The 57671-nt window shown below is 46.7% G+C and carries 33 protein-coding genes and 1 tRNA gene (2 of these 34 running past the window's edge); 21 read left to right on the top strand and 13 right to left on the bottom strand.

Translation table 11 applies throughout. The annotated features are described in order from the left end of the window. The 13 genes from NQ565_RS04505 to NQ565_RS04445 all read left to right on the top strand — a co-directional run. Nucleotides 1-275, top strand: partial view of a sodium:solute symporter gene (locus NQ565_RS04505; protein WP_005656211.1) — the end only. The gene continues 1180 nt to the left of window position 1, outside the view; only the last 275 of its 1455 coding nucleotides appear in the window; the start codon falls outside the window, past its left edge; it ends in the stop codon at nucleotides 273-275. 17 nt (nucleotides 276-292) lie between these two features. Then, nucleotides 293-3382, top strand: coding sequence for a golvesin C-terminal-like domain-containing protein (locus NQ565_RS04500; RefSeq protein ID WP_040315977.1), 3090 nt, complete (start codon nucleotides 293-295; stop codon nucleotides 3380-3382). A gap of 29 nt (nucleotides 3383-3411) precedes the next feature. After that, the gene (locus tag NQ565_RS04495) at nucleotides 3412-5292 is read left to right on the top strand and encodes an outer membrane protein assembly factor BamB family protein (protein ID WP_040315975.1); all 1881 of its coding nucleotides are present in this window, start codon (nucleotides 3412-3414) and stop codon (nucleotides 5290-5292) included. 26 nt (nucleotides 5293-5318) lie between these two features. Beyond that, complete coding sequence (locus NQ565_RS04490) at nucleotides 5319-6785, top strand: glycosyltransferase family 2 protein (protein ID WP_005656205.1); 1467 nt, start codon at nucleotides 5319-5321, stop codon at nucleotides 6783-6785. Between the two features lie 3 nt (nucleotides 6786-6788). Then, nucleotides 6789-7721, top strand: a complete 933-nt coding sequence (locus tag NQ565_RS04485; RefSeq protein WP_005656203.1) for a DUF4922 domain-containing protein — start codon at nucleotides 6789-6791, stop codon at nucleotides 7719-7721. A gap of 28 nt (nucleotides 7722-7749) precedes the next feature. Beyond that, nucleotides 7750-9129 carry a SpoIID/LytB domain-containing protein gene (locus NQ565_RS04480; RefSeq protein ID WP_005656200.1) on the top strand — a complete coding sequence of 460 codons (1380 nt, stop codon included), beginning with the start codon at nucleotides 7750-7752 and terminating at the stop codon, nucleotides 9127-9129. Between the two features lie 27 nt (nucleotides 9130-9156). Next, on the top strand, nucleotides 9157-10479 hold the full coding sequence (locus NQ565_RS04475) for an MFS transporter (RefSeq protein ID WP_005656198.1): 1323 nt from the start codon (nucleotides 9157-9159) through the stop codon (nucleotides 10477-10479). Between the two features lie 33 nt (nucleotides 10480-10512). Next, nucleotides 10513-11751 (top strand): exo-beta-N-acetylmuramidase NamZ family protein, encoded by a 1239-nt coding sequence (locus NQ565_RS04470; RefSeq protein WP_016661123.1) that lies wholly within the window; start codon nucleotides 10513-10515, stop codon nucleotides 11749-11751. Between the two features lie 142 nt (nucleotides 11752-11893). Continuing rightward, entirely contained in the window at nucleotides 11894-14857 is a 2964-nt protein-coding gene (locus NQ565_RS04465; protein WP_005656193.1) for an FAD-binding and (Fe-S)-binding domain-containing protein, read from the top strand. Nucleotides 14858-14874: 17 nt separating this feature from the next. Continuing rightward, nucleotides 14875-16065 (top strand): acyltransferase family protein, encoded by a 1191-nt coding sequence (locus tag NQ565_RS04460; RefSeq protein ID WP_005656192.1) that lies wholly within the window; start codon nucleotides 14875-14877, stop codon nucleotides 16063-16065. Nucleotides 16066-16092: 27 nt separating this feature from the next. Beyond that, nucleotides 16093-16932 (top strand): BadF/BadG/BcrA/BcrD ATPase family protein, encoded by an 840-nt coding sequence (locus NQ565_RS04455; protein ID WP_005656190.1) that lies wholly within the window; start codon nucleotides 16093-16095, stop codon nucleotides 16930-16932. Nucleotides 16933-16968: 36 nt separating this feature from the next. Beyond that, nucleotides 16969-17784 (top strand): N-acetylmuramic acid 6-phosphate etherase, encoded by an 816-nt coding sequence (gene murQ, locus NQ565_RS04450; protein WP_005656188.1) that lies wholly within the window; start codon nucleotides 16969-16971, stop codon nucleotides 17782-17784. 163 nt (nucleotides 17785-17947) lie between these two features. Further along, nucleotides 17948-19777 (top strand): serine hydrolase, encoded by a 1830-nt coding sequence (locus NQ565_RS04445; RefSeq protein WP_005656184.1) that lies wholly within the window; start codon nucleotides 17948-17950, stop codon nucleotides 19775-19777. A gap of 84 nt (nucleotides 19778-19861) precedes the next feature. Here the strand turns inward: NQ565_RS04445 and NQ565_RS04440 are convergent, their stop codons facing one another. The 3 genes from NQ565_RS04440 to NQ565_RS04430 form a co-directional block, all read right to left on the bottom strand. Continuing rightward, nucleotides 19862-20533, bottom strand: a complete 672-nt coding sequence (locus NQ565_RS04440; RefSeq protein WP_016661119.1) for an FKBP-type peptidyl-prolyl cis-trans isomerase — start codon at nucleotides 20531-20533, stop codon at nucleotides 19862-19864. A 110-nt stretch (nucleotides 20534-20643) separates the two neighbouring features. Then, nucleotides 20644-22185, bottom strand: a complete 1542-nt coding sequence (locus tag NQ565_RS04435) for a glycine--tRNA ligase (protein ID WP_005656181.1) — start codon at nucleotides 22183-22185, stop codon at nucleotides 20644-20646. Nucleotides 22186-22288: 103 nt separating this feature from the next. After that, nucleotides 22289-22759 carry an HU family DNA-binding protein gene (locus tag NQ565_RS04430; protein ID WP_005656180.1) on the bottom strand — a complete coding sequence of 157 codons (471 nt, stop codon included), beginning with the start codon at nucleotides 22757-22759 and terminating at the stop codon, nucleotides 22289-22291. 299 nt (nucleotides 22760-23058) lie between these two features. On the opposite strand from NQ565_RS04430, the gene NQ565_RS04425 reads away from it, so the two are divergent. The 8 genes from NQ565_RS04425 to NQ565_RS04390 all read left to right on the top strand — a co-directional run bounded on the left by NQ565_RS04425 (nucleotide 23059) and on the right by NQ565_RS04390 (nucleotide 37020). After that, nucleotides 23059-25773 (top strand): DNA gyrase/topoisomerase IV subunit A, encoded by a 2715-nt coding sequence (locus tag NQ565_RS04425; protein ID WP_005656178.1) that lies wholly within the window; start codon nucleotides 23059-23061, stop codon nucleotides 25771-25773. Continuing rightward, nucleotides 25760-26605 carry a DUF3316 domain-containing protein gene (locus NQ565_RS04420; RefSeq protein WP_005656176.1) on the top strand — a complete coding sequence of 282 codons (846 nt, stop codon included), beginning with the start codon at nucleotides 25760-25762 and terminating at the stop codon, nucleotides 26603-26605. The genes NQ565_RS04425 and NQ565_RS04420 overlap by 14 nt, the downstream gene beginning before the upstream one ends. Nucleotides 26606-26621: 16 nt before the next feature. After that, entirely contained in the window at nucleotides 26622-27677 is a 1056-nt protein-coding gene (locus NQ565_RS04415; protein ID WP_005656174.1) for a S41 family peptidase, read from the top strand. Nucleotides 27678-27749: 72 nt separating this feature from the next. After that, nucleotides 27750-27831: transfer RNA gene (locus NQ565_RS04410), tRNA-Leu, on the top strand. 202 nt (nucleotides 27832-28033) lie between these two features. Then, on the top strand, nucleotides 28034-31072 hold the full coding sequence (locus NQ565_RS04405; protein WP_005656172.1) for a SusC/RagA family TonB-linked outer membrane protein: 3039 nt from the start codon (nucleotides 28034-28036) through the stop codon (nucleotides 31070-31072). Between the two features lie 62 nt (nucleotides 31073-31134). After that, nucleotides 31135-32658: a RagB/SusD family nutrient uptake outer membrane protein gene (locus tag NQ565_RS04400; RefSeq protein ID WP_040316051.1), complete on the top strand. Its 1524-nt coding sequence runs from the start codon at nucleotides 31135-31137 to the stop codon at nucleotides 32656-32658. A 489-nt stretch (nucleotides 32659-33147) separates the two neighbouring features. Beyond that, on the top strand, nucleotides 33148-35481 hold the full coding sequence (gene bglX, locus NQ565_RS04395) for a beta-glucosidase BglX (protein WP_005656167.1): 2334 nt from the start codon (nucleotides 33148-33150) through the stop codon (nucleotides 35479-35481). Nucleotides 35482-35658: 177 nt separating this feature from the next. Continuing rightward, entirely contained in the window at nucleotides 35659-37020 is a 1362-nt protein-coding gene (locus NQ565_RS04390; RefSeq protein WP_005656165.1) for a glucoamylase family protein, read from the top strand. Between the two features lie 14 nt (nucleotides 37021-37034). On the opposite strand, the gene NQ565_RS04385 is transcribed toward NQ565_RS04390, so the two are convergent. The 10 genes from NQ565_RS04385 to NQ565_RS04335 all read right to left on the bottom strand — a co-directional run. Continuing rightward, nucleotides 37035-39563, bottom strand: a complete 2529-nt coding sequence (locus tag NQ565_RS04385) for a TonB-dependent receptor domain-containing protein (protein ID WP_040315970.1) — start codon at nucleotides 39561-39563, stop codon at nucleotides 37035-37037. Nucleotides 39564-40246: 683 nt separating this feature from the next. Next, complete coding sequence (locus NQ565_RS04375) at nucleotides 40247-44200, bottom strand: hybrid sensor histidine kinase/response regulator transcription factor (RefSeq protein WP_005656160.1); 3954 nt, start codon at nucleotides 44198-44200, stop codon at nucleotides 40247-40249. 274 nt (nucleotides 44201-44474) lie between these two features. Beyond that, the gene (locus NQ565_RS04370; protein ID WP_005656157.1) at nucleotides 44475-46907 is read right to left on the bottom strand and encodes a glucosidase family protein; all 2433 of its coding nucleotides are present in this window, start codon (nucleotides 46905-46907) and stop codon (nucleotides 44475-44477) included. 186 nt (nucleotides 46908-47093) lie between these two features. Continuing rightward, the gene (locus tag NQ565_RS04365; protein ID WP_016661109.1) at nucleotides 47094-48584 is read right to left on the bottom strand and encodes a RagB/SusD family nutrient uptake outer membrane protein; all 1491 of its coding nucleotides are present in this window, start codon (nucleotides 48582-48584) and stop codon (nucleotides 47094-47096) included. 19 nt (nucleotides 48585-48603) lie between these two features. Then, complete coding sequence (locus NQ565_RS04360) at nucleotides 48604-51696, bottom strand: SusC/RagA family TonB-linked outer membrane protein (RefSeq protein ID WP_016661108.1); 3093 nt, start codon at nucleotides 51694-51696, stop codon at nucleotides 48604-48606. 31 nt (nucleotides 51697-51727) lie between these two features. Next, nucleotides 51728-53461, bottom strand: coding sequence for a hypothetical protein (locus NQ565_RS04355; protein WP_005656152.1), 1734 nt, complete (start codon nucleotides 53459-53461; stop codon nucleotides 51728-51730). Then, entirely contained in the window at nucleotides 53445-54707 is a 1263-nt protein-coding gene (locus NQ565_RS04350; RefSeq protein WP_034535866.1) for an MFS transporter, read from the bottom strand. The genes NQ565_RS04355 and NQ565_RS04350 overlap by 17 nt, the downstream gene beginning before the upstream one ends. A 13-nt stretch (nucleotides 54708-54720) precedes the next feature. Beyond that, nucleotides 54721-55764 carry a glycoside hydrolase family 130 protein gene (locus tag NQ565_RS04345; RefSeq protein ID WP_005656148.1) on the bottom strand — a complete coding sequence of 348 codons (1044 nt, stop codon included), beginning with the start codon at nucleotides 55762-55764 and terminating at the stop codon, nucleotides 54721-54723. Nucleotides 55765-56102: 338 nt separating this feature from the next. Continuing rightward, entirely contained in the window at nucleotides 56103-57398 is a 1296-nt protein-coding gene (locus tag NQ565_RS04340; protein ID WP_005656146.1) for an MgtC/SapB family protein, read from the bottom strand. A gap of 32 nt (nucleotides 57399-57430) precedes the next feature. Then, nucleotides 57431-57671: the 3' portion of a CYTH domain-containing protein gene (locus NQ565_RS04335; RefSeq protein WP_005656144.1), read on the bottom strand. 230 nt of this gene lie beyond the right edge of the window; only the last 241 of its 471 coding nucleotides appear in the window; the start codon falls outside the window, past its right edge; the stop codon is at nucleotides 57431-57433.

Raw genomic sequence — 57671 nt, 5'->3', positions numbered from 1 at the left:
CCAGTGTAATCGATGCCGTATATATTCTGGCAAGCTACACCTATGGTCCTATCTTGGGACTGTTTGCTTTCGGCATCTTCATGAAGCAGCAGGTGCGGGACAAATACATACCGTTAGTCGCCATCGTATCCCCGCTTCTTTGCTTCATCCTGCAAAAGAATTCGGAAGCATGGTTCAACGGTTATCAGTTCAGCTATGAATTGCTTATATTCAATGCACTGTTCACCTTCATCGGACTCTGCATACTGATAAAGAAAGACAAAAAGAACATTTAACTTAATACATCATCATCATGAGTGTAAGACTCCACTTTTTGCTCAGCATGCTTGCCACCGCCCTTATCCCCCAAACGGGCGGTGCGCAAGAGCTTCCGACAGAAACCCGCCGGGAAATAGGCAAGTTTCTGGACGCCACTGCACGAAAAGAAATATCCGTAGGACATATCACCGTTGACTCTGTTGCCATAAACGGCAACACCCTGCAACTCTTTGCCAACATGAACTGTTCCTACATTCCTTTCCGTGAGGACAATGTAGCCGAAATTTACAAAGGCATCAGCGCCTTGTTGCCCACCGAATTTGCAAAGTACAGGCTACAGCTACGCACCAACAGACATAGTATCGAAGAACTGATTCCCCAAGCGTTGCGTTCGAAAAAAGACAAAAAGGCTCTTACATTCAGCCAGGATGTAGAAAAGCCTCTGGTAACCAAAGTTTCCAGACCTTATACTCCAACCAACGGACTGCAAAACCGTCATATTGCCTTATGGCAAAGCCACGGTTTTTACTACGAACCGAAACTCAACCGCTGGGAGTGGCAGCGTGCCCGCTGTCTGCAAACCGTGGAAGACCTGTATACACAGAGCTTCGTATTGCCCTACCTTGTTCCGATGCTGGAAAACGCCGGAGCCAATGTACTGCTTCCGCGTGAACGCGACTGCCAGACTGCCGAAATCATTATCGACAATGACGGTTGCCTTAACACCGGCTCTACCTATGCCGAACGTACCGCTGACAAGGTATGGCAGCAAGGCACAGGAAAAGGTTTCGCACATCTTCGCCCGCAATACATAGATTTTGAGAATCCTTTTAAAGAAGGTACATTCCGTATCGCAGAAACCGTCAAAAAAGGAAAAGAAAGCACGGCCGAATGGATTCCCGAAATACCTCAAAACGGACAATATGCAGTCTATGTCTCTTATCAGACTGTTCCAAACAGCAGTGACGACGCCCTTTATACCGTTTATCATAAAGGCGGGGTATCCCAATTCAAAGTCAACCAGAAAATGGGGGGCGGCACTTGGGTCTATCTGGGAACTTTCGGTTTTGATGCCGGAAAAAGCAATGCCTGCAAGGTGACTCTGAGCAACCGTTCTGCCAAAGCCGGACAAACAGTCACAGCCGATGCCGTAAAGATTGGCGGCGGCATGGGAAACATTGCCCGCCGTATCTCTGAGGAAGGGGCAACCGATAATTTGAAAAGCTCCGACAAAACCGTCAACGCATCAAATGCAGCAAAGAATATACCGGCAGCATATCAACCGTCCTATATCACCGAATACCAAAAGAGCGGTTATCCCCGTTTTTGCGAGGCTGCCCGTTACTGGATGCAATGGGCCGGCATTCCGGACAGCGTATATTCCGAAAGCCACGGAAAGAATGATTACACGGATGACTATAAAAGCCGTGGAATATGGGTGAACTACCTGGCGGGCGGTTCTGCCGCCAACCCCACGGAAAAGGGGTTGAATATTCCGGTAGACTTGGCGTTTGCCTTCCACTCGGATGCAGGAACTACCCTTAACGACTCTATCATCGGAACACTTGGCATCTACCAGACCGATGCCTACAACGGAGTATTTGCCAATGGGGCATCACGCTACTTGTCTCACGACCTGACAGACCTGATTCAATCCAATATCGTACGCGATATCCGCACACTGTATGAACCCCGATGGACCCGCCGCGGCAAATGGAATCAATCATACTATGAAGCCCGCGTTCCACGCGTACCGACCATGTTACTTGAGTTGCTTTCTCACCAGAACTTTGCCGATATGCGTTACGGTATCGACCCGCGCTTCCGATTTACGGTAAGCCGCGCTATCTACAAAGGAATGTTGCAGTTTCTCTGTTCGCAATACCGTATGGATTATATAGTACAGCCCTTGCCTGTAGACCACATGACATTGCGCATGATCGGTGAAAATGAAATCGAGTTGAGCTGGAAAGCTGTAAACGACCCGCTGGAAACGACAGCCGCTCCCGAGAAGTACATCGTTTATACGCGTATCGGCAACGGTGACTTCGACAACGGCACAGTAGTGGATAAAAACAGTTACCGCACCGTTCTTCCCGCCGGTATCGTATGCAGCTATAAGGTAACCGCCCTCAACAAGGGTGGTGAGAGCTTCCCTTCTGAAATTCTTTCGGCAGGACAGGCTTTCAACAGCAAAGGTGCAGTATTGGTCATCAACGGATTCGACCGCATCAGTGCTCCCGCCGACTTTGTCGCCCCTGCACCTGCCGACACGCTACTTGCAGGTTTTCTGGACGATTTGGACCATGGAGTGCCTTATATCAAAGACATCAGTTACATCGGAAAGATGAAAGAGTTCCGCCGTTCCATCCCCTGGATGGACGATGACGCATCCGGTTTCGGCGACTGCTACGGCAACTACGAAACACAGGTTATCGCCGGAAATACATTCGACTACCCGGCAGTGCACGGAGCTGCCATACTGAAGGCCGGTTACTCCTTCGTTTCATGCAGTGATGAAGCTGTTGAAAGCGGACAAGTTGTCCTGAACGACTACACATACACCGACCTTATTCTCGGCAAAGAGTGCCAGACCAAGATAGGCAGAGGCGGGATAAAGCCTTTGGAGTTCAAGACATTCAGCAAACCGATGCAAGACTGTATTACAGCTTACTGTAGCCAAGGCGGTAATATCCTTATATCAGGCGCCTATGTAGGAACCGACTTATGGGATAACCGCCTGATTCCCGCCAATGAAGAAGACAAGAAATTTGCTACGGAAGTTCTGAAATATAAGTGGCGTACAGGACAAGCCGCCACAATGGGTAAAGCGAAGTGCGTAGCTTCCCCTTTCCCTTCTCTTTCGGGAAACTATACTTATCATAATGAGCTTAATTCGGATTCTTACGCAGTGGAGTCCCCTGACGCCATCGAGCCTGCTACAAAAGAAGCATATACCATAATGCGCTATTCGGAGAATAACCTGAGTGCCGGAATTGCCTATCAGGGCGAATATAAGACATGCGTCTTAGGATTCCCTTTCGAATCGCTTCGCACGGCAGAAGAAAGAGCATCTCTAATGGACGCTATTCTGACATTTTTCAACAACAGTACCAAGAAATAAAGAATAATTTATAAAACCAATCATCATTTATGAACCGAAGACTATTCACCAGCGTCCTGTTTGCCTGCCTGCTACCGTTTATGGTGCAGGCACAGCAGGCCGTGTTCCGCTTCGCACAACTGACGGACATCCACTTAAGTCCGAACAACCCCAATCCTACGGAAGATTTATTGCGTTCCATTGCACAAATTAATGCAACCGACAGCATCGATTTCGTATTGGTGACAGGCGACATTGCCGAAGAGGGCGACCGCACCACCATGGAAAAAGTAAAATCATGTCTCGACCTGCTGAAAGTGAAATACTACGTAGTGCTGGGTAACCATGAAACCAAATGGAGCGATTCCGGCTGTACTGCCTTCGGAGAGATATTCGGTGGCGAACGGTTTGAATTCGAACACAAAGGCTTTTTGTTCCTCGGTTTTAATTCAGGCCCGCTGATGCGTATGGCATACGGCCATGTTGTCCCTCAGGATATCCGCTGGATGACGGAAACGATGGACCGGTACAATGCCGGCAATTCCCGGCCGGACAAACCTGTAATACTTGTTACCCACTATCCGATGACGGAAGGCGATGTGGACAACTGGTATGAAGTGACGGATGCCGTGCGACCATACAACATACGCCTGTTTATAGGCGGACACTACCACCGCAACCGCGACTTGCGCTATGACGGCATTCCGGGTATCCTGATGCGCAGCAACCTGCGCGACAAGGATGAAAAGCCGGGCTACGGCATTTATGAGATTACAGAAGATTCCATCCTCGTTTATACACAACGCATCGGAGAACCGAAAAGACAATGGGCCGCATTCTCGCTGACGGATTCATACTATGACCGTAATGGGAAAGCCGAAAAATATCCCGACTTCTCCGTAAACAAAGAGTATGCACAAGTACAAGAGCAATGGATAGTGCAAACCGGAGCCGGCATCTACTGTTCACCGGCAGTGGAAAAAGACAAAGTATTCGTTGGCGACGACCTGGGACGCCTCACTGCCTATGCCCTTAAAAACGGCAAGAAACTATGGAGTTTCCAATCCGGAAAAAGAATTGTCGGAACACCTGCCGTAAGCGAAGGAATTGTCGTATTCGGTTCCGCCGATTGTAAGATATATGGTCTGGATGCCCAAAACGGTAATCTGTTATGGACAGTAGAAGCTGCCGAACCTGTATTGGGAGCAGTGACAATAGAGAACGGCATTGCCTATATCGGTGCCAGCGACCACACTTTCCGTGCTGTAAACATCCGTACCGGAGAAGTGAAATGGGCTTTTGCCGGCGTAAAGGGCTACATCGAAACCAAACCTTTGGTAACGGACAATAAAGTTATCTTCGGCGCATGGGACAATACCTTATACGCTTTAAATAAAGCAGACGGCAAGGAATTATGGAAATGGACAGGCGGACTGACGCGCATGCACTTCTCCCCTGCCGCCGTATGGCCGGTGGCAGCCGATGGGAAGGTATTCATTACCGACCCGCAACGTGCCATGACCGCCATTGACATAGAAACGGGCAATACTGTATGGCGTACCTTCCAATCCATGGTACGTGAGACAATAGGACTGTCCGAAGATAAAGAACGTATTTACAGTAAGACCATGAACGACAGTATCGTATGCTACTCCACCAAAGGCGACCAACCGCACAAACTGTGGGCATCCAATGTAGGCTTCGGCTACGAGCATGCTCCTTCCATGCAGGTAGAAAAAAACGGAGTCGTATTCGGAAGTACCAAAGAAGGACTTATCTTCGCGCTGGAAGCCGCGACTGGCAAAGTGCTGTGGAAACACAAAACAGGCAATTCGCTCATAAGCACAGTGGTACCGCTCGACAACAACCGGGTGCTGTTTACCGCCACGAGTGGAGAAACCGGAATGCTGAAGTTTAAAATAAAAAAATGAGAATTTTAAAATAATACCTTACAGATATGAAGAAGATTGATTGCTTTATTCCTTTTGCAGGAAAAGAACAGGCTGAAAAGACAGTACAAGGATTACAGGCTACAGGTCTTATCGGCAACATCCGTTTAGTAACAACAGACCCTATGCTCGAACCATTGCCCGGCTGTGAGATTTTATCCGTAGACATGCCCTACAGCAGCACTGCCATGAAAACCATTGCCGAAAAAACCGATGCTGAATATACATTGCTATACACCAAAGAAACGACTCTTGAACTGGGTATGTTCGCCTTGGAACGCATGATGCACATTGCAGAAGATTCGGATGCAGGAATGGTCTATGCCGACCATTACCAGATAGCCGACGGCAAGCAGACGAATGCTCCTGTCATCGACTATCAGTTCGGCTCGCTGAGAGACGATTTCAATTTCGGCTCGGTACTCCTTTTCAATACTTCAAAGCTAAAAGAGGCAGCCTGCCGCATGAAGTGCGATTATAACTTTGCCGGCCTTTACGACTTACGACTGAAGCTGAGCCAAAAGGCAGACCTCGTACATATCAATGAATATCTGTACAGTGAAGTGGAAAACGATACACGTAAGAGCGGTGAAAAGATATTCGATTACGTCGACCCAAAGAACCGTAACCGTCAGATTGAAATGGAAGCGGCATGCACGGAACATCTGAAAGAAATCGGTGGCTACCTGAAACCGGAGTTCAAGCAGATTGAGTTCTCTGCCGGAAATTTCGAATACGAGGCATCCGTTATCATCCCCGTACGCAACCGTATACGCACCATCCGCGATGCTATCCGTTCCGTACTGGACCAGAAGGCAGACTTCAAGTTCAATCTTATCATCATCGACAACCACTCCACCGACGGAACGACAGAAGCCATCGACGAGTTTAAGAATGACGAGCGCCTCATCCATATCATCCCCGAACGCAACGACCTCGGCATCGGCGGTTGCTGGAACATGGGCGTACACCACCCCAAATGCGGCAAGTTTGCCGTACAATTGGACAGCGACGACGTATATGCCGATGAAAATACATTGGTCACTATGGTACGTGCTTTCTACGAACAGAACTGCGCCATGGTAGTAGGTACTTACATGATGACGGACTTCAACATGAACATGATTGCTCCGGGCATCATCGATCACAAGGAGTGGACACCGGACAACGGGCGTAACAATGCCCTCCGTATTAACGGTCTGGGTGCACCGCGCGCATTCTATACTCCGGTACTGCGCGAAGTAAAAGTGCCCAATACGAGCTATGGCGAAGACTATGCCCTTGGACTGAATTTCTCCCGCCAATACCAGATAGGCCGTGTCTATGACGTTGTTTACAACTGCCGCCGCTGGGACGACAACTCGGATGCCTCATTGGACATCGTCAAAATGAACGGGCACAACCTTTACAAAGACCGTATCCGCACGTGGGAGTTGCAGGCACGCATTGCTATGAACAAGAAAAACGGTAAATGACCTATGAATCAGACCATACACAATCTTCTAACCGAACAGCTTGCTTCCTGGGAAACGGCGCGTAATAACTACGCCGCCCTTTCCGGAGTGCAGGTGAAAGAACTGAATGTAAACGGCACCCTTTATAAAGTACAGTTCAATCCGGCACGTATCGTATCTTCCGGAGCCAAAGTAGATGCAAAGTCCATTAAGGAACGTAAATGCTTTCTCTGCCCCGCCAACTTGCCGGCAGTGCAAAAAGGCATCCCGTTCGAAGGACACTACAACATATTGGTCAATCCGTTTCCCATATTCCCCCGTCATCTGACGGTACCGGAAACCGCACATGTCGCCCAGCGCATAGCTCCCCGCTTCGGGGATATGCTGGACCTGGCACGGCAACTGACCGACTACACCATTTTTTACAATGGTCCCAAGTGCGGCGCTTCCGCTCCCGACCACGCCCACTTCCAGGCCGGCAACAAAGGCTTCATGCCTATTGAACAAGACTGGCGTAGACAGGTAGCAGGCAAAGTAGCCGACTACGGTCAGGCCACCCTATGGTGGCTGAACGATGCCCCGCGCACTACGCTCGTCATCGAATCTGCCGACCGCAAGACGGCTATTAAGCTGTTCGACACCATTTATCACTCACTGGACATACAGCCCGGTGAAGACGAACCGATGATGAATGTCCTTGTAATGTACGAAGACAACAAATGGATTGTATTTGTCTTTCCTCGTGCCAAGCATCGTCCGGCATGTTATACGGCCGAAGGCGACGCCAACCTGCTGAGCAGTCCTGCCTCCGTAGACTTAGGCGGCGTATTCATCACCCCCGTCGAGAAAGATTTCATCAAAATAACGGCAGAAGACATCGCACAGATATTGGGTGAAGTATGCCTTTCTCCCGCAGATTTTCAAAAGGTGCGGAAACGCATCCAGGAACAACTGTAATATCCGTCATCCCTTTAAATAAACAAGTATGAAAGAACCCAAAGTAGAAGTCGGCATCCTATTCGAGCCACAGATAGAATTTATCCTGCTTGCCCCCTACCACGTATCCGGCAAGGAAGTCAACGGCAAGCAGACTGTTACCTACGACGAAGGTAAAATCCTTTGGAACGGCAGGCAATATGACGAACTAATGTTTGAACCCCTGCAAGAATCCATTGCGGCATTCGAGTTGCTGGATGTGACTATCGGGATAAACTTCCACTGGGAACGCAAAGAAGACCAACGCTTCCAGGGTTCTTTAAAGATTATCGTAGAAAACGGCAAGCTGACTGGTATCAATGTCATCCGCGTGGAGGATTACCTGACCAGCGTCATCTCCAGCGAGATGAGTGCTACCGCTTCCCTGGAACTGCTGAAGGCACATGCAGTCATCTCGCGCAGCTGGCTGCTTGCAAACCTTTCTGGTTTGCAAATTAACAATTCACAACTGTCAACCGGTAATGATACCATACGGAATAAAAACGCAAACCAAGACAACGCAGCCAATTGCCAACTGTCAACTGCCTACTGTCAATTGAAATGGTATGAGCGCGACTCCCATACCCATTTCGACGTATGTGCGGACGACCACTGCCAGCGCTATCAGGGGATAACGCGCGCTTCCACCGATATAGTCCGCCAGGCGATAGCCGCCACCCACGGACAGGTACTTACCTCAGAAGGCAGAATATGCGATGCCCGCTTCTCCAAATGCTGCGGCGGAGCATTCGAAGAGTTCCAGTATTGCTGGGAAGATATCAAATATCCCTATCTTGCCAAACAGCGCGATTATCTGACAGGAAATGAAAAGACTGCTCCCGAACTGCCCGACCTGACTCAGGAGTCCGAAGCCGACCGCTGGATACGTACTTCCCCCGAAGCATTCTGCAATACTACGGATAAGAAAATCCTGTCACAGGTTCTCAACAATTACGACCAGGAAACCACCGATTTCTACCGTTGGAAAGTAGAATATACTCAAGACGAACTCTCCGCCCTCATACTGAAACGCTCCGGCATAGACTACGGACAGATAATCGACCTTGTTCCCGTGGCCCGCGGCACCTCCGGACGCCTTTGGAAACTGAAAATCGTAGGTACGAAGAAGACGCTGACTATCGGGAAAGAGCTGGAAATCCGCCGGACGCTTTCTCCTTCACACCTTTACAGCTCCGCCTTTGTCGTAGACCGCGCAGAAGTGTCGGAGGCCGGCATCCCCGGGCGTTTCATCCTCACCGGAGCCGGATGGGGACATGGCGCAGGTCTCTGCCAGATAGGTGCTGCCGTAATGGGAGAACAAGGATACAAATACGATGAGATATTGCTGCATTACTACATCGGCGCCAGTATCGACCAACTATATGACTAATCCTATAACAGAAAAACAATTGACAGAATGAACAATATCAAGAAAATATCCCCCTGGGCATGGGTCCCTACCTTATATTTCGCACAGGGTATCCCCTACTTTATCGTGAACAACATCTCCGTACTGATGTTTGCCAAAATGGGTGTACCCAATGGAGACATGGCGCTATTTACCAGCCTGCTGTATCTGCCATGGACTATCAAACCTTTCTGGAGCCCGTTTGTAGACATTATCAGAACCAAAAGATGGTGGGTAGTTTCCATGCAGATTCTTATGTCGATAGCTTTCATCCTGCTGACCCTGACCATTCCGCATCCGGACGAAGCAACCATGGCAGCGGGCACGACTCCTATCAGTATGTTCACCGTAACCTTGATACTGTTTATCATCACGGCATTCGCTTCCGCCACACACGATATTGCCGCAGACGGGTTCTATATGCTGGCATTGAAATCGGGCGAGCAGGCTGAGTTTGTCGGTATCCGAAGCACTTTCTACCGTCTTGCGTCTATCTTCGGACAAGGAGTGCTCGTAGCCATTGCCGGTGCCATCGAACTGAAATACGACAACATTCCGCTGTCGTGGACTATCACGATGCTGGTTACGGCCGTTATGTTCAGTGCAGTAAGTTTTTATCACCTTTTCATGATACCCAAACCGTCTTCAGACAAATCGGTCTTGGCTCCGGGAACAGCCAGTGCCAAGGCTATTTTCAAGGAGTTCGGACGCACTTTCGCCACCTATTTTACCAAACCGGGTGTACTGCTTGCCATTGTATTCATGCTGCTCTACCGCCTGCCCGAGGCATTCCTCATCAAGATGTGCATGCCTTTCCTCGTTGCCGGTAAAGAAGCGGGAGGCTTAGGGCTTTCCACGGCGGAAGTAGGCATCGTATACGGCACTATCGGTGTGATATTCCTCACATTGGGCGGTATTCTCGGTGGCATATTCGCATCGCGCATCGGATTGAAGAAATCCATCTGGTGGATGGCGGCATGTATGACACTTCCCTGCCTGACTTTTGTCTACCTGGCCATTTGCCAGCCCGAAAACCTGTTTGCCATATCAACGGCGATTGCTATCGAACAATTCGGCTACGGCTTCGGTTTCACAGCCTATATGCTCTATATGATGTATTTCTCCGAAGGCGAGTTCAAGACATCACACTATGCTATCTGCACTGCATTCATGGCGCTGAGCATGATGATTCCGGGCATGTTTGCCGGTTACATTCAGGAAGCTATCGGCTATACCAACTTCTTCTGGATGGTAATCGCATGCTGCATTGCCACCGTGATAGTCACCGTCTTTGCCGACAGGCGGATAGACCCCGAATACGGCAAGAAATAAAAGATTGATAAACGAACCATAAAGATACCCATTATGAAAAAACATCTCGTTCTCTGTATCCTTTGCACCCTTTGCTGCATGGCATACGCACAGAAAATAAAAATAAAGACCGGCATCGAAGTGCTGAAAGAGCAAAACTTCAAATGCCTGGAAGGTAAACGTGTGGGACTGATTACCAATCCTACGGGAGTAGATAATCACATGAAATCCACCATCGATATTCTGCACGAAGCGCCGAACGTGAATCTCGTGGCACTCTACGGTCCGGAACATGGCGTACGTGGTGATGTACATGCCGGCGATCACGTAACGGACATCAAGGATGCCTCAACCGGACTGCCCGTCTATTCCCTCTACGGCAAGACACGCAAAGCGACTCCGGAGATGCTGAAGGACATTGATGTACTGGTATACGACATTCAGGACATCGGCTGCCGCTCATTCACCTACATCAGTACCATGGGACTTGCCATGGAAGCCGCTGCCGAGAACAACAAGGAATTTATCGTACTGGATCGCCCCAATCCCGTAGGCGGATTGAAGATAGAGGGTAATCTGACGGAAGATGACTGCATTTCCTTTGTCAGCCAATTTAAAATTCCGTACCTTTACGGACTCACTTGCGGTGAGCTGGCTTTCATGCTGAATGGGGAAAAGATGCTGAAAGACGGCAAGCAATGCAAATTGCAGGTTGTAAAGATGAAAGGCTGGAAGCGCAAGATGGACTATACACAGACCGGATTGCAATGGGTTCCTTCTTCTCCGCACATTCCGCACCCGCACTCCGCATTTTTCTATCCCGTGAGCGGCATTTTGGGAGAGTTGGGCTATATGTCTATCGGAGTAGGTTACACGATTCCGTTCCAGATGTTCGCTGCCCCGTGGGTGGAAGCCGAGAAACTTGCCAGAAACCTGAACGGGCTGAACGTACCGGGTATCGTCTTCCGACCGATGTACCTGAAACCGTTCTACTCCGTAGGTAAAGGAGAGTTGCTGCAGGGCGTGCAAGTGCACATCATGGATTTCGGCAAAGCACCGCTAAGCGAGATACAGTTCCTCGTAATGCAGGAAGTAGCCGCGCTCTATCCCGACCGTGCCGTATTTGACCATGCGGATAAAGGCCGTTTCGCCATGTTCGACAAGGTAAGCGGCTCAAAACAGATACGCGAACGCTTCAGCAAGCGCAACCGTTGGGAAGACATCCGCGACTATTGGTACAAAGACGTTGAGGAGTTCCGTAAACTGTCGAAGCAGTATTATTTATATAAATAATTTGACAAGTATAAAAAACGGTAAGTCGCATACTGAATATCATTCGGTTGTATATTGAATGTGCTTCCCTATAAAGTTCTTTCACAAGTTATTGCGACAAGGATTGCGGGAAGAAGCACAGGAGTAAAAAGATCTATACATTATGGAAAAGAGTAACTACATGGCTTTCCTGCAGGAAGCGAGACAATTCATTCCGCAGGAAAGGATTTACACCGACGAACTCCGTCGGCTGGCTTGGGGAACAGATGCCGGTTTCTACCGCCTCATCCCGCAAATCGTAATCCGTTCGGAAGGAGAAGAGGAAATCTCCCGGCTGCTGAAACTTGCCGGCAGCCACAACCTGCCCGTCACTTTCCGGGCAGCAGGAACCAGCTTATCCGGACAAGCCATCAGCGACTCCATACTTATTGTAGCCGGCAAACATTGGGAAGGCTACAGCATATCTCCCGACCATGAAGAAATCACCCTGCAGCCCGGTATCATCGGGCAACGGGTCAATGAATTGCTGGCCCCTTTCGGGCGGAAATTCGCTCCCGACCCTGCCTCCGTAAAAAGCGCCATGGTGGGTGGTATCGTCATGAACAACGCTTCGGGCATGAACTGCGGTACGCATGCCAACAGCGACAAGGTGCTTCTCTCCGCCCGCATCGTACTGGCTGACGGAACGGTACTCGACACCGGCGACAGTGTAAGCCGCGCCGCATTCGAAGTGACACACCGCGATTTCATCCGGCGCATCTGCACGCTCCGCGATGAAGTGCGTGCCGACGGGAAACTGGCGGAACGCATCCGCTACAAATATTCCATAAAGAATGTAACCGGTCTGAACCTGCTCCCTTTTGTCCGCTTCGACGACCCGTTCGATATCATTGCCCATCTTATGGTGGGTTCGGAGGGAACACTCGCATTCCTCTCGCAAGTGACTATGAAAACGGAGTATGACTACCCTTGCAAGGCAAGTGCCATGCTCTACTTCAAGACCATAAAAGAAGCTTGCCGTGCTGTGGTAGCCATGAAAAAACTAACCGGCGCCAATGGTGAGTGGACCGTAAAAGGAGCAGAGCTGCTGGACTGGAAATCTCTGGCATCGGTAAGCGACCCCGTATTCCTGAAGTATAAGGGCGAAATATGTTCATCCACCCTGCCCGGCGTAGAACCGGGAGACGAAACCGGACTGACCGCCGTGCTGACCGAGACCAAAGCCCGCAGCACGGAAGAACTTCGGCAGAACATCCGTGCAATAGAACAATGCCTCTCCGCTTTCCAGACCTACACACCCGTATGCTTCACCGACAAGCCCGAAGAGTATTCAAAGTACTGGGCCATCCGCTCCGGCATCTTCCCTTCCGTGGGCGGGACGCGGAAACCGGGAACAACGTGCCTCATCGAAGATGTGGCTTTCCACATCGAGGACCTACCCGAAGCAACCGCCGAATTGCAGCAACTCATAGCCCGTCACGGCTACGAGGATGCTTGTATATACGGACATGCGCTGGAGGGGAACTACCACTTCATCCTCAATCAGTCTTTTAGCAGCGAAGCCGAAGTGAAACGCTACGAAAACCTGATGAATGATGTCAAGACACTGGTTGCGGACAAATACGACGGCTCGCTGAAGGCAGAACACGGTACGGGCAGAAACATGGCTCCTTTTGTACGCCACGAATGGGGAGATGCAGCCTACGAGGTGATGAAAGCCGTCAAAAACCTGTTCGACCCGAAAGGTCTGTTGAATCCGGGCGTTATTTTCAATGACGACCCGAAATGCCATATCAAAAATTTCAAACCGCTTCCGCTGATTCCTTTGGATGCCCAAAATCCGGCAGCCAAAGTAAACCGCTGCATCGAATGCGGCTTCTGCGAAGTGAACTGCCTGTCCTGCGGCTTCACCCTCTCCTCAAGACAGCGCATCGTACTGCAAAGGGAGATAGCCCGCCTTCAACAGAGCGGCGAAGCCCCCGAACGTCTCGCCCTGCTGGAAAAACAATACCGCTATCCTGGCAACCAGACCTGTGCCGGCGACGGTCTCTGTTCCATGTCCTGTCCTATGGGAATCAATACGGGTGACCTGACACACATCATCCGCCAGAAAGAATTGCCGCAAGGCAGCATAGGATATAAGGCCGGCAATTTCGCCGCCAATCACTTCGCCGGCATAAAAAGTGCACTGCGTCCCGTATTGGGACTTGCCAACCTCGGTCATTCCGTATTGGGAACCAAAGCGATGAGCTGCATCACCAAAGGCATGCACAACGTTCTCGGCATCCCCCTTTGGACGCCGGCAATGCCCAAAGCCTATTCAATTAAAAGTTCACAATTGACAATTGACAACGATACCCTGCGGAATAAGAACGCAGACAAAGACAGTTCGGCTAATGGTCAATTGAAAGTGGTTTATTTCCCCAGTTGCATCAACCAGACAATGGGACTGCCAAAAAAATCGCCTGTGGAGCAGGCATTGGCGAGCAAAATGATTGCCCTGTTGCAAAAAGGCGGTTACGAAGTCATCTTCCCCGAAAACATGGAAAAGCTTTGCTGCGGCACAATCTGGGAAAGCAAGGGAATGCTTGACATTGCCGACCGCAAATCTGCCGAACTGGAGGCAGCCTTGTGGAAAGCCAGCGAACAGGGCAGGTATCCTGTGCTGTGCGACCAAAGCCCGTGCCTGCACCGGATGCGCGAGACCATCCATAAAATGAAGCTTTACGAACCGGCAGAGTTCATATATACATTCCTGCGTAACAGACTGGTATTCACCCCTACCGACCGCCCTGTGGCAGTTCACATCACCTGTTCCATGCGCAAGATGGGGCTTGCCGATACGATTACAGCCTTGGCACGTCTCTGCTCATCCAAAGTCATCATACCCGAAGAAGTAGGCTGCTGCGGCTTTGCCGGCGACCGCGGCTTCACATATCCCGAACTGAACGCATACGCCCTGCGCAAACTCCGCCCCCAGATAGAAGCAGCCGGCGTAAGCATCGGATATTCCAACAGCCGTACCTGTGAAATCGGGCTGACAACCAACTCCGGTATTCCGTATGTGTCCATAGTCTACCTGGTAGATGAATGTACCCAACCCGCAACCGTTAAACTCAACAACTAACTTAACACACAAAAATCATGAGTAGTACAGTAAAAACAAACAAGCGCATCCTTGCCCTCGACATCCTTCGCGGTGTCACCATTGCAGGCATGATTATGGTTAACAACCCCGGTACATGGGCGCATATCTATGCCCCCCTGCGTCATGCGGAATGGAACGGTCTTACCCCCACCGACCTTGTATTTCCGTTCTTCATGTTCATCATGGGAATTTCCACATACATCTCTCTGAAAAAGTATAATTTCGAATTCAGCCGTGCCGCCGGCATGAAGATTCTGAAACGTACCATACTCATCTTCCTTATTGGTATGGGTATCGGCTGGTTCTCGAGGTTCTGTTATTACTGGACTTCTCCCACGGAGGGCATCGGCTTCGGCGCCCAATTGTGGGAAGCCGCATGGACATTCGACCGCATCCGTATCCTGGGTGTCATGCAGCGTCTGGCCCTCTGCTACGGTGCTACCGCTATCATTGCGCTGACCATGAAGCACCGCAACATCCCCTATCTCATTGCTACCCTACTGACAGGCTACTTCATCCTGTTGGTTTGTGGCAATGGATTTGCCTACAACGATACGAACATCCTTTCTGTTGTAGACCGTGCCATCCTTACCCCCGCACATATGTACAAGGATAACGGCATCGACCCGGAGGGCTTACTAAGCACCATCCCTGCCATAGCCCATGTACTGTTGGGCTTCTGCGTAGGCCGTATGATGCTCGAAGGAGGCAAGGCTGATGAAAGCCGTGAAAGTATGCTGAACTCGCATCTTATCAAACTGTTTTTAGCCGGTACCATCCTTACATTCGCCGGCTTCCTGCTGAGTTACGGATGCCCCATCAACAAGAAAATATGGTCGCCTACCTTCGTACTGGCTACCTGCGGATTGGCTTCCAGCTTCCTGGCGCTGCTCATCTGGATTATCGACGTGAAAGGCTATAAGAAATGGAGCCTCTTCTTCGAGTCGTTCGGTGTCAATCCTTTATTCATGTATGTGCTGGGCGGTGTGCTCGGCATTCTCTTCGGCAGCATCTGCTTCCCGTGGGGCGAAGGTAGCATCAGCATACACGGATTTCTGTACAAAGTGCTGTTAATGCCCGTATTCGGCGAAACCGGCGGTTCGCTGGCGTATGCGTTGCTGTTCGTCGGCATCAACTGGTGCATCGGCTACCAACTCTATAAACGGAAGATTTATATCAAACTATAATCGGATAAACTCAAAACAAGTAATAATATGATTCTAATAGCAGACAGTGGCTCTACAAAGACCGACTGGTGTGTTGTAGAGAACGGACAACTCATCCGGCAGATATTTACGAAAGGAACCAACCCTTTCTTTCAATCGGAAGAGGAAATCAGTAATGAGATTGCGACAGCACTGTTGCCCCGGTTAACGACCGATGCATTGGATGCTGTATATTTCTACGGTGCGGGATGCGGATTTCCCGACAAGATAGCCATGGTTCACCGTGCCATCACCAAGCATCTCCGGGTAAAGGGAGAAGTGGAAGTAAACACAGATATGCTGGCGGCAGCCCGCGGACTTTGCCAGCACGATGCCGGCATTGCCTGCATCATGGGTACAGGCTCCAACTCATGCTACTATGACGGCAAGCAGATTGTATCCAACGTATCTCCACTGGGATTCATCCTCGGAGATGAAGGCAGCGGCGCCGTATTGGGCAAGCTGCTGGTGGGCGATATTCTGAAAAACCAGATGACCCCCGAACTGAAGGAGAAGTTCCTCACGCAGTTCAACCTGACACCCGCCGATATCATCGACCGTGTATACCGCAAGCCGTTCCCCAACCGTTTTCTGGCAAGCCTCTCTCCATTCCTTGCACAGAACCTGGACGAACCCTGCATACGCACACTGGTATCGGACAGCTTCAAGGCATTCCTCAAACGTAACGTGATGCAGTACGAAAACTACCGTGAAAGCAAGGTACACTTTATCGGCTCCGTGGCTTTCTATTACAAGACGATATTGGCCGAAGCTGCCAGCGAAATGGGTATCCGGCTGGGTACGGTCATCAAGAGCCCGATGGAAGGTCTGATAGAATATCACAAGTAATCGCAAATAGTAAACCGTAAACTCGTAAATAGCCTTATGTTTGTAAAAATCTCAGAGCAACCTTCGCTCTACAACGACTTGGAAAAGAAGTCTGTCCGTGAAATACTGGAAGACATCAACAGGGAAGACCAGAAAGTGGCGCTTGCCGTACAAAAGGCAATACCGCAAATAGAAAAATTAGTAACACAAATCGTACCCCGCATGAAACAGGGCGGACGCATTTTCTATATGGGCGCCGGCACAAGCGGCCGCCTTGGCGTACTCGACGCCTCCGAAATACCACCGACATTCGGCATGCCGCCTACCTTGATTATCGGCCTGATAGCCGGCGGAGACACCGCCCTACGTAATCCCGTGGAAAATGCGGAAGACGACATGCAACGCGGCTGGGAAGAGCTGGTAGAACGCAATATTACGGACAAGGATACGGTTATCGGCATAGCGGCATCCGGCACAACCCCCTACGTTATCGGTGCGCTGCACGAAGCCCGCGAGCATGGCATCCTGACGGCTTGCATCACCAGCAATCCCGATTCGCCAATGGCTGCGGAATCCGATGTACCTATCGAGATGATTGTAGGACCTGAATACGTTACGGGAAGCTCGCGCATGAAGTCGGGTACAGGACAGAAGATGATTCTGAATATGATTACCACTTCCGTAATGATACAGTTGGGCCGTGTGAAAGGCAACAAGATGGTGAATATGCAGCTCAGCAACAAGAAACTGGTGGACCGCGGCACGCGTATGCTGGTCGAGGAACTGGGGCTTGACTACGGAAAAGCCAAGGCGCTCCTGCTGATGCACGGCTCGGTGAAGAAAGCGGCAGACGCTTACCGGGCCAAAGAATGACAATTGGCAGATTCACTACAGAGCACACAGAGATCTCACCCGGTTTTCAGACAGAAGAACAAAAGAACGGAAGAACAGACTCTGCCTTGCCGCATGCGGCATCTTCCGCACTGTTTATGTTCCCGGTTCTTCTGTCCGAAAATCCACTTATAGCAAACAAAATATGAAAACACTTACCAGTATCCTTGTACTTCTGTTCGGTCTGCAGGCAGCCACCGCACAGCCTTTGCAGCGGGTAGCTCCCGAACAGGCGGGACTGGATTCCCGCAAACTGATGTATGCCGATGAAGCCATTGAAACGGCCATCGCCGGCAAAGAGATTCCCGGCGCCGTACTTGCAGTGGTACGTAACGGTAAAATGGCCTATCTGAAGGCATACGGCAACAAACGGATTTATCCGGACACGGAACCTATGACCGTAAATACCGTTTTCGATATGGCATCCTGCAGCAAGTCCATATCCACAGCCGTATGCACCATGATTCTGGCAGAACGCGGAAAAATACGCCTGCTCGACCCTGTAAGCCGCTACATCCCCGACTTCAAGGACTGGGAGAGCGAAGACGGAAAAGACAAAAAGGTAATCCGCATAGCCGATTTGCTGACACACAGTTCCGGACTCCCGCCTTATGCCTCGGCTGCGGAGCTGGAACAGAAATACGGTTCTCCCAACCCGGCAGGGCTAATGGAGTACATCGCCGGATGCAAACGCGATTTCAAGCCGCAAACCGGCTTTCAGTACAGTTGCCTAAACTTCATCACCCTGCAACACATCATAGAGGCCGTCAGCGAACAATCCTTGCGCGACTTTGCCCGTGAAAACGTCTTCGACGTACTGGGTATGAAGCATACCGATTATCTCCCTTGCCTACGCGACAAGAACGGCAAGTGGATAAATACCGTTCCTCTACCGGAGAACATTGCTCCGACAGAGAAACAACCCGACGGACAGGTTCTTTGCGGACAGGTGCACGACCCGCTTGCACGCATTCTCAACGGCGGCATCAGCGGCAATGCAGGCGTATTCTCCTGCGCCGAAGATATTGCCATACTTTGCGCCGCCCTGCAAAATGGCGGAGAGTGGAACGGACATCGCATTCTCAGCCCGCAAGGCGTAAAGACCATGCGCACCGTACCCCGTGCTACAGCAGATCTGGGTCGCTCCCCGGGTTGGGATGTATGTAGCCCCTACGCATCCAATGCCGGCGATTTCTTCGGTCCGAATACCTACGGGCATACGGGTTACACCGGTACATCTGTCGTAATCGACCCCGACAATGACACGTCCGTAATCCTGCTGACTAACGCCGTGCATCCGGAAGACGGACACAGCGTGGTACGCCTGCGTTCACTGGTAGCCAACGCAGTGGCAGCCTCTCTGTATCCCGCTCCGCGCACATATACGGACCATTATTACAAACGTTTTCTCCAGTTCATGGACGAACCAGCCATCGGCAGCAAAGATATAGTCATGCTGGGCAACAGCCTGACGGAAAACGGTGGTGACTGGGCCGCCCGCCTTGGCAACAAGCACGTACGCAACCGCGGCATCATCGGCGATGAGGTAATGGGTGTGTACGACCGCCTGCACCAGATATTGCCAGGACAACCTGCCAAACTATTCCTGCTTATCGGTGTGAACGATGTTTCGCACGACCTGACAGCCGACAGCATCGCCGGTATGATTCGCATGACGGTAGAGCGCATCCGGAAAGAGTCTCCCGACACCAGGCTTTACCTGCAAAGCCTGCTTCCTATCAACGAAAGTTTCGGCCGTTATAAAAGACTGGCAGGCAAGACAAATATGATACCCGAAATCAACAAACAACTGGAAGCACTTGCCAAAGAAAAGGGCCTGACGTACATTAATCTCTTCCCTTTATTCACCGAGAAAGGAAGCAATGTATTACGTGCCGATTTGACAACAGACGGATTACACCTGAAAGAAGAAGGCTATAAAATATGGGCGAAAGCCCTCAGGAAAAAGATTTAGAAAAGACACATGACACGCATATAAACGGAAAAAGGTGATAAAGAACAAACTTTACCACCTTTTCTGTTTTTTATATCCAATCAATCAGTCTGCAATTCCTTCCAAACATACATCAAAGGTCAATGACGTATAACCGGGAATATCACCGGATGAACTACCGCTTGCACCATATCCGCTCTGCCAGGGAATATACAGCATCCAACGCTCACCGACCCGCATATATTGCAAAGCCCATGTCCAGCCTGCAATAACTTTGGATACCACAAATTCGGAAGGAGAATTAAACGCCGTAGGCCATTTGGATTCGGGAGAGTTTTCGGACAAGGGATCTGATAAAGGCAACGGAATTTCGCGGTCTGTCGCTCCGAAACCGTCAAAATTGCCATCGAACTCTTCTCCAGTAATGAAAGTACCACGATAGAAAACGCTTACCTTTTCCGTGAACAACGGGTATGCCCCGCTATCTGTTTTCCACAACTTCTTGCAATACACATACTGAGGACGTAAAGTACCATTGACCCCGGTACCGCTGGTCGGCACGGATATGGCATACAACGTGCCAATCTCCATCTTTTCGGCATCTTCAAGCGAAGCCACGATATTATCGCCGGTCTTACCTTTAATGGAATCAATAAAAGCTTCATTACGCGGTACCCAGTTATCATATTTTCCGGCCTCCTCCACTTCTTCGCAAGCCACAAACGCACCTGCTATGAACAGCAAGAAGGGTAAAAACAAAAGGAACGGTCTCTTCATCTGATTATAAATTACGGGATTACTATTATTCGGCATTTGTCTCCCGACATTCAGGGCACAGCTTTTTCGCTACGCTCTGAACGGCAGTGACAAACAAAATACATTTTATCTTATTGCAGCGTTTTCAGCAAAGACGTAATGCTTACGCGGTCTGCAATAATATTGTTCAGTTCGGAGATAGCCACACGCTCCTGCTGCATCGTATCGCGGTTGCGCAGCGTTACGCAGTTATCTTCCAACGTCTGGTGGTCTACGGTTACACAGTATGGCGTACCGATAGCGTCCTGACGGCGGTAGCGCTTGCCGATGCTGTCTTTCTCGTCGTACTGGCAATGGAAGTGGAACTTCAGGTCGTTGATAATCTCACGAGCCTTTTCGGGCAGACCGTCCTTCTTCACCAGCGGCATAACCGCCAGTTTCACCGGAGCCAGCGCAGCAGGCAATTTCAGCACCACGCGGGTTTCTCCGTTCTCCAACTGCTCCTCACAATAAGAAGCCGACATGATGCTAAGGAACATACGGTCTACGCCGATAGAGGTTTCGATAACGTACGGAGTATAGCTTTCATTGGTTTCCGGGTCAAAGTACTTGATGTTCTTGCCGGAGAATTTCTCGTGCTGGGACAAATCGAAGTTGGTGCGGCTATGGATACCCTCTACTTCCTTAAAGCCGAACGGCATCAGGAACTCGATGTCGGTAGCGGCATTTGCATAGTGGGCCAGTTTGTCGTGGTCGTGATAGCGGTAATGGTCGTCGCCGAATCCCAGCGCCTTATGCCATTTCAAACGGGTTTCCTTCCAAGTCTTGAACCAGTCGAGCTCAGTGCCCGGTTTTACAAAGAACTGCATTTCCATCTGCTCGAACTCGCGCATACGGAAGATGAACTGGCGCGCAACGATTTCGTTACGGAAAGCCTTACCGATTTGTGCGATGCCGAAAGGAATCTTCATACGTCCTGTCTTCTGCACGTTCAGATAGTTCACAAAAATACCCTGAGCCGTTTCCGGACGGAGGTAAACCTTCATCGCACCTTCCGAAGTGGAACCCATTTCGGTAGTGAACATCAGGTTGAACTGGCGGACTTCCGTCCAGTTTTTCGTACCGCTGATAGGGCAAACGATTTCTTCGTCCAAGATTATTTGGCGAAGCTCTTCAAGATTGTTGTCGTTCAGCGCTTTGGCAAAACGTTCGTGCAAAGCGTCTCGCTTGGCCTGATGCTCCAGTACGCGGGCGTTCGTGCTGCGGAACTGTGCTTCATCGAAAGCCTCACCGAAACGCTTGGCGGCCTTCGCCACTTCCTTGTTTATCTTGTCGTCATACTTGGCGAGCTGGTCTTCAATCAATACATCGGCACGATAACGCTTCTTCGAGTCGCGGTTATCAATCAAGGGGTCGTTGAACGCATCCACGTGTCCGCTTGCTTTCCAGATTGTAGGGTGCATAAAGATAGCCGAGTCGATGCCTACGATGTTTTCGTGCAGCAGCACCATGCTCTGCCACCAGTATTGTTTGATGTTATTTTTCAGTTCCACACCCATCTGACCGTAATCGTATACGGCTCCCAGTCCGTCATAGATGTCGCTGGAAGGGAACACGAATCCGTATTCCTTGCAGTGTGATACGAGTTTCTTAAAAACGTCTTCCTGTGCCATTTTTTATTGTATCTTAATTAATTTGAAATCTTTGTTCAGTTAAAAAGCGCCACAAAGATAGGGATTTATCTTATATGTAGGGCAACGGGGGTATTAATTTATCTTATTCTTCGCCCGTCTTTTGATTCTTGTCCGCCCGCCGCATTGCAGGCGTCAACTGACTTTCGGGAACATACAGACTGAAAGGTATCCTAAACGGTTGTACCTCTTTCAAACGTGCAGTCAGCCCGCGGTCTGCCACAAAATACACGCGTGAGAGCTTCACCTTGCCGGGCATCACCTGTTCCGGGCGGTCAAACCCGGGGCTGGTAAGAGCGGTCTGGAACGTCCCCAGGTTGGGAATGGTCACCGACTGTCCCATGCTGAGAATATCCTCAATCGTATCTCCCAATTCCGACAGGATACCCATAATCATCCCCTGTGGAAAATGGCTGCGCTTGGACAGCAGTTCCGCCAGTTTCGTTAAATCCACTCCGCCGCGTTCCTGCAATTTCTTCTGAACGGCGTACCATTGTTCCTTCCTCTTGCCGGACGATAAGTCCGCTTTCTTTCTTACCAGATAGGGTATAGTCATGACAGTACCATTAATTTTTCACGTTAGTATTATAAACATGTACGACACCCGGGTGTCAGCACATCCGACACCCGGGTCTCAGTATGTCCGACATCCGGGTGTCGGTATGTTCAACACCCGGGTGTCGTACATACCAAACCGGCTGTAAAGATAAACTTTTATTGCGAATAAAGAAAATCAGAAACGACTTCCTTGCTCCTTTTTTAATGCAATTTGCCTGTTTTCCCGATAAATTTCGTATTTTTGCCTGCAACTGCCCAACCGGCGGTTATTCATGAATAGACAACTCCCGAACAAATATGAGCGAAGACTTTGAAGGAACAAAAGATGATTTGGATAAAGAACTCCCGAAGGGGAGCGAAGGGCATTCGGATTATAAACCTGCGGATACCAATGATGCAAACGTCAAGCACCAACTGAGCGGCATGTATCAGAACTGGTTCCTGGATTATGCCTCGTACGTAATCCTGGAACGTGCCGTACCCCACATCATGGACGGACTGAAACCCGTGCAACGGCGTATCCTGCACTCCATGCGGCGTATGGAAGACGGACGCTATAACAAGGTGGCAAACATCGTGGGACACACCATGCAGTTTCACCCGCACGGTGATGCCAGCATCGGTGACGCACTGGTGCAACTCGGCCAGAAGGATTTGCTCATCGACTGCCAGGGAAACTGGGGGAATATTCTTACGGGAGACAGCGCAGCCGCCCCCCGTTACATCGAAGCGCGCCTTTCCAAATTTGCACTCGATGTGGTGTTCAACCCCAAAACAACCGAATGGAAACTGTCGTACGACGGACGAAACAAGGAACCGGTGACGCTGCCCGTCAAATTCCCCTTGCTGCTGGCACAGGGTGTGGAAGGTATTGCCGTGGGGCTTTCTTCCAAAATATTACCGCATAACTTCAATGAACTTTGCGACGCATCCGTAAAATACCTGCATAAGGAAGAATTCAAGCTCTATCCCGATTTCCAGACAGGCGGCAATATTGATGTATCGAAGTACAATGACGGTGAACGCGGTGGAGCCGTACGGGTACGTGCCAAGATTGAAAAGGTGGATAACAAAACACTCGTCATCCGCGAGATACCTTACGGAAAAACGGTAGCCAGTGTCTGTGATTCTATCGTTAAAGCAAGCGAAAAGGGAAAAATCAAGATAAAGAAAGTAGAAGACCTTACTTCCGGAAGCGTGGAGATATTAGTCCACCTCGCACCCGGCGTATCATCGGACAAGACGATTGATGCACTTTACGCCTTTACGGATTGTGAAGTCAGCATCTCGCCCAACTGCTGCGTCATCGACGAGCAGAAACCGCACTTCCTCACCGTAAGCGATGTACTGAAGAAGTCGGTGGACAACACTTTGGCCTTATTGCGCCGGGAACTGGAAATACGCAGGAACGAGATACTGGAAAGCCTGCACTTCTCATCGCTGGAGAAAATATTCATCGAAGAACGTATCTACAAGGATAAGGAATTTGAACAGGCCAAGAACATGGATGCCGCCTGCGAACACATCGACGAACGGCTGACACCTTATTATCCCACGTTTATCCGTGAGGTGTCCAAAGAGGATATCCTCAAGCTGATGGAGATAAAAATGGCGCGTATCCTCAAGTTCAACTCCGACAAGGCAGAAGAGCTGATTGCCCGCATGAAAGCGGACATCGAGGAGATAGACCGCCACCTGGCAAATATCGTGGAATATACGGTGGACTGGTTCCGCATGCTGAAAGAGAAATACGGCAAAGCCTTCCCGCGCCGTACCGAATTACGCAACTTCGACACCATCGACTCTACCAAAGTGGTGGAAGCCAATGAAAAACTGTACATCAACCGCGAAGAGGGTTTCATCGGTACCGGCCTGAAGAAAGATGAATTCATAGCCAACTGCTCCGACCTCGATGATGTTATCATCTTCTTCCGCGACGGACGTTACATCATCACTCCGGTAGCAGACAAGAAATTCGTAGGCAAGAACATACTCTATGCCAATGTCTTCAAGAAGAACGACAAACGTACCATCTACAACGTTGTCTACCGCGACGGGAAAGAAGGCACGCATTATATCAAGCGTTTCGCCGTGACTTCCGTAGTGCGCGACCGCGAATACGACGTGACACAGGGCACACCCGACTCACGCATCGTGTATTTCACAGCCAATCCCAACGGTGAGGCCGAAATCATCAAAGTGACGCTCAAGCCCAATCCGCGCATACGCCGCATTATCTTCGAAGAAGATTTCAGCCAGATAAACATCAAAGGACGTCAGGCCATGGGTAATATACTTACCCGTAACCCGGTTCATAAGATAGCCCTGAAGCAGCGCGGCGGTTCCACATTGGGCGGACGGAAAGTATGGTTCGACCAAGATGTCCTGCGCCTCAACTACGACAGCCGCGGAGAATACCTCGGTGAGTTCCAAAGCGACGAGCAAATCCTGATAGTGCTGAACAACGGCGAGTTCTACACCAGCAATTTCGATGTGAACAACCACTACGAAGACAATATACGGGTATTGGAGAAATATGACCCGAACAAGGTGTGGACGGCAGTCCTTTATGATGCCGACCAGCAGGGGTATCCGTACATCAAGCGATTCTGCTTTGAAGCAAGCAGCCGCAAGCAGAACTACCTGGGCGAAAACAAGAATAACCGCCTCATCCTGCTGACCGATGAATACTATCCCCGACTGGAAGTCGTATTCGGCGGGCATGACAAATTCCGCGAACCGCTGGTGGTCGATGCAGACGAATTTATCGCCGTAAAAGGTTTCAAGGCAAAAGGCAAGCGACTGACTACCTATACGCTGGATACTATCAACGAGTTAGAACCTACCCGCCAACCGGAAACTCCGCAAATCCCGGAAAGCAAGAATGAGGAAGAACCCGAAATTCTGGACCCGGACCACGGAAAGAGTGAAAGCGACATACTGGACGAGCTGACCGGACAAATGAAATTGTTCTCCGATAATGATGACAGCAAGGAACATGAAACTACCTAAACCGATAATACCGGTTATCTGTACGGTACTGCTGTTATGCAGCAGTGCCATGCAGGCACAGCTTCCCGCCACAGCGGAAGGTTTGGAACAGAGCCGCCTCGTAACCCGCGCCACCATGTACGGCGTAGGTCTTACGAATGTATTCGACACTTATCTGTCTCCCCAGGAATACACCGGTATTGATTTCCGCGTCTCGCGCGAAAGCATGCGCATGACCAGATGGATGGATGGCAGGCTCTCCCTACAGAGTTTCTTTCAGGCCGATTTGGGATATACCCGCAACAAAGCGGATAACAACAATACATTCTCCGCACTGGCAAACTGGAACTACGGCCTGCACTACAACTTCCCCATTACAGACAATTTCAAGTTGCTCGCCGGCGGTCTTGCCGACCTGAACGGCGGTTTTGTCTACAACCTACGCAATACCAACAATCCGGCATCGGCACGCGCCTATATCAATCTGGACGTATCGGGCATGGCCATCTGGAACTTACGCATAAAGAACTATCCGCTGACACTGCGCTACCAGGTCAATCTGCCGTTAATGGGCGTTATGTTCTCACCGCACTACGGGCAATCCTATTACGAAATCTTCTCGTTGGGCAACAGCAGCGGAGTGGTGAAATTCACCTCATTGCACAACCAGCCGTCACTGCGGCAAATGCTTACGGCAGACTTTCCGGTGGGACGTGCCAAAATGCGTTTCGCTTATATATGGGACGCGCAGCAGTCACACGTGAACGATATAAAGACACACACCTACTCGCACGTATTCATGGTGGGATTCGTGAAGGAGCTGTATTTATTGAAAAACAAGAGAAAGAAATAAAGAAGCGGAGTGATAAATGAAGAATGACAAGATGGTAAGGTTTCTGAAAAATATAATGGTTCTGATTGCCGTGCTTCCTTTGCTGGGCAGTTGCATCCGCGAAGACGAAGTTGCCAATTCTCCGCAGGGAAACTTTGAGGCCCTCTGGAAGATTATCGACGAGCAGTACTGCTTCCTGGAATACAAACAGATAGACTGGGATGCCATACACGACGAATACAGCAGGCTGATTACCGGCAGCATGAGCAGCGAAGGCCTGTTTGAAGTATTGGGAAATATGCTGAACGAACTGCAGGACGGGCATGTAAACTTAGCTTCCGCCCACAATGTTTCGTATTACGATGCCTGGTATCAGGACTATCCGCGCAACTTCCGCGAAGACATTGTGGAAGACTTCTATCTGGGCAAGGCGAGTACCGACTACCGCACTGCCGCAGGTATCAAGTACAAGATATTCGAAGACAACATCGGCTATATGCGTTACGAGAGTTTCTCTTCGGGCATAGGCAACGGAAACCTGGATGAGATACTCTCCTATCTTGCCCCATGCAGCGGACTTATCATTGACGTACGCAACAATGGCGGCGGCAACGTAACCAACTCCGAACGCATCGCCGCCCGTTTCACCAACGAGAAAGTGCTGACCGGGTATATCCGCCACAAAACCGGCAAGGGACATAATGATTTCTCCGAGCCCTACCCCATAGAACTGGAACCCAGCAACAGCATACGTTGGCAAAAGAAAACAGTAGTGCTGACCAACCGCCGCTCCTACAGCGCAACCAACGATTTCGTCAATCAGATGAGCTGTCTGCCCAATGTCACTATCATGGGTGACAAAACCGGTGGCGGCTCCGGCATGCCTTTCACTTCCGAACTGCCTAACGGATGGACAGTACGCTTCTCCGCCAGCCCGCATTTCAACGCCGACATGGAGCAGATAGAATGGGGAATAGAGCCCGACATCAAAGTCAATATGGACGAAGCGGATGAAGCAAAGCATATAGACACTATCATCGAAAAAGCCCGGGCTTTCCTTAAAGGGGAATGGACTCCGGCAGTCAGCGAATAACTTTCTTTGAACTTTTACTTGTAAAACCAAGAAAACTTCTTATCTTTGCACCGCTTAACGGGAAAATCCCTTGCGGGTGTGGCGTAATTGGCAGCCGCGCCAGACTTAGGATCTGGTGCCGTGAGGCGTGTAGGTTCGAGTCCTATCACCCGCACTGATTACCTTATAAAAGACAAAAAAGAAGATGTATCGGATACATCTTCTTTTTTTTTTAGATACAAGGGACTGCGAAGCGCCCGCAGAAGCCTTCCGGATTATGTTAAAAACCGGAGATATACAAAACGTCCAAATCTTTTTTGCATTCCGATTGTTTCAGAGGAAACAATCAAGTTAGTTATCCACTAAAAATTTATGCAATGAAGAAAAAACCTAAACATTCTATGGAGAAAGCCTTCTGGCTGAAAAATCTATTTCTGATAGCATGTTTGCTCTTTACGGCAACTCCCGGTTTCTCTCAAAACAAGACAGTGACCGGTACGGTGACCGACGCTACGGGCGAACCGCTCATCGGAGCATCCGTGCTGCAACAAGGCACTTCCAATGGTGTCATTACGGACATTGACGGAAAGTATTCCATCCAAGTGCCGCCCGAAGCCACTTTGGAGTTTTCCTACGTAGGCATGGTAAAGCAAGCCGTCAAAGTAGGCAACCGGAGTGTTATCGACGTGCAGATGAACGACGATTCACAGATGCTTGCCGAAACGGTCGTCATCGGGTACGGCAGCGCCAAGAAACGCGACCTCACCGGGTCTATCACCAACATAAAAGGCGATGAGATTGCCAACAAACCCGTAGTCAACCCCGTAGCCGCCCTGCAGGGAAAGATAGCCGGCGTACAGGTTATCAATTCCGGCAAGGCAGGAGCAGACCCTGAAATACGCGTGCGCGGTACAAACTCCATTAACGGCTACAAACCGCTGTATGTAGTAGACGGCCTGTTCAATGACAATATCAACTTCCTCAATCCGCAGGACATCGAGTCCATGGAAATCCTGAAAGACCCGTCGTCCCTCGCCATCTTCGGCGTGCGCGGCGCCAACGGTGTCATCATCATCACCACCAAGAAAGCCAAAGAAGGACAGACGCGCATCAATATCAACGGCTCGTTCGGCTTCAAGCGTGTAACGGACAAGATTGCAATGGTCGACGCCGCCGGGTTCAAGGAACTCTACAACGAACAGTTGAGAAATGAAGGCAATCCCGAATTTGATTTCACCCCGTGGACGGGCAATACCGACTGGCAGGATGAAATCTTCCAGACCGGATTTATCACCAACAACAATGTCAGCATTACGGGCGCTTCCGCCAGGCACAGCTTCTACCTCGGCGCCGGTTATGCCTACGAACAAGGCAATATCAAGCACGAGAAGTACAGCAAGGTCACACTGAACATAAGCAACGACTATAAAGTTACGGATAACTTCAAAGTAGGCTTCCAGTTCAACGGCGCACGCATACTGCCCGCCGATACAAAAAGTGTGGCAACAGCTCTCCGCGCAGCCCCGGTAGCCCCCGTATACAATGCCGAATACGGCTTGTACACCACCCTGCCCGGCTTCCAGAAAGCGCAGATGAACAACCCTATGGTGGATGTGGACTTGAAAGCCAATACCACCCGTGCGGAAAACTACCGCGCATCGGGCAATGTATACGGCCAATGGGACTTCCTGAAAAACTTCCAGTTCAAAGTAATGTATTCCATGGACTATGCTTCCAACAGCAGCCGCACCTACACGCCTGTTATCAACGTATTCGACAGCAGCGTGGAAGGCAACGTCGTGACCCTCGGCAACGGTAAGACCGGCGTGAAACAATCCAAGGAAACCGAAGCCAAAGTACAAAGCGACTACCTGCTGACCTACACCAATACCTGGGGCGACCACAGCCTGACCGCCACCGCCGGCTTCACCACCTATTACAACAAGCTGGAGATGCTGGGCGGAGAACGTACGCAGGGCGTAGGTCTGGTTATCCCCGATAATCCCGACAAGTGGTACATCAGCATCGGCGATGCGGCAACAGCCACCAACGAGAGCAAGCAATGGGAGCGCAGTACCGTATCCATGCTGGGACGTGTGCTCTATAACTACAAAGGCAGATACCTGTTCAACGGTTCGTTCCGCCGCGACGGTTCCTCCGCATTCTCCTACACCGGAAATCAGTGGCAGAATTTCTACTCCGTCGGCGCAGGCTGGCTGATGTCCGAAGAGGAGTTCATGAAAGACATCACCTGGTTGGATATGTTGAAGCTGAAAGGCTCGTGGGGTACGCTCGGCAATCAGAATCTGGACAAGGCCTATCCTGCCGAACCGTTGCTCACCAATGCCTATTCCGCCGTATTCGGCAAGCCATCCGCCATCTATCCGGGCTACCAGTTGTCCTACCTGCCCAATCCCCGTCTCCGCTGGGAAAAGGTGGAAGCCTGGGAAGCGGGTGCAGAAGCCAACTTCTTCCGCAACCGCCTGCACTTCGAGGGTGTATATTACAAGAAAACCACCAAAGACCTGCTGGCGGAAGTTCCGGGCATCTCCGGCACGGTGCCGGGCATCGGTAACCTCGGTTCCATAGAGAACAAAGGCGTGGAACTCGCCATCGACTGGCGCGACCGGATTGGCGACTGGGGCTATAGCGCAGGCTTCAACCTCACTACCATCAAGAACAAGGTATTGAGCCTTGTACAGGAGGGTTACTCGATTATCGCAGGCGACAAGAGCCAGAGTTACACAATGGCCGGCTATCCCATCGGTTACTTCTACGGTTACAAGGTAGAGGGCGTGTACCAGACGGACGAAGAAATAGCCCGGTCGCCCAAGAATACCCTGGCCACCGTGACTCCGGGCGACCTGAAATTCAAGGACGTGAACGATGACGGTGAAATCACCACTGCCGACCGTACCCTGATAGGCGACCCTACCCCGAATGTCACTTACGGCATCGCCCTCGGCGTAAGCTATAAGAACTGGGAGCTCGGCATCGACATGATGGGACAAGGCGGTAACCAGATATTCCGTACCTGGGACAACTACAACTGGAGCCAGTTCAACTTCATGGAACAACGCATGGACCGCTGGCACGGACCGGGCACAAGCAATACCCAACCCTTGCTCAACACGAAGCATACCATCAACAATATGAATTCCGAGTACTACATCGAAGACGGCAGCTTCTTCCGCATCCGCAACGTACAGTTGGCGTATAACTTCGACAAGACCCTGATATCCAGAATCGGTATGCAGGCCCTGAAGCTCTACGTCAACATCCAGAACCTGAAAACCTGGAAACACAATACCGGTTACACTCCCGAACTGGGCGGTACGGCCATTGCTTTCGGCGTAGACGACGGCAGCTATCCGATGCCTGCCATTTATACATTCGGCTTTAATCTGACATTCTAAAAACAATTCACCGCAGAGCACACAACCCGGTGTCTGCTGCGATGAACCAAAAAATAATAATCATGAAACTGAAACATAAGATTCTAACTCTGATAGCAGGTACACTCACCACCTTTGCCCTGACATCCTGCAACGACTTCCTCGACCGCGACCCGCTGGGGCAGTTCACCGAAGACGATGCTCCCAACGCCCTTATCGGCGGAAAGATGTACAACGTATATTACCTGATGCGCAGCTATAACATCACTGCCGGAATACCCGCCTTCATGATACACATGGTACGCAGCGAGGACTCCGAAAAAGGCAGCGATGCCGGCGACGGCGCCGACCAGGCAGCCATGTGGGACGACTTCCAGTATACAGCCTCCAACGGTACGCTCAGTGCCTATTGGGGACAGAACTATAAAATCATCTACCAGTGCAACGAAATCCTCGACGACCTGGAGAACAGCGGAAACAAGGATGATTTGGAGAATGTACGTACCAAAGGCGAAGCCCTGTTCTTCCGCGCCTACTGCTACTTCAACCTTGTACGTGCCTGGGGAGAGGTGCCGCTGGTAACATTCAAAGTGAAAGAAGCATCCGACGCCAACCGACCCAAAAGTGATGTGAACGAGATATACGAACAGATAGACAAGGACCTGACCGAAGCCGAGAAATGCCTGCCGCTGACATGGACTTCCGAATACACCGGACGCATCACCTGGGGAGCCGCCCGCTCACTGCACGCCCGCACCTACATGATGCGCAACGACTGGGACAATATGTACGACGCTTCCACCGAAGTCATCAAGTCCGGCCTCTACAACCTGAACACACCCGTAGATAAAGTCTTCACCGTTGAGGGCGAGAACTGCGGCGAAAGCGTGTTCGAACTGCAATGCGAATCGACCGATGCCCTGAAAAACAGTGATGTCATCGGAAGTCAGTTCTGCCAGGTACAAGGCGTGCGCGGCGCAGGCGATTGGGACCTCGGTTGGGGCTGGCATATGGGTACTGCGCTGTTAGGCGGGGCATTCGAACCCGGTGACCCTCGCAAAGATGCCACCCTGCTTTATTTCCGCCGGAGCATCAGCGACCCTGTCACTCCGGAAAATACCAACAAGCCTTACGGTGAATCTCCCGTATCCACCGCTATGGGGGCTTACTTCAACAAAAAGGCGTATACCGAACCCGAACTGCGTAAGAAATATACCAAAGACGGTTTTTGGGTAAACATCCGCATCATCCGCTACCCGGACGTATTGCTGATGGCTGCCGAAGCCGCCAACGAGAAAGGTATTCCGGGAGAGGCTATCGATTATCTGGAGCAGGTCCGCGCCCATGCACGCGGTGCGGACAGCAGCATACTGCCCAAAGTCACGTCTACTGACCAAAGCACACTGCGTGATGCCATTCGCCACGAACGCCGCGTTGAGTTGGCATTGGAACCCGACCGTTTCTACGACCTCGTGCGCTGGGGTATTGCCAAAGAGGTGCTTCAAGCTGCCGGAAAGAACTATCAGGACAAGAATGCCTTGCTGCCATTGCCGCAAGAAGAAATTGACAAATCGAACGGGGTGCTGAAACAGAATCCTGATTATTAACGATAATTAGTGGTTAGCGATTAGTGATTAATACCATACGGCATGATAATGCACCTAAGGCTGAAAGCTTTTTATCTACAAGCCCGGGGTAATATACCCCGGGTATAAAAAGTCCTCTATGACTTGTGCTCTGTTAGGACAAATGATTTATACACAAGGAATTCGCCTTTATAGAGTGCATATTAATACATCTGTAATATGAAAGTGTGTCAAAACCAAGATTCGCTTACTATTGATTTCTTTTTAGGTACAGATTACACAGAAAACACAGATTTTCTTTATTCTTTTTCCGTGAAATCCGTGTAATCCGTGCCTAAAAGAAATCGTCAAGTGTATTTTGACACACTTCTCTTGAAGATAAAAGCCTTTCAGGCTTTCACTTAGAAAGACCTATATGCATTATCCATGCTTAAAAAGTATCTATAAAAGCATATGCAAAAACATGTGTAAAGAACCGTATTAGAAAATACATATTAAAAGAAACATATTATGAAGAAGTTTTTCAAAAGAACCGGTCTGCTACTTGCAGCCGCCTTTATAGGCGCCGCCGCCATGCAGGCGCAGAAATCTCCTCAAGACATGGACCGCTTTATCGATGCTCTGATGAAGCGAATGACCGTAGAGGAGAAAATAGGGCAATTGAACCTGCCCGTTACCGGTGAAATCACTACCGGGCAAGCCAAAAGCAGTGACGTAGCCAAGAAAATCGAGCAAGGGCTCGTCGGCGGACTTTTCAACCTGAAAGGAGTGGACAAGATACGCGACGTGCAAAAGCTGGCAGTGGAAAACTCCCGTCTGGGCATTCCCCTGCTCTTCGGCATGGATGTGATACACGGTTACGAAACCATCTTCCCCATCCCTCTGGGGCTTTCCTGCACCTGGGATATGGCAGCCATTCGGGAATCCGCACGTATTGCCGCCATCGAAGCCAGTGCCGACGGCATCTCCTGGACATTCAGTCCGATGGTGGACATCAGCCGCGACCCGCGTTGGGGACGTGTCAGCGAAGGCAGTGGCGAAGACCCTTTCCTTGGCGGAGCAATTGCCAAAGCGATGGTATACGGTTATCAGGGAGCCAACCTCTCCGACCAGCTCAAGCGCAACGATGAAATCCTTGCCTGCGTCAAGCACTTCGCCCTCTACGGGGCAGGCGAAGCGGGCCGCGACTACAACACGGTAGACATGAGCCGCAACCGCATGTTCAACGAATATATGTACCCCTATGAGGCCGCCGTAGAGGCAGGTGTGGGCAGTGTAATGGCGTCTTTCAACGAGATAGACGGCGTACCTGCCACAGCCAACAAATGGCTGATGACCGATGTGCTTCGCAAGCAATGGGGCTTCAACGGCTTTGTAGTGACCGACTTTACCGGCATATCCGAGATGACAGAACATGGCATCGGCGACCTGCAAGCAGTTTCCGCCCGTGCCCTCAATGCCGGGGTAGATATGGATATGGTGAGCGAAGGATTTGTGGGCACGCTCAAAAAGTCCGTCATGTCGGGCAAGGTAAGCATGAAGACCCTCGACACGGCCTGCCGCCGCATCCTCGAAGCCAAGTACAAGCTGGGACTCTTTGACAATCCCTACAAATACTGCGACCCGGAGCGTCCCGCACGCGACATCTTCACCAAAGAGCACCGCGCCGCCGCACGCCGCATTGCCGCCGAGAGCTTCGTATTGCTGAAGAACGACAGCATCGGGCTACATCCCGGCTCTCTGCCCCAACCGCTGCTCCCGCTGAAAAAAGAAGGAACCGTAGCCGTTATCGGTCCCTTGGGCAACACACGCAGCAATATGCCCGGCACATGGAGCGTAGCCGCCCGCCTCAACGACTATCCTTCCTTGTATGAGGGACTGAAAGAGATGATGTCCGGCAAAGTGAACGTCACATACGCCAAAGGCAGCAACCTCATCGGCGACGCCGCCTACGAAGAACGCGCCACCATGTTCGGTCGCTCCCTGAACCGGGACAACCGTACAGACAAAGAACTGCTGGACGAAGCCCTGAAAACAGCCGCCGGTGCAGACGTTATCATAGCCGCACTCGGCGAATCTTCCGAAATGAGCGGCGAAAGCTCCAGTCGTACCAATCTCGACCTGCCCGATGTGCAGCGCTCGCTGCTGGAAGCCCTGCTGAAGACGGGCAAGCCCGTAGTGCTCACCCTCTTCACCGGACGTCCGCTGACGCTGACCTGGGAGCAGGCGAACGTACCCGCCATACTGAACGTATGGTTTGGCGGAAGCGAAGCCGCCTATGCCATCGGCGACGTATTGTTCGGAGATGTCAACCCCAGCGGAAAGCTGACGATGACTTTCCCGAAGAATGTAGGGCAAATACCTCTGTTCTACAACCACAAGAATACCGGACGCCCGCTACAGGCAGGCAAATGGTTCGAGAAGTTCCGCAGCAACTACCTGGATGTGGACAACGAGCCGCTTTATCCCTTTGGATACGGCTTGTCCTACACCACTTTCCGGTACAGTGACATTGCTCTGAGTACCCCGTCGATGGGACAGGACGGTTCCATAACCGCCGCAGTCACCGTTACCAACACCGGTAAACGGGACGGAGCCGAAGTCGTACAGCTATACATCCGCGACCTTGTAGGAAGTATCACCCGTCCCGTGCGCGAATTGAAGGGCTTCGAAAAAATCTTCCTGCGCGCCGGCGAAAGCAAGACCGTTTCCTTCAAGATTACTCCGGAGCTGCTACGCTTCTATGATTACGACCTGAACCACGTAGCCGAACCTGGAGATTTCGACCTTTTCATCGGTGGAAGCAGTCAGGCTGCCAGGACGGCTCGTATTACCTTGAAGTAAACCCACGGTTTCTCCTGAGGATACTGACAGTTTCGCCAAAGGAAACGCGCAGTTCCCTCAGGGGAAACCGAAATTTCCCACTAAGGAAACGGGAGTTTCTCCCTAAGGGAACGGGCGTTTCCTTACGGGGAAACAGAATTCTCCCAACAGTATATAAATCATTGCACGTAAAACAGAATGAAATCAGTAAACCTATATATCCCGCTTCTCCTGCTGTTGTTCCTTGCAGGAGCCTGCGGTACAAAGAAATCCGACGGTGCATCCGGAGCATTGAGCGACGACGCCCTGCTGGACACCGTACAACACCGGACCTTCAATTACTTCTGGGACGGAGCCGAACCCAACAGCGGACTGGCACGCGAACGCATCCACATGGACGGCGTATATCCCGAAAACGACCAAAACGTAGTGACATCCGGCGGCAGCGGTTTCGGCATCATGGCAGTGCTTGCCGGTATCCACCGGGGCTACGTCACCCGTGAAGAAGGCCTGGCACGTATGGAACGCATCGTTTCTTTCCTCGAAACCGCCGACCGCTTTCACGGCGCCTACCCCCACTGGTGGTATGGCGATACGGGACGGATAAAGCCTTTCGGACAAAAAGACAATGGCGGCGACCTCGTAGAAACCGCTTTCATCATGCAGGCTCTCCTTGCCGTACACCAATACTATGCAGGCGGCAATCCGCAAGAGAAAGCCCTCGCCGCCCGTATCGACAAGCTATGGCGGGATGTAGACTGGAACTTCTACCGCCAGGGCGACCAAAACGTACTCTACTGGCATTGGAGCCCCGAATACGGCTGGGAAATGAACTTCCCCGTACACGGCTACAACGAGTGCCTCATCATGTACATCCTTGCCGCCGCCTCGCCTACGCATGGCGTGCCCGCCGCCGTATACCACGAAGGTTGGGCGCAGAACGGCGCCATCGTCAGTCCGCATAAGGTAGAGGGTATCGAACTGCATCTGCGGTATCAGGGCACGGAAGCCGGTCCTCTGTTCTGGGCACAGTACTCGTTCCTGGGACTCGACCCCAACGGGCTGAAAGACGAGTATTGCCCCGATTACTTCGGCGAAATGCGTAACCTCACGCTTGTGAACCGCGCCTACTGCATCCGTAACCCCAAACATTACAAAGGCTTCGGACCGGACTGCTGGGGACTGACCGCCAGCTACTCCACAGACGGGTATGCCGCCCACTCGCCCAACGAGCGCGACGACCGGGGAGTCATCGCTCCCACCGCCGCCCTTTCGTCCATCGTATATACACCGGAGTATTCGCTGCAAGTGATGCGCCACCTTTACGACATGGGTGACAAGGTGTTCGGCCCTTACGGATTCTACGACGCTTTCAGCGAAACGGACAACTGGTATCCGCAACGTTATCTTGCCATCGACCAGGGGCCGATAGCCGTCATGATTGAGAATTACCGCAGCGGACTGCTCTGGAAACTCTTCATGAGCCATCCGGACGTACAGCAGGGATTGCGGAAGTTAGGATTCCAATTGAGTTCTGACACCCCCATTTCCGCTTCATAACCGGAATTGCGACCCTACTGAACGCTATTGCCGCCTCCACCGCCCTTTACATCATCATTGCTGATGGAACGGGCGGCTTTCTTAACGCTGGCTTTCAGCTCGCCGATACGGTAACTGACACTGATGCCGAAGCGCTGGCGGCTATACTTGCTCCAGCTCTCCTGCGTAAAACCAACACCTTCGAGCGTATTGGTATTGTCCATGTACTTCTTAAAGAAGTTGCTGGCAAAAGCAGAGAGGGTCAGACGCTTGTCGAAGAAAGACTTGTTTACGCTCAAGCCGTAATCGAAGTAACTGCTCCCTTTACCCTGTAACATTACCCAGGGAGTCTGGCCGAACACGTTCAGACTGATGCGCCAATCATGGGGCAGGGTTTGTTGCGCACCCCCGTAGGCAAAAAGATTCCAACCGTCGTTTTTAAGGCCGTTGGCTCCTTCCATATATGAATAGTTACCGTAGATATTGGCATAGATACGGGTATTGGATGTAGCATTCCAGTTGATATAACCGCTAAGACTCGCATTCTTGGTTTTTCCTATGTTCTGATAAGTGGAGTAAAGCACCTCTTTGCCGGTAGTCTCTTTCAAACCCTCAATCTCGGTATCGGGAACAATTTCGGAGATTTGCTCGATGCTGTTGTTGGTAAACGAATAGCGGAGCGATAGGTTGACATTGAACTTCTGCGTAAAATTACTGTAACTCAGATTGAAAGCATGGCTTTTCTCACTATCCAGATTGGGATTGCCTTGCGTGATATTGGTAGGATTACTGTCATTCAGGTAGGGATTCAGATACCAGATGCCCGGACGGTAGATACGCATGTTATAACCCAAACGCAAGTTGGACATATCCGTCAGCTTCCAGCCGATGCTGGCGGAAGGAACTACATCGTCGAAATCCTTCTTGAAGTTATCGCCTTTGCCTAAAAGATACTTCACATTCTGTATGGTATGCTCGTAGCGCACGCCCAGCCTGCCAGAGAGCTTCTTCACTTTCAAGGAATAACCGGCATAGGCAGCCAGAATATCATTCAGGTGTTTGTAGTGGGAACTATGGTCTTCATCGAATTCATAATCGGTTTGCTGCCCTGCGGCGCGCTGGAAGCGGTCGTCCTCGGCAGTATTGTTGCGAAGGATGTATTTAACTCCGGTTTCTACTGTGTGCATCTTGCCGATGGGAGTCGTATAATCGGCCTGTAAGGTGTGCTCCGTAGTGCTTTGCGAACCGTCATTATGCTGGTCGAGCATGCGCTTCATAAAGTCCTGCCAGTCCGGGGCCACATTGTCCATATCATACTCGTAACCGGAATAGGAATCCGAGGTCTGCGGGCGGGTATTAATCTTATACGAGAACGTGAGCATACGCTCCTTTACGGGAAACAGACGCTGGTAGTCGATACCTCCGTCAATGGAATACCAGGAACTTTTACTGTGACTATTGGAGACATAGTTGTACAGTTCGTTGGCAGTACCGGGGAAGGTGGCCAGCGTATTGGTCGCTCCGTCGCTCTTGTTCTTGCCGCCCCAAAGCCCGAAGGACATGGTTACCAGCCGCAATGTGTCGATTTCATAGCTGGCTTCCATACTGCCTGACTGGAAAGAACCGTCTCCCTTGCTGGTTCCGCTGTAATCCAGGTCGGACGAACTGCTGTCCGTTTCGCCGACGGTACGCCGATTGCCGCCGGAGTAGCTGCGGGGCTGGTTGTTATAGTTGTAATTATAGCGGGCGCTGAAAGTCAGTTTGCCGCTTTTTATCGTACCGAATACACCCCCACCGGCGCCACGGTTACTGACATTGCCGCTGAACGTAGCCGTATACCCTTCCAGTCCGCCGCCTACGGTAACAATGTTCAGGATACCCCCGACACCTTCCGCATCGTACTTTGCACTGGGATTGGTAATTACCTCTATGTGCTTGATGGAGTTGGCGGGCATACTTTTCAGGACTTCCGTAGGATTATTACTCATCATGTTGTTGGGCTTGCCGTTGACATACACCTTGAAACTGCTGCTGCCGTTCACCTTGATGTTGTCTTCGCCGTCCACCGTTACAAGGGGTACTTTGCGCAGCATCTCAAGAACAGAGTTCGACTTGGAATCGGGGTCGTCCTGCACGTTATATTCTATCTTGTCGATATCTGCCTTTACCAACGGCTTCTGGGCTACAATCTCCACCTGTCCCAACTCATTGGAAGCATCTGTAATATACATGGTACCGAAGTCCACCGACTTTTCTCCCGGTTTTACGGAGAAGTTCTTCACAATACTGTTCCGTCCCACCGAAGAAATTGTCATAATGAAGTTGCCTTTATTACCGGGTACTTTCTCCTGGAAGTGTCCCTTCATATCCGTCACCAGCATTTTCAACGCATGTTCCGGCGCTTCTTTCTTGACTATCTTGATTGTAGCGTACGGCTCACCTTCTTTAGTAAGAGAATCGAGTAAGATACCCTTAATCTGAAAGGAAGAGTTTGCCGCATTCTGTGCAGTTGCCCAAACGGGTATTAACAATACCGCCAGCAACATGGCCCATCTGTTTTTCATGGTGTTTCCCTGTTTAAATCTATACCTTGTCTGTTTTTTCGTAGCAGATAGTGTCTACTGTCACAACGAATTAGGCAAAAATAGGGCATTCTTCGGCATTTATCGGAACACCGGAGTTAAAAAAAGCGAAAAGTACATTGATTTACAGAAAGTAGAAAAACAACAGCAGGAACACATTGGCGGCAATGTTGCTTACTATCGCCTGCATGCTGCAAGCTGTTATGCATCACTCTGTATAGGGTACAATACTTATTCCTGAAATTCGGTCTCAACAGACTAAAAGACGAATATTTCCCCTGTTACTTCGGCAAAATACACAATCTGATACTTGTAAACCGCGTCTACTGCATCCGTTCCCAAAAACACTACAAAGATTTCAGCCCTTTATGGGTTCCGTACCATTTTCAGCAAAACGGACAACTAATATCTACAATGTTATCTCGTCATAAACCAAAGCCCGATAACCATAATAATTGAGCATTATTGTAGAGGGCTGTTATGAAAGCTCATTATGAACCATCCAAACACGGCAGGAGTTACGGAAATCAGAATTCACACCTATCAAACAAAAATACGTAACCCAAACTAAATAAAAACACTCTCCCTAACTTTCCATACCAAGATATAATTTTACTTAGAACTGAATGACTTTTAACATAAACAGCACTTAACGTCCATTCTCATCACTGACTTCGATACTCTTTAGGTGACCCTCCATATTGTTTGAAAAACTCTCGATAAAAATAAGATTTATTGGAGAAACCACATTTAAACATAATCTCTGATACAGTTAGCCTTGTAGTCCTCAATAATTTAGCCGCATGTTCCAATCTAATACTACGGATGAACTCACTCGGAGTCTTATCCATTATCTCTTTAAACTTACGATAGAGAGTAGCCTTACTCACACCTACAAAATCGGCAATGGTAGAAGGACTGAGTGATTCATCGTCAATGTTACTCTGAATAAAGTCTGTCACAGTATGTATCAACTCTTCATCCTCAGGATGGAGTACAATGCCGTTCCTCACTTTGATGGACGATAAACTGGAATTAAAATAATCTTTCAACAATGTCTGCCTAGACAGTAGATTCTCAATAGTAGATATTATCTGTTTAGGGTGAAAAGGTTTAGTAATATAAGCATCAGCACCATGCTTGAAAGCATTTATTTGGTCTTCTACAGAAGCCTTTGCCGAGACTCCAATGATTGGGATATAACTTGTCTTGAGTTCTGACTTAAGTTTATTTATCAGTGTCAGTCCATCCATATTAGGCATCATTATATCGCTAATGATAATATCAGGATGATTATGCTCTATTTCACTTAAGGCTTCAATACCATCTCGGGTCACGCGCACAGTGTACTCAAAGAGAATATCACATAACAGTTCACAAATATTCTTCTCATCTTCAACAACCAATACTACAATTTCCTTATGAATCTTTGAAAGCTCTGCTTTCACCTCTTCTTGAGGTACAGTATCATCCTCATCCAGCGCAGAGACCTGTAAACTATCAGATGACAATGAAGGAATCATTACGGAGAATTCCACATACTTCCCCAATTCGCTATTTACGCTTATCTCACCTCCAAGTAGTTCAACGAGTTGTTTAGTGAGGTTCAAACCTATACCATTACTAACTGAATTACCAAACTTTGCAACATCAAATATCTTGTACTTGTCAAATACTTCCGCCATTTGCTGCTCCGTCAATCCTTTACCTGAATTACGAATCAATAGATGTAATGTACTGTCTGGATCATCCTGCGAAAGCATGACCTTGATGTAGCCATTACGCGGTGTATATTTAAAAGCATTGGACAGTAAGTTGAATATAATCTTCTCCAAAGCATTAGAATCCGAATATATTTTTGCCACGTTTTGCATCACTATCTTAAAATCAATCTTATTATCCCGAAGAATATCAATATAATTATCTGAAGCATACTCCACGAGTGTCTTTACATCTATATACTTCGGATGCAAACTCATATTCCCTGAAGCTTTGCGAAATTCCATGAGTTCACTAATTAACTTCTGCATCCGTTCCGCATTATTCTTGATTATCTGTAAATATTTCCTTGTATTCTCATCGAATCCATACTGTTCCAACAAATGTTGAGCTGGAGTGTAAATCAAGGTTAAGGGAGTAAAGAATTCATGAGCAACATTAGTAAAGAAATTAAGCTTTGATTCATAGTTTTTCTGTTCATGTTCCCTTTCTACGCGAGCAATAAGAACCTGACGACTAAGGCGAATGCGATTCTTCACTACCGATTTTACAATACAAAAGATGATGACAATCAATACTCCATAGATAGTTAAAGCCGGCACGCTAAGCCACCATGGATAACCAACTTTAATCGTCAGGCGATAGATATGATTCCCCCAAACTCTGTCACCATTAGTACATTTTACTTCCAAATGATAATTACCGGAGGGTAGATGAGTAAAAATGAGACTAGGATTATTTCCCATCTCCACCCAATCATCAGAATGGTTCTTCAAACGATAAGCGTATTCACAATTCTCGTTATTTATAAAATCTTTAGCTATGAAATTAAACGATACAAAACGCTCTTCATAACCTAATTTTAGGATACCTTTCTCTATACGTTTGTTAATATCTTGCAGTGTATTATATATCTTTAGAGTATTCAAAGTAAGAAGTGGATTAAAATCCCTTTTATGTATATTTTGGGGATTGAAATAATTAAGACCACTCACTCCACCAAAGTACAGATAATTACGCCTATCTTTTAAAAAAGCTCCATCAGAAAATTCATCATTCTGCAAGCCATCGTTCAGAGTGTAATTATCGATCTTACCATTAGTGATATTCAAGCAAGAGAGACCTTGATTAGTACTTATCCAAATATTATTCTTTGAATCTTTTAATATCCCATGAACAGTTTTGTTAGTCAAAGTCCCATCAACGTACTTAGTCAAAGTGAAGTCGTTGTTACAACCTTGTAACTTATTAAGTCCATAGCTGGTTCCTATCCAAGTGTCCGAATGATCTTGAAACAAACAAAGTATATCACTATTAGTAAGTAGAATACGACTATCAATATCTTCCAAAGTCTTGATAGTATTGTTTTTTAAGTTAATCCAATGCAATCCCCCACCACGAGTTCCAAACCATAATGCCTGGTTTTCAGGATCGGACGCAATAGCATAAACTACATCGTTACTCAGTGAAATACTTTTATCTGATGAATTGTACTGACGGAAGCCTTTTACCCTATATCTACCCTGCTCCTTAGAAATCTCCATCTTTATCAGCCCATAACCTGAGGTGCCTATCCACATTAATGAATCGTTGTTAGTAAAAAAGATGTTGTATACCGCTTTAAACATTGGATATTTATCTGGTATGTCCAGCCTATTAAGTCGTCCGGTAACCGCATCCAAAATATTAATACCTACACCTTCCGTTCCAATAAAAATATCATTGGCTCTATTCTTCCTCAAGGCATAAACAGAATTAGATATTAGCCCTTGAGATTCATCTAAATAATCACGTATTGTCTTAGTATCAGGATTTAACAGTTTTATTCCATTTCCTTTTGTTCCAACAAGGATATTACCGATAGTATCTTCACAAAAACATCTTACAGGATGAGTAGTATGAATTGTCTGAAACAATGAGTCATAATGATAAAATTGTATCAATCCTTGCCCATCCGTACCTATCCATAAGATATTTTGGCTACCAAGATAAAGAGTAAATACAGATAACTGATTAGGCAATTCATCCAGATAAGTATGAGTATCAGATTTTAGATCGTAAAGAATACACCCACCTTCTATAAAACTGATGTACATCACATCACCAGATAAAAGGACTTGAGATACAGGCTTACTTATGCTAAGCCGAATAGAATGAGAAACTGTAAAGTCATGATTCAGTATGAAAAGTCTGTTCTTCCCGTTCAAAACAAATCGACCGCCACTCTGAAACAAGCTATTCACTGGACCATCCATGCCAATAGACAGCAATTTATCCTTCTTTCCCTCCTTAATAAATTGCCTATAAGAAATATGAGCAATAGTACCGTCTTCCAAAAGAAAAAGCAAATTATCCAATTTATCTATGGAAAAATCTTTCACCTCAGTTACAAAATCAGTTTTGACAAAATTGAATTCATCAATAGAATCATCATATATAAAGAAGCCCACTCCCTTTACAAAACAAACAATTTCACTTCCAGCACTCTGTGCAAGAATAAATGACTTTTCCTGGTAGGGAATCTTGTTATCTTTCCTCAAATAATACCTTGTTATCTGATAGGTTTGCTTGTCCAAACGATTAATACCATTATCTGTAGCTATCCATAAACAGTTTTCTTTCTCAATTATCTGACGAATAATATTATTGCTTATAGAGTTCGGATCACTTTTACTATACCTAAACGTTGTGATTTCTCTCCCATTGTACGCATTCAGTCCATCCCATGTTCCTATCCACATTGTATTCTCGGAGTCTTCCAAAATACAGTTTACCGAATTATTCGTCAGCCCATTTATATTAGAGATATATCTCACCACATTAGAAGCATATAGATTCTCAGAGGTAAAAAATAAAATAAGTAGAAAATGAATTATTTGTGTAAATAAAGATGTTTTCATGTATAATATTCCTGTTTAAGCATTTAGGATAAAATGCAAATATATACATTTCTCCAATAACAACGAGTATTATGATCCTACAAAGGCTAAATGAAGATATTTATTCCTTCTAGTACTGTACCCTTAAAAGATTATCTATCCTTGACAACGAATAACCCCTAGAAGGAATAAGATTACACAGATTCGTCCTATATGTAATCTGCATCTAAATGACAACTAATCCACTTCTGTTCTTTTTAGCAAACAAGAATCAACAGACTGTATTAATTATTCGTTAATGCTGCTTCAAGACATACTTAAAATATCCCGGGTCTTGTAATGGTGAGCGCATACCGGCAACTTCCAATGCTCTGAGAACAAAAACATTCCAAGAAAAAACCCTTGTGCTAGGCCACCAACAGCCGGATACGCTTAAATCATAAGGCAAAAACTCATGGCTAAAAGGCTCATCCGGATGAAGCGTGATCTCTACGGCAAGTCGGTCTTTGATTCGTTTTTTAGCATCCTTCCATCCATGTTTCAATCCAGCTACATATCCGCAAACCTCTTCACGCATCCAACTGCCAGCATTATAATAGATACCATTATCCCAAAACATATTGGGTGAAAAAGGTTTGTTCTCCATAGTGAAAAAAGTATCTTTTTCATGGAAAATCAACGGTGAATATCCATTCTTTACAGGAACTTTATCCAGGGTTTTGACAACCATCTCTGACGTCAGTATAGGTTTATCAAATAGCCACCACGATACAAACTCCGGCAATAGAGAATTGAATGTAATAGAATAAGGATATTTACGATTATCGATCAGATATCCTCTCTTCTTGTCATAGAAAGCCCTATATTCCTGATTAGCTTTCTCCACATATTTTTGAGAAACAGGAAGTCCTAGTTCCTTCGCTACTTGGAGAGTAACGGCAAACATCCCCTGATTAACAGCCAAGTCGGATGTCTTATCCGGATATTCCACCACATCATTCTGTCCCAATACAAACTCTGCAGCACAAATACCGTCTCCATCAGGGTCGTACTCATTGATACAAAAATTGAAAGCTTTCTTTATCTTATCCATAGGAATGGGTGTCCCATATAACCGATGATTAACCAAAGCAAACCATAAGAATTCAAGCGTGGCATCATTACCCTTTACTTCCCTACTTCCCATGCAAGGAGTAATAATAGTACCGATAGCTCCTCGTACATCTTGTGTTGCTGCCCAAGCATCAAATATTTCCTCAGAAGCATCTTTATCATATACTCCCATAAGACTCCAGAAAGAATCTCTATTATACATGTCAGGAGCATAATTAATACTTGGAACATTCAAGGGAGTAAAATTGTTTCGACTTGTAATCCACATCAGCATCTGATAACAAGCATACAAGCACTTCTCTTCCGTAGTACCCTTAAAGCCCAGTCCATCCGCCAAATAGACTTGAGATGTTAAACGAAGATCATGTAAAGTAGGCTGAGCCGGTGTGGCAAAAATGAAGACTCTCTTAACCTCTTTCTTATTCTGTTTCAAACAGTGATAGGCATAGTTATGAGCATCTGAACGGATGACTTCCAAATCTGTTATTTCCAAATTAAAGTCACTTCCTTTCTGTAAGGAAGAAGCTGCAATCAACAGGTAAGTAAGCTCCTGCTCTGTGTTTGCTATAAAAACTGTTTCTTCTTGCTGCACCCAATCTGCTGCAGAAGAAGGCATATCCGTTTGATAATGCAGTCCTGCAACATCTATACTGCCCGTTCCTTCGCCTTTCCACAACTTCACTGTGATGGGATTTGCAGAGCGATGTTTAAAACGAATTGTATAAAAACCATCAGACAATTTATAAGGGATACGTACACCAGATATTTCACTTTGCACCGAATTTCCTTTCACAGTAAACACATTCCCGTTCCTTTCCAAACTGGCACCTGCATAAGATTTCCATTTCTGTATTTCAGGAACTGGGTAAAAGCAAGTATTCACCGGATGATTAAAATCGGATACTTCACCGAAAGTGAATTTCACGAAATAATCTCCTTTTTGACGCTGTCTTTCATCGGCAATCCTGATAAGATTAGCATCACAAATTTCGCGTATCGCTCTAAAACCGATTTCCCCCTGTTTAGACGGACGGCGGCGGATATTGCGTGTCCACAGATTTTTATCACCAGCATCAGTCAGCAGCCCTACAGCCAATGTATCGTTCAACATATATCCTGCTGCCGGATAGGTTTCATGGGCTACCCCGCCCATATTCTCATTATCATCAAAGCTCCAAAAAGTAGAAGGCTTGTCGGCAGCAGTTATGGATGTACCAACTGAATAATATAATAAAGAAAGATTATTCTGTTGTAACTCTATTCGCTTACTGACCAATTGTGAACTAACAACCTCATAAATCACATTAACCGACAAGTCTGCCTCCAACTTCTTTAAATACACATTTCCTGAAAGTACCACTTTTCGCTCCGACTGTTCCACCGAAGTCGCTTTCCACCCTTTCAAGGTCTCTCTGACAGAGTAATCTTCATTATCAAAATATAAATCCAACTCTCCGGCTTTACCTTGCTCCATTATCAATTGGGAACCATAATAGATATTCACATAATATCCTTGGTTCTTATTTCCCAACACATGTAACTTCATCTCGTCAGCGAATCCCTGCACACAAAAAATAGCCAACAAAAATACAAGGCATATAAAATGCTTACTCATAGTATATCTAAATTATAGAGGATGTGTCAAAAATAAATTAGCTATCATTGGAACATTCTTCAGAAACAGATGATACAAATCAAATATAAAAACAGATCCGGATAATCCCTGTTAATTTTTCCTTCATCGGAAACAGCAACTCACAAGTGATAAAACACTAAAAATTCAACACATCCTCAAGAATAATTAATAACCAGGATTCTGAATCAACTTGCCACCAGACTTATCTATATCTTTTTGAGGAATCGGGAACAAATAGTTACGATCCGTAAAAGCCTGGCCATTAGCGTTAAGCACTTCCTTTGCAATGCCCCAACGTTTCAGGTCTCTAAAGCGATGAGACTCCAATCCAAGTTCCACGCGACGTTCGTGTATCAACCATTCCCATGCTTGTTCTTTGGAACCAAGCCTATCTCTATCGGGTAATGTTCCAGCAGGAGCTTTCGTCTCCCCATCAACCCCCACAGTATTTCTTGCCCTTTCTCTGACCTCATTGATAATATCAATAGCATCGGATACCTTACCTGTTTCAATCAAAGCTTCGGCCTTCCATAACATCACATCTGCATAACGGATATACACTTTATTACTTGGGGCATCATCATAACCTTGGTTCTTATTGGATAAATCACCCAAAATTTTATACACCAATTGCTTTTCAACATCAACGGTCAAATTCAAACGTGGGTCATTCGGTTCAAACTCCTTAATAAAACTCTTAGAAGGTGCAAAGAAGCCCCAACCCAGCAAAGCACACAACCCGTTACCTTGCGCCGGAGTCATCTTCTCCTTATGATCGTAAGCAAAAATAACCTCATTATCGGTGAACTCATGATACTGGCTAAATGAGTCAAAATAATTACTGTTCAAACGATAAAAGCCTTTATCTTCAAGTTCTTTAATAGCACTTAGTACTCCCAGATAATCCTTTCTATATAATGCCACCTTAGCCTGCATTGCTAAAACAGCTCCCAAAGAGACCCTCCAAGGCTCACTTTCTGATGAGAACTTCGTAAGTGGCAAATTTCCTTTTGCATCTTCCAAATCATTCATAATCTGTTCCCAAACTATTTCTTTGTCCGTTCTCTCAGATACCTTATATGCATCCTCAAAATCTTTAATAGGAGCTATCAAAAAAGGAACATCACCAAAGTTCGTAACGAGATCGAAATAATAGAAGGCACGTAGAAAATAAGTTTCACCCAACAAACGCTTTCTTAATGAAGCATCCATCCCAACAGCCTCTATAATTTTATCATCCATCAGATAGCTTAAAGCTAAATTTGCTCTAGAAACACCCTCATATTGATAACTCCAGAAACCGTTGAATGCAGTGTTAGAAGCTATATATGAGTAGTTCTGAATTTCATCCATCCAAGGCTGGTCGCCATCTGGATTCCATTTCTTCAAAGCGTCATCCGAAGCTAAATCATAAACAACAAAATCATTACGAGTCACAGTACCGTCATCCCATGCCCAATCTCCCAGCAAATTCAAAGTACTCGCAAGCATCTGATAAGTAGAGTTTACTGAATATTGAACACTTGTAAGCGTAGGATTTGTATTTACATTATCCGGTGTTAATAATCCTATCGGATCTTTATGTAAATAATCATCACAACTTGTCACAAACAAAAGACTTATCACACTAAACAAAGTTATATGTATCTTTTTCATTAGTCTAATCTTTAACAGTTTAAAATTTAACATTTACACCAAACAAGAATGATCTTGCTTGGGGATAAGTTCCATAATCTATTAGGTCCGTAGATTCAGGATCCAGACCTGAGTATGAAGTTACGGTAAACAAATTCTCTGCCGACACATATATTTTCAAATCGGATATAGGTGAATTGATTTTCTTCAGCAATTTTGCAAAAGAATAGCCTAGCTCAACATTTTTTAATCTAAAGAAAGAAGCATCCTCTACAAATATGCTTGATATTCTGCTTCCCCCATTGTCCGTAAAACTTGGACGAGGAATCGAATTACTTGTCCCTTCTCCATGCCAGTAACCCAACATCTCTGTTGTATGATTGAATGGGCGCGTATCATAATTCAAAATTTTCTTCAAATCATTAAAATGTTGCACATCTTGCACTCCATGAAACAACATAGAAAAATTAAACCCTTTATACTCTCCATTCAGAGTAAATCCGTAAGTAAACCTAGGAATCGGGCTACCTAGAAAATCGCGGTCATTGTCATCTATCTTTCCATTATTATCTAAATCTTTGAAACGAATATCTCCAGGCTGCACCGTAGGATTGTCTGTTGCATAAAGTTGTTCATTAATTTCTGCCTCATTTTGATAAATACCTTCCATCACAAAACCATAATAAGCATTCAATGGCTGACCTACTGTTGTACGGGTAACCTTGCCATCAATATTAGGCAAATTAGGATGTAATTTTAGTACCTTATTGTCTAAAGTAGCAATGTTGCCATTAATACTATAATTAAAATCACCCACTTTATCCCTATATGTCAATGATAGTTCAAAACCTTTATTACGCACAGTACCAGCATTCACTATTGTAGGAGATACACTACCTACATAAGAAGGCAATGAAATTGGTAACAATATATCTGATGTTGTTTTCATAAAGTAGTCGGCAGACAAATATAACTTGTTTCTCAATATTCCTAAATCAACACCAACATTCCACTGTTCTGATGTTTCCCATTTCAAATCGGGATTGCCATAACGGGAAATAACATATTTATCACCATCTTTCTTTAATAAAGTCATAAAGGTATAGTTATCAATCTCTTGATTCCCCAACTGTCCCCAACTACCTCTCAACTTCAAATCTGATAACCACGATATATTTTTCAGAAACTTTTCTTCAGACATTTTCCATCCAGCCGACACTGAAGGAAAAAATCCCCAAGCATGATTACTTGCAAACCGGGAAGAAGCATCTGCACGAAAATTTCCAGTTATCATATAGCGGTTATCATATACATAAGTAGCAGAGGCGAAAACAGACATCAATGCCCACTCTGAGCCTGAGCCACTATTCCATATATCAGACTCTGTTCCACCAAAATCAAGATATCTGAAAGTATCATTAGTATAATCATAACGTTGCCGAGAAGCTCCTATAGATGATTCATAATTGGAAATAAATTCAGTACCCGCTACAGCATTAATATTATGCCTTTCAAATTGTTTTGCATAACTTAGCGTATTATTCCAAGTCAATGTGAAACTTTCACCACGTGATTCATCAAGGTTACTCGGTCTGTTTTGTCTACCCAAACCTTTATCCACATCCGAACCGCTGCCATCATCGTCACCAAAATTCTGATTGAAAGCCTTATTGTGATAAAGATTCAAATCAATACCCAAATTAGTCTTGAACTTTAAAGAATGATCTTGCAAAAACTCGTATTCTGCAAAAACATTACCAAATGTTGTGTACTGCGAACGTTTATCATCTGTATAATAAGCTAAAGCAATAGGATTAGACGTCCATTCATATTTGCTACTTTCCCAACCGCCGTTTCGATCGTTATTCTTATAAAAAGGCAAGTCCGTAAAAGGATCATTAGCTTTATAAGTAGGATCATTCACATCTTTATAAACACTTAACACTGACGGACGCAACATAGCATGTCTGATAATACCCGGCGCATCACCTTTTGAGTTTAATTTATCCTGAATTGAATAAGTCAATTGTACATTAGCTCCTATATTGAGTCTGTCATAATACTTTGCATTTATATTTGAGCGCAAACTAAAGCGACGATACCTATCATTATCATATACCACAATACCATCTTGAGAAATATATCCAGCAGAAAGCAAATAGTTTACACCTTTCGAACCTCCACTCATAGTTGCTTGAATATTATGAGTCTGTCCTAAAGTAAATAGTTCATCTAACCAATCAGTATCGGCAAGATCTGTCCTTTTTTTATCAATAGTATAAGGATTTGAGCCTTCATAACCGGCATTATTCCATGCTATTTCCTGCACATCCATATATTGTTGAGTATTCAGCATCCTGGGTAGATTCGCAACCTTCTGTATTCCATAATAATAATTCAGTTCTAAATGTCCTTTTCCCACTTCACCTTCTTTAGTCGTAATCACAACTACACCGCCAGAAGCACGTGAACCATAAACAGCAGCCGCAGAAGCATCCTTTAGTACTGTAATTGAGCTAATATCAGACGGATTCAAAAAAGTCATGGTTCTTGATGGTACTCCGTCAATGATGTACAGAGGGCTATTATTACCGATAGTGCCCTCTCCACGAATCAACATGGAGATGTCATCACCCGGTGCACCTGTACTTTGGGTTATCTGCACACCGGCAACCTGACCTTGGAGAGCTTGAGACACTGTGGCAACCCGACGCTTCTCCATATCATCCATATTCACTGGTGCAATAGCTCCTGTAAGAGAAGACTTTTTTTGTGCAGAATACCCCACAACAACCACTTCCTCTAGATTTTGCGTATCTTCTTTCAACACAACTCTGATATTTTCCTCTTGTTTAACTACATAGTCCACAGAGGCATAGCCTATATAAGAGAATTGAATTAAATCATTTTGCTTACCCGAAAGGCTAAAGCTGCCATCTATGGCAGTAATAGTTCCCTCTCCTGTAGTTTTATTCAAGACGCTTACTCCAATCAAAGTCTCTCCAAGTTCATCTACAACGGTTCCAACCAACATTTTATTTTGGGCAATGACTCCCTGGAATAAAAACAAGCAAAGCATAGTCAGGCAAAATTGCCGTACCCTAGATTTACTCGAAAACAAATTAAATTTCATAATACTTCAATTATTAGTTTTACAATAGGTTTTATTTATATGCAATTATATTCTCTTTATTGGCAATAATCTTACCATCTTGTAGCTCCAATACCGTACCTTGAGGAAGTTCTACGATAACTCTTGCATCATTAGCCGGAATCTCAATCAAGCCACTTTCATTCACATTTCTAGCAACATACTTTTTTGCAACAATATCAAACAGGTCACATTCTTGTGATGCCCGATAAGTAATAGTTTTAGCCTCTTTATAGGGATTATAATAAAGGTAAACCGGATAAGGCTTATCCACATAAAAATCAGTAGCATTACAATCCAACTGAAGAATACCTTCTACATCGGTTTTTGTTATAATTGCTCCCAAAATACCAACCGGAGAAGAGCTATATACGCTAAACATACTTTCAGCAGGGTTACCTTCTATCCATTTAGGACCATCGCCAATCGCAACCGGACTAACCCCTTTCAAAGATTCCTTACCATAATCATCCGCCTTTCTCAGGCCTTCATACGACACATTGTTATTTGTAATATTTTTCAGTTCCGGAGCCCATTGATGCTTTTCATCAATATCACCCGGATAAAACAGACGGCATGCACTTGAGTTGTTTAGCATCCACTTACCGATAGCTTTTGCATATTCGGGTTGGTACTTAACTAATGGAATGAAAGGCCATGCCGGTTTGATACTATTCATAAGGAACGCATATCCACCACCATCTGTTATACTCCCTTGTAATCCACTTACATCATAATCTCCCCACTTTCCTACTATAATTCCCCAGCCAGTACGTCCAGAAGAACTTTGACAGCCATCAAACACCCAATCAAAGAGTTTAGATACATTATAATTTGTCCCTTCTGTAGCATTTAAATAAGCTGCAACATATACACCTAAAGGCAAAAGAGCTTCATAAAAACGGCTTTCTTTCTGAGAAATTAGTGCTTCCAAGGCACTCTTACAATGTTCCAAATAGCGTGGATCACCAAATTTATGATAAGCACATAAAAGCACATAGGCATGTCCACCTGCTGCATCCTGCTGCATGGGAATATGATTAACATAGCCTTTTAAATTTTTATAATCAAAGTATGAATAGTCATAATTTCCATTTAATACAGAATCTGCTTTTACAAACTGTTCAGCAATGCTTCTTTGTATCCTCTCAGCTCCATCTACATTTGGAAATACGTCACATACAGCATAATACAAAGCGTTAGGAAGTACATCATACCACCAGTCACGTCCATAGCCACCACCCAAGTTAGCGACTGCCGGATTCGTGTTGTTCATCATTATATTCCATCCATTATCCGAATTGAAGTAGTTTTGAACCATCTTTACATAATTGTATCCATCCTGATTGGTTTTATCAATGCCTACCAAACCGGCACCTAAAATAGCAGCCAATGAATTCAAACTTTCATGAAACTCTCCATTATTTGCATCTTTCCCCTGTCGGATATCTTTAATAGCTGTATATAAACCAAAAGTAGTCTGATCAATATTCCGACGGGCATCATCCAACCAAATCAATGGACCGACTTCACTCTTATTGTTCCAATCGAAAATGAAGCGGTCATAATCTTTTGCTTTCTGTCGCCAATCTAACATCTTATAAGTTTCCGGAATATCAGGCATAGAGTCTACTCTATTAATAGAAACCTGCACAATCTTCTCTCCGAAGTTATCTTTTCCACTAGAGCAAGAGACCAATAGGCCAACAATAATAAAGGTATAAAAACTTTTACTTATCATTTTCATGTTCGATAATATTAGTTTGGTTAATAATATTTTTAGCTAAAGGGTATGCTATTAACTGCAATCCTGCAACAATAATCAATGCATACTTCAGAGCAAAATCCTGTGAAATGCTATATGAAAGAAATATAAATAACAGTAATCCAAACGCCCTTCCCAAAAACAGTCCGAATTCATGGCTCAAGATATATGCATATTCATTTCTATGCTCAATCTTTGCAACAACATCAATGGTTCTCATCATAATAGGGAAATAAGCTAAATCAAACAAAGGCTGAAAAACCACCTTACAAAGAACAAAAATAATAACTCCTACAACCGAAAAAAGAATGCCATTCCACAGGGTGCCAATAAAAAAGAGTATTAACCCACCTACAAATATCTTCAAACGGTCTTTCGGATGAGCTATGCGTCCTAATATATAAACCAAAATTGCTGTCAGCGCCCCACTGATACCTTGTATCAAACCTAAAGCCCCTTCATCACCTACTAACTTAAGGACCAATATAGCCGGAGCCGTTACCAAGAACCCCTGAACCATACCTTTCAAAGCAGCCAACCAAAGCATCTTTTTCCAAAGGATATTAAATCGGAAATAAAGAAAGTTGGTTTCTTTCGGATTATTAAAATTCCCTCGCCATAGCACTAAACAAGCAATAATAGTAATAACCACTACTCCCATCGTTACCATACGGTAGGAATCACTGATATTAAACATAAAACCCAAAATTTCTTTTCCACCTATCTGACTAATAAATGCACCGATAGCCAAAGGTACGCCAATAGAGGTAATAGAGAAAAAGAAAGACTCCAATCCAAAAAAATAGTTACGATTATCATCATTAGTATTATAAAGAGCCAATAAATAACGGTTCGTCCAAAAAAAGCCTGAAGCCGCCCCCATTAAAAAGCCCGCCAAACCAAGTTCGATAAATCCAAGCGACTTAATAGTCATCATTCCGAACATTGCAATACCACTTACCAATATTCCTGCCGAATAGAGAATTTTTACATTGTATTTCTTCAGTAAAAAACCATTCACAAAAGAAGTAGCAACAATACCCGCATACATAGCTAACTGATAAAAGGCAACCATAACCGGATCACTAGTATTTCTCATTATATAAGCTCCCACAAAAATTTCAACTACCGGTAACACCAATGCATAAAGCATATTGGTTAACAGCAATATTTTCATGTTAGGTTCTTGTTGCTTAAAGAATAAATATTCTTTCCTCAATTTATCCATCATCTATATCATTCTATTTTAGCGTATTCAAGATTTCTTTAATAGAGAACTCCGCCTTACAAATAACTTCGTCACTTGCTCCGTAATACATTGTTATTCTATCACCATCTACATAATGTCCATTTGTAAAAACAACATTTCCAAAAAAACCAGTCTGTTCATAAGGAGCAATAGGTTCCATGATAGGATCTTCACTTCTTGCAATTACTTTTGAAGGATCTTCTAAATCAAGGAGCAAAGCTCCTAAACAATAACGGTGATTGAAATCGGCTCCATGATAAATTTCCAACCAACCTCTATCAGTCTTGATAGGAGCCGCACCAGCACCTATACGAGCACAATCCCACATTCCTTCACGAGTTACTGCCACACATTTGTGGTTTCCCCAATGCAGACGATCAGGAGATTCTGCCAACCAAATATAATTACCACCAAGCTCTGGACTGCTTGGGCGATGAAAAGCAAAGTATCGACCACCTATTTTTTGTTCAAACAGAGCACAATCCTTATTATGTGGCGGAAATATCATTCCATATCTCACATAGTTCTTCCAATCTTTAGTATGAATTAATCCCACCCCTACTGCCACAGGTGATACCTCCGTAAAAGTAAGGTAAAAACCATCTTCTGTTGTAGCAACACGACAATCTTCAATACCAAATGTCTCTAATTCACCTTTTCCAAAAATTGGTGGAAACTCTGGTTCATCCTTGAAGTGAATGCCATCAGTGCTCGAAACCAATCTTAGATATGACATTGTTGTTAAATAATCCTTACCCTTATAACTGATTACCCGAGGATCTGACGCATTCAAATCAGGACTATCCTTTGAAAAAGAAACAACCTCTATTTTACCTTCTTTATTATATATAGGAAAACTAATAATACCTTCTTTTTGTATAGGTCGTTCTGCAATGCGCAAAAGTAGCCATATTTTGTCTTGATACCTGAAAACTCCAGGGTTTAACAAACATGTTATTTCCATTCCATCTATGCCTGCTTTCAAATTTTTGGGCGCAAGCAAAGGGTTCTGCTCACATCTTTTTGCTATATCCATAGTATTTCTGATTAATTATTAATTTGTGAGCAAAAGTATACGACAGACAAGTAGAAAGCGTTTACTATATTCTCAAATAAGTGTACACATGCTCTAAAACATGTTTTAAAGAAGTGTATTTAGTAGAAAAAAAGTCTCCCAAAGAAAAGAACACATACCTCCTTACATGTTTTATTTAATATTATGATAATCAATAATATACAAAACAAAAAAGGTATATTATATTCTCATAAAACTATAGTATAGTTTCTTTTTGGAAAAACAAACGGATAACTTACAACAAAGCATTTAGAAAAATGTAAGCGTACATTCTTTCACTTTTGCAGAAGCACATTGATTTACAGAAAGTAGAAAAACAGCAGCAGGAGCACATTGGCGGCAATGACACAACCGAAGCCTCTCAACACCCACGAACGCAACGGACTCTTCTTGCCGGAGAAGAACAATGCATAACACATATTTACGGCAATGTTGCTTACTATCGCCTGCATGCTGCAAGCCGTTATCAATGAAACAGGCACATTGCCCGTACCCTGCAGAAGATTCAAGATGAACGGAGTGATGTCGCTGAAGCCGGAAACAAAGGAGAGCAGAGTCAACCCGCCCTCGCCGGCGTATATCAACGTATAATGGGTAGCGATTGTAAATACCACAAAAAGCACGGCAAAAATAAGCGCTACCTTGAACTCCAGCGGATTGCTGCCGTCCTCGTCTTCATCGACCGTTTCCGACATAGCAGGACGCTTCCACCGGGAATGCAGGAACCACGCCGTCCCAGCAGCAACGGCAGACATTATCAGCAAATACGGATAAATGGCTGTCAAAGCCCCTACACTGAATATTCCTATCAGGATAAGAAACCGCAAGAACATCATGCTGACCGCCAACAGCATCGCCGCCACATATTCGGGTGCTTCCTGGGCGGATACTTTCCGACTTTTGCGCGCCAGTACGGATATGGTGGCAGTGCTGCTGTACAACCCGCCTACAATGCCGGATACCAAAATACCGGACTCACGGAATACATATCTTTTCAGCAGATAAGAAAGATAGGAGATGCCCGAAACCACCACCGTAGCCAGCCATATACTGTAAGGCGTGAGGTTGATGCCCGGTATCAGATTGTCGTCGGGCAGCATCGGGAGGATGATACCGCTGATGGCAAGGAACTTGGCAAGCGTAATCATTTCGTCGTTCTTCATCCGCTGTGCCAGTTCGGTAAACGTATGTTTCAGCTCGGTAAAGAGCAATACGGTCACAATTACCATTACATAGAACCAGGAGGGCTGCGTAGCAACGATAGGTGCAATGCAATACGTAATGAGCGCAATGATAATGGTAGTGACCCCGAACACATGAAACTGAGCCTGCTTGACGTAATAATTCAAGGCAAGCAGCAACCCCAGGACAGCCCCGCCACCCATAAACAGGCGATAGTCCGTCGGGTCGAGAATATAGAGGAGATAGCCCAGAATGCCGATAAAGGTGAAAGTACGGTCCGTACCGAACAAGGTCGTCTCTCCTTCGCGCTTCAGACTGATACGCCTCAAGGAAAGACCTATAAGCAAAGAAAACACCGTCACCAGGATAAAAGTGACGAGTTCTTCCGGCAGGTATTGGTACAGTTTCTCCATATACGAATCAACAATTACGGGGCGTAATTAGTTTACTTCCATTCCTTGAACGGATGTTTCATCAGTTGCGAATTGTAATAACGGATATCTCCCGTCACTTCCTGCCCGATAAAGTCCGGTTTCTCAAAAGGCTCGTTCTCCGAGGCAAGCTCCACTTCGGCAACTACCAGTCCCTCATTCTCACCGTAGAACTCATCTACCTCAAAAACATGGTTTCCGCTGCGTATCAGGTAACGGGTTTTATCAATAACACCCGGCTCACACAGTTTCATC

Origin of the sequence: Bacteroides stercoris ATCC 43183 (assembly GCF_025147325.1) — a bacterium.
In the GTDB taxonomy this organism is placed as follows: Bacteria; Bacteroidota; Bacteroidia; order Bacteroidales; family Bacteroidaceae; genus Bacteroides; species Bacteroides stercoris.
The sequence above is the reverse complement of the archived record's forward strand: the minus strand, read 5'-3'. Positions and strand labels throughout refer to the sequence as shown.

Excerpts from the sequence above, each read along its gene's own strand:
- NQ565_RS04500 (WP_040315977.1), top strand. The coding sequence starts at position 293 with ATGAGTGTAAGACTCCACTTTTTGCTCAGCATGCTTGCCACCGCCCTT.
- NQ565_RS04495 (WP_040315975.1), top strand. The coding sequence starts at position 3,412 with ATGAACCGAAGACTATTCACCAGCGTCCTGTTTGCCTGCCTGCTACCG.
- NQ565_RS04490 (WP_005656205.1), top strand. The coding sequence starts at position 5,319 with ATGAAGAAGATTGATTGCTTTATTCCTTTTGCAGGAAAAGAACAGGCT.
- NQ565_RS04485 (WP_005656203.1), top strand. The coding sequence starts at position 6,789 with ATGAATCAGACCATACACAATCTTCTAACCGAACAGCTTGCTTCCTGG.
- NQ565_RS04480 (WP_005656200.1), top strand. The coding sequence starts at position 7,750 with ATGAAAGAACCCAAAGTAGAAGTCGGCATCCTATTCGAGCCACAGATA.
- NQ565_RS04475 (WP_005656198.1), top strand. The coding sequence starts at position 9,157 with ATGAACAATATCAAGAAAATATCCCCCTGGGCATGGGTCCCTACCTTA.
- NQ565_RS04470 (WP_016661123.1), top strand. The coding sequence starts at position 10,513 with ATGAAAAAACATCTCGTTCTCTGTATCCTTTGCACCCTTTGCTGCATG.
- NQ565_RS04465 (WP_005656193.1), top strand. The coding sequence starts at position 11,894 with ATGGAAAAGAGTAACTACATGGCTTTCCTGCAGGAAGCGAGACAATTC.
- NQ565_RS04460 (WP_005656192.1), top strand. The coding sequence starts at position 14,875 with ATGAGTAGTACAGTAAAAACAAACAAGCGCATCCTTGCCCTCGACATC.
- NQ565_RS04455 (WP_005656190.1), top strand. The coding sequence starts at position 16,093 with ATGATTCTAATAGCAGACAGTGGCTCTACAAAGACCGACTGGTGTGTT.
- murQ (WP_005656188.1), top strand. The coding sequence starts at position 16,969 with ATGTTTGTAAAAATCTCAGAGCAACCTTCGCTCTACAACGACTTGGAA.
- NQ565_RS04445 (WP_005656184.1), top strand. The coding sequence starts at position 17,948 with ATGAAAACACTTACCAGTATCCTTGTACTTCTGTTCGGTCTGCAGGCA.
- NQ565_RS04440 (WP_016661119.1), bottom strand. The coding sequence starts at position 20,533 with ATGAAGAGACCGTTCCTTTTGTTTTTACCCTTCTTGCTGTTCATAGCA.
- NQ565_RS04435 (WP_005656181.1), bottom strand. The coding sequence starts at position 22,185 with ATGGCACAGGAAGACGTTTTTAAGAAACTCGTATCACACTGCAAGGAA.
- NQ565_RS04430 (WP_005656180.1), bottom strand. The coding sequence starts at position 22,759 with ATGACTATACCCTATCTGGTAAGAAAGAAAGCGGACTTATCGTCCGGC.
- NQ565_RS04425 (WP_005656178.1), top strand. The coding sequence starts at position 23,059 with ATGAGCGAAGACTTTGAAGGAACAAAAGATGATTTGGATAAAGAACTC.
- NQ565_RS04420 (WP_005656176.1), top strand. The coding sequence starts at position 25,760 with ATGAAACTACCTAAACCGATAATACCGGTTATCTGTACGGTACTGCTG.
- NQ565_RS04415 (WP_005656174.1), top strand. The coding sequence starts at position 26,622 with ATGAAGAATGACAAGATGGTAAGGTTTCTGAAAAATATAATGGTTCTG.
- NQ565_RS04405 (WP_005656172.1), top strand. The coding sequence starts at position 28,034 with ATGAAGAAAAAACCTAAACATTCTATGGAGAAAGCCTTCTGGCTGAAA.
- NQ565_RS04400 (WP_040316051.1), top strand. The coding sequence starts at position 31,135 with ATGAAACTGAAACATAAGATTCTAACTCTGATAGCAGGTACACTCACC.
- bglX (WP_005656167.1), top strand. The coding sequence starts at position 33,148 with ATGAAGAAGTTTTTCAAAAGAACCGGTCTGCTACTTGCAGCCGCCTTT.
- NQ565_RS04390 (WP_005656165.1), top strand. The coding sequence starts at position 35,659 with ATGAAATCAGTAAACCTATATATCCCGCTTCTCCTGCTGTTGTTCCTT.
- NQ565_RS04385 (WP_040315970.1), bottom strand. The coding sequence starts at position 39,563 with ATGAAAAACAGATGGGCCATGTTGCTGGCGGTATTGTTAATACCCGTT.
- NQ565_RS04375 (WP_005656160.1), bottom strand. The coding sequence starts at position 44,200 with ATGAAAACATCTTTATTTACACAAATAATTCATTTTCTACTTATTTTA.
- NQ565_RS04370 (WP_005656157.1), bottom strand. The coding sequence starts at position 46,907 with ATGAGTAAGCATTTTATATGCCTTGTATTTTTGTTGGCTATTTTTTGT.
- NQ565_RS04365 (WP_016661109.1), bottom strand. The coding sequence starts at position 48,584 with ATGAAAAAGATACATATAACTTTGTTTAGTGTGATAAGTCTTTTGTTT.
- NQ565_RS04360 (WP_016661108.1), bottom strand. The coding sequence starts at position 51,696 with ATGAAATTTAATTTGTTTTCGAGTAAATCTAGGGTACGGCAATTTTGC.
- NQ565_RS04355 (WP_005656152.1), bottom strand. The coding sequence starts at position 53,461 with ATGAAAATGATAAGTAAAAGTTTTTATACCTTTATTATTGTTGGCCTA.
- NQ565_RS04350 (WP_034535866.1), bottom strand. The coding sequence starts at position 54,707 with ATGGATAAATTGAGGAAAGAATATTTATTCTTTAAGCAACAAGAACCT.
- NQ565_RS04345 (WP_005656148.1), bottom strand. The coding sequence starts at position 55,764 with ATGGATATAGCAAAAAGATGTGAGCAGAACCCTTTGCTTGCGCCCAAA.
- NQ565_RS04340 (WP_005656146.1), bottom strand. The coding sequence starts at position 57,398 with ATGGAGAAACTGTACCAATACCTGCCGGAAGAACTCGTCACTTTTATC.